46 protein-coding genes (1 of these 46 only partly in view) are annotated in these 57671 nt (G+C 48.3%); 12 read left to right on the forward strand and 34 right to left on the reverse strand.

Annotated elements, in window-relative coordinates; translation table 11 throughout:
* Nucleotides 1-10: 10 nt before the first annotated feature.
* Nucleotides 11-409, forward strand: a complete 399-nt coding sequence (locus LZG72_RS18940) for a hypothetical protein (protein WP_233876014.1) — start codon at nucleotides 11-13, stop codon at nucleotides 407-409.
* Between the two features lie 51 nt (nucleotides 410-460).
* On the opposite strand, the gene LZG72_RS18945 is transcribed toward LZG72_RS18940, so the two are convergent.
* The 16 genes from LZG72_RS18945 to LZG72_RS19020 all read right to left on the reverse strand — a co-directional run bounded on the left by LZG72_RS18945 (nucleotide 461) and on the right by LZG72_RS19020 (nucleotide 24531).
* Complete coding sequence (locus LZG72_RS18945) at nucleotides 461-1483, reverse strand: zinc-binding dehydrogenase (RefSeq protein ID WP_233876016.1); 1023 nt, start codon at nucleotides 1481-1483, stop codon at nucleotides 461-463.
* 181 nt (nucleotides 1484-1664) lie between these two features.
* Complete coding sequence (locus LZG72_RS18950) at nucleotides 1665-2060, reverse strand: VOC family protein (protein WP_233876018.1); 396 nt, start codon at nucleotides 2058-2060, stop codon at nucleotides 1665-1667.
* Between the two features lie 40 nt (nucleotides 2061-2100).
* Nucleotides 2101-4176 (reverse strand): heparinase II/III family protein, encoded by a 2076-nt coding sequence (locus LZG72_RS18955; protein ID WP_233876020.1) that lies wholly within the window; start codon nucleotides 4174-4176, stop codon nucleotides 2101-2103.
* Nucleotides 4177-4178: 2 nt separating this feature from the next.
* On the reverse strand, nucleotides 4179-4871 hold the full coding sequence (locus tag LZG72_RS18960; protein WP_233876022.1) for an RraA family protein: 693 nt from the start codon (nucleotides 4869-4871) through the stop codon (nucleotides 4179-4181).
* Nucleotides 4872-4988: 117 nt separating this feature from the next.
* Nucleotides 4989-5690 (reverse strand): SDR family oxidoreductase, encoded by a 702-nt coding sequence (locus LZG72_RS18965; protein ID WP_233876024.1) that lies wholly within the window; start codon nucleotides 5688-5690, stop codon nucleotides 4989-4991.
* Complete coding sequence (locus LZG72_RS18970; RefSeq protein ID WP_233876026.1) at nucleotides 5687-7372, reverse strand: sodium:solute symporter family transporter; 1686 nt, start codon at nucleotides 7370-7372, stop codon at nucleotides 5687-5689. Before LZG72_RS18970 ends, LZG72_RS18965 begins: the two co-directional genes overlap by 4 nt.
* 9 nt (nucleotides 7373-7381) lie before the next feature.
* Nucleotides 7382-8071, reverse strand: coding sequence for an SGNH/GDSL hydrolase family protein (locus LZG72_RS18975; RefSeq protein WP_233876028.1), 690 nt, complete (start codon nucleotides 8069-8071; stop codon nucleotides 7382-7384).
* A 155-nt stretch (nucleotides 8072-8226) separates the two neighbouring features.
* Complete coding sequence (locus tag LZG72_RS18980; protein ID WP_233876030.1) at nucleotides 8227-9690, reverse strand: glycoside hydrolase family 28 protein; 1464 nt, start codon at nucleotides 9688-9690, stop codon at nucleotides 8227-8229.
* 10 nt (nucleotides 9691-9700) lie between these two features.
* On the reverse strand, nucleotides 9701-11212 hold the full coding sequence (locus tag LZG72_RS18985) for a GH39 family glycosyl hydrolase (RefSeq protein ID WP_233876032.1): 1512 nt from the start codon (nucleotides 11210-11212) through the stop codon (nucleotides 9701-9703).
* A 16-nt stretch (nucleotides 11213-11228) separates the two neighbouring features.
* Nucleotides 11229-12386, reverse strand: a complete 1158-nt coding sequence (locus tag LZG72_RS18990) for a hypothetical protein (protein WP_233876034.1) — start codon at nucleotides 12384-12386, stop codon at nucleotides 11229-11231.
* An 18-nt stretch (nucleotides 12387-12404) separates the two neighbouring features.
* Nucleotides 12405-15215, reverse strand: a complete 2811-nt coding sequence (locus LZG72_RS18995) for a GH39 family glycosyl hydrolase (protein ID WP_233876036.1) — start codon at nucleotides 15213-15215, stop codon at nucleotides 12405-12407.
* A gap of 37 nt (nucleotides 15216-15252) precedes the next feature.
* Nucleotides 15253-17379 (reverse strand): glycosyl hydrolase 115 family protein, encoded by a 2127-nt coding sequence (locus LZG72_RS19000; protein WP_233876038.1) that lies wholly within the window; start codon nucleotides 17377-17379, stop codon nucleotides 15253-15255.
* Nucleotides 17380-17389: 10 nt separating this feature from the next.
* On the reverse strand, nucleotides 17390-18796 hold the full coding sequence (locus LZG72_RS19005) for a glycoside hydrolase family 28 protein (RefSeq protein WP_233876040.1): 1407 nt from the start codon (nucleotides 18794-18796) through the stop codon (nucleotides 17390-17392).
* Nucleotides 18797-18799: 3 nt separating this feature from the next.
* Nucleotides 18800-19777, reverse strand: coding sequence for an alpha/beta hydrolase (locus tag LZG72_RS19010; RefSeq protein ID WP_233876042.1), 978 nt, complete (start codon nucleotides 19775-19777; stop codon nucleotides 18800-18802).
* Complete coding sequence (locus tag LZG72_RS19015; protein WP_233876044.1) at nucleotides 19746-21443, reverse strand: RagB/SusD family nutrient uptake outer membrane protein; 1698 nt, start codon at nucleotides 21441-21443, stop codon at nucleotides 19746-19748. The genes LZG72_RS19010 and LZG72_RS19015 overlap by 32 nt, the downstream gene beginning before the upstream one ends.
* 55 nt (nucleotides 21444-21498) lie before the next feature.
* Nucleotides 21499-24531: a TonB-dependent receptor gene (locus tag LZG72_RS19020; RefSeq protein WP_233876046.1), complete on the reverse strand. Its 3033-nt coding sequence runs from the start codon at nucleotides 24529-24531 to the stop codon at nucleotides 21499-21501.
* A gap of 286 nt (nucleotides 24532-24817) precedes the next feature.
* Here LZG72_RS19020 and LZG72_RS19025 point away from each other — a divergent pair, with 286 nt between their 5' ends.
* The 5 genes from LZG72_RS19025 to LZG72_RS19045 all read left to right on the forward strand — a co-directional run bounded on the left by LZG72_RS19025 (nucleotide 24818) and on the right by LZG72_RS19045 (nucleotide 28410).
* Complete coding sequence (locus LZG72_RS19025; RefSeq protein ID WP_255701077.1) at nucleotides 24818-25588, forward strand: SDR family oxidoreductase; 771 nt, start codon at nucleotides 24818-24820, stop codon at nucleotides 25586-25588.
* A 66-nt stretch (nucleotides 25589-25654) separates the two neighbouring features.
* The gene (locus tag LZG72_RS19030; RefSeq protein WP_233876048.1) at nucleotides 25655-26392 is read left to right on the forward strand and encodes an IclR family transcriptional regulator; all 738 of its coding nucleotides are present in this window, start codon (nucleotides 25655-25657) and stop codon (nucleotides 26390-26392) included.
* Nucleotides 26393-26477: 85 nt separating this feature from the next.
* Nucleotides 26478-27035 (forward strand): RNA polymerase sigma factor, encoded by a 558-nt coding sequence (locus LZG72_RS19035; RefSeq protein ID WP_255701078.1) that lies wholly within the window; start codon nucleotides 26478-26480, stop codon nucleotides 27033-27035.
* Nucleotides 27010-27699 (forward strand): hypothetical protein, encoded by a 690-nt coding sequence (locus LZG72_RS19040; protein ID WP_233876050.1) that lies wholly within the window; start codon nucleotides 27010-27012, stop codon nucleotides 27697-27699. Before LZG72_RS19035 ends, LZG72_RS19040 begins: the two co-directional genes overlap by 26 nt.
* A 72-nt stretch (nucleotides 27700-27771) precedes the next feature.
* Entirely contained in the window at nucleotides 27772-28410 is a 639-nt protein-coding gene (locus LZG72_RS19045) for an OmpH family outer membrane protein (protein ID WP_233876052.1), read from the forward strand.
* A gap of 62 nt (nucleotides 28411-28472) precedes the next feature.
* On the opposite strand, the gene LZG72_RS19050 is transcribed toward LZG72_RS19045, so the two are convergent.
* Together LZG72_RS19050 and LZG72_RS19055 are read right to left on the reverse strand one after the other, a co-directional pair.
* Nucleotides 28473-30254 carry a cytochrome-c peroxidase gene (locus LZG72_RS19050; protein ID WP_233876054.1) on the reverse strand — a complete coding sequence of 594 codons (1782 nt, stop codon included), beginning with the start codon at nucleotides 30252-30254 and terminating at the stop codon, nucleotides 28473-28475.
* A 66-nt stretch (nucleotides 30255-30320) separates the two neighbouring features.
* On the reverse strand, nucleotides 30321-31778 hold the full coding sequence (locus tag LZG72_RS19055) for a hypothetical protein (protein WP_233876056.1): 1458 nt from the start codon (nucleotides 31776-31778) through the stop codon (nucleotides 30321-30323).
* Between the two features lie 242 nt (nucleotides 31779-32020).
* Here LZG72_RS19055 and LZG72_RS19060 point away from each other — a divergent pair, with 242 nt between their 5' ends.
* Nucleotides 32021-33190 (forward strand): hypothetical protein, encoded by a 1170-nt coding sequence (locus LZG72_RS19060; protein WP_233876058.1) that lies wholly within the window; start codon nucleotides 32021-32023, stop codon nucleotides 33188-33190.
* A gap of 13 nt (nucleotides 33191-33203) precedes the next feature.
* Here LZG72_RS19060 and LZG72_RS19065 read toward each other — a convergent pair whose 3' ends face one another.
* The 3 genes from LZG72_RS19065 to cphA are packed head-to-tail and all read right to left on the reverse strand — an operon-like array spanning nucleotide 33204 to nucleotide 37463.
* Nucleotides 33204-33947, reverse strand: a complete 744-nt coding sequence (locus LZG72_RS19065) for an FRG domain-containing protein (protein ID WP_233876060.1) — start codon at nucleotides 33945-33947, stop codon at nucleotides 33204-33206.
* Nucleotides 33948-33954: 7 nt separating this feature from the next.
* Nucleotides 33955-34806 carry a cyanophycinase gene (locus LZG72_RS19070; RefSeq protein WP_233876062.1) on the reverse strand — a complete coding sequence of 284 codons (852 nt, stop codon included), beginning with the start codon at nucleotides 34804-34806 and terminating at the stop codon, nucleotides 33955-33957.
* 11 nt (nucleotides 34807-34817) lie between these two features.
* Entirely contained in the window at nucleotides 34818-37463 is a 2646-nt protein-coding gene (gene cphA, locus LZG72_RS19075) for a cyanophycin synthetase (protein ID WP_233876064.1), read from the reverse strand.
* Nucleotides 37464-37726: 263 nt separating this feature from the next.
* Between cphA and LZG72_RS19080 the strand changes: the two genes are divergently transcribed.
* Entirely contained in the window at nucleotides 37727-38635 is a 909-nt protein-coding gene (locus LZG72_RS19080; RefSeq protein WP_233876066.1) for an isoaspartyl peptidase/L-asparaginase family protein, read from the forward strand.
* Nucleotides 38636-38672: 37 nt separating this feature from the next.
* Here the strand turns inward: LZG72_RS19080 and LZG72_RS19085 are convergent, their stop codons facing one another.
* The 3 genes from LZG72_RS19085 to LZG72_RS19095 all read right to left on the reverse strand — a co-directional run bounded on the left by LZG72_RS19085 (nucleotide 38673) and on the right by LZG72_RS19095 (nucleotide 44100).
* Nucleotides 38673-39686, reverse strand: a complete 1014-nt coding sequence (locus tag LZG72_RS19085) for a chemotaxis protein CheB (protein ID WP_233876068.1) — start codon at nucleotides 39684-39686, stop codon at nucleotides 38673-38675.
* 1 nt (nucleotide 39687) lies between these two features.
* The gene (locus tag LZG72_RS19090; RefSeq protein WP_233876070.1) at nucleotides 39688-42864 is read right to left on the reverse strand and encodes a chemotaxis protein CheB; all 3177 of its coding nucleotides are present in this window, start codon (nucleotides 42862-42864) and stop codon (nucleotides 39688-39690) included.
* A gap of 294 nt (nucleotides 42865-43158) precedes the next feature.
* Entirely contained in the window at nucleotides 43159-44100 is a 942-nt protein-coding gene (locus tag LZG72_RS19095; RefSeq protein ID WP_233876072.1) for a DUF4886 domain-containing protein, read from the reverse strand.
* A 276-nt stretch (nucleotides 44101-44376) separates the two neighbouring features.
* Between LZG72_RS19095 and LZG72_RS19100 the strand changes: the two genes are divergently transcribed.
* Nucleotides 44377-44934: a dihydrofolate reductase family protein gene (locus LZG72_RS19100; RefSeq protein ID WP_233876074.1), complete on the forward strand. Its 558-nt coding sequence runs from the start codon at nucleotides 44377-44379 to the stop codon at nucleotides 44932-44934.
* Between the two features lie 10 nt (nucleotides 44935-44944).
* On the opposite strand, the gene LZG72_RS19105 is transcribed toward LZG72_RS19100, so the two are convergent.
* The 3 genes from LZG72_RS19105 to LZG72_RS19115 all read right to left on the reverse strand — a co-directional run bounded on the left by LZG72_RS19105 (nucleotide 44945) and on the right by LZG72_RS19115 (nucleotide 47838).
* The gene (locus LZG72_RS19105) at nucleotides 44945-45133 is read right to left on the reverse strand and encodes a hypothetical protein (RefSeq protein WP_233876076.1); all 189 of its coding nucleotides are present in this window, start codon (nucleotides 45131-45133) and stop codon (nucleotides 44945-44947) included.
* 166 nt (nucleotides 45134-45299) lie between these two features.
* The gene (locus tag LZG72_RS19110; RefSeq protein ID WP_233876078.1) at nucleotides 45300-46199 is read right to left on the reverse strand and encodes an SDR family oxidoreductase; all 900 of its coding nucleotides are present in this window, start codon (nucleotides 46197-46199) and stop codon (nucleotides 45300-45302) included.
* Between the two features lie 82 nt (nucleotides 46200-46281).
* Nucleotides 46282-47838, reverse strand: coding sequence for a carbon-nitrogen hydrolase family protein (locus tag LZG72_RS19115; protein ID WP_233876080.1), 1557 nt, complete (start codon nucleotides 47836-47838; stop codon nucleotides 46282-46284).
* A gap of 386 nt (nucleotides 47839-48224) precedes the next feature.
* Between LZG72_RS19115 and LZG72_RS19120 the strand changes: the two genes are divergently transcribed.
* Nucleotides 48225-48611: a hypothetical protein gene (locus LZG72_RS19120; protein ID WP_233876082.1), complete on the forward strand. Its 387-nt coding sequence runs from the start codon at nucleotides 48225-48227 to the stop codon at nucleotides 48609-48611.
* 37 nt (nucleotides 48612-48648) lie between these two features.
* Here LZG72_RS19120 and LZG72_RS19125 read toward each other — a convergent pair whose 3' ends face one another.
* The 7 genes from LZG72_RS19125 to LZG72_RS19155 all read right to left on the reverse strand — a co-directional run bounded on the left by LZG72_RS19125 (nucleotide 48649) and on the right by LZG72_RS19155 (nucleotide 55205).
* Nucleotides 48649-50895: a xanthine dehydrogenase family protein molybdopterin-binding subunit gene (locus LZG72_RS19125; RefSeq protein WP_233876084.1), complete on the reverse strand. Its 2247-nt coding sequence runs from the start codon at nucleotides 50893-50895 to the stop codon at nucleotides 48649-48651.
* A 26-nt stretch (nucleotides 50896-50921) separates the two neighbouring features.
* Nucleotides 50922-51905 carry a xanthine dehydrogenase family protein subunit M gene (locus LZG72_RS19130; RefSeq protein ID WP_233876086.1) on the reverse strand — a complete coding sequence of 328 codons (984 nt, stop codon included), beginning with the start codon at nucleotides 51903-51905 and terminating at the stop codon, nucleotides 50922-50924.
* The gene (locus LZG72_RS19135; protein ID WP_233876087.1) at nucleotides 51902-52537 is read right to left on the reverse strand and encodes a (2Fe-2S)-binding protein; all 636 of its coding nucleotides are present in this window, start codon (nucleotides 52535-52537) and stop codon (nucleotides 51902-51904) included. The genes LZG72_RS19130 and LZG72_RS19135 overlap by 4 nt, the downstream gene beginning before the upstream one ends.
* Before the next feature lie 95 nt (nucleotides 52538-52632).
* The gene (locus LZG72_RS19140) at nucleotides 52633-53199 is read right to left on the reverse strand and encodes a sugar O-acetyltransferase (protein WP_233876089.1); all 567 of its coding nucleotides are present in this window, start codon (nucleotides 53197-53199) and stop codon (nucleotides 52633-52635) included.
* Entirely contained in the window at nucleotides 53196-53720 is a 525-nt protein-coding gene (locus tag LZG72_RS19145; protein WP_233876091.1) for a cyclophilin-like fold protein, read from the reverse strand. The genes LZG72_RS19140 and LZG72_RS19145 overlap by 4 nt, the downstream gene beginning before the upstream one ends.
* Nucleotides 53720-54784 (reverse strand): carboxymuconolactone decarboxylase family protein, encoded by a 1065-nt coding sequence (locus tag LZG72_RS19150; RefSeq protein ID WP_233876093.1) that lies wholly within the window; start codon nucleotides 54782-54784, stop codon nucleotides 53720-53722. The genes LZG72_RS19145 and LZG72_RS19150 overlap by 1 nt, the downstream gene beginning before the upstream one ends.
* Nucleotides 54785-54794: 10 nt before the next feature.
* Complete coding sequence (locus LZG72_RS19155) at nucleotides 54795-55205, reverse strand: cupin domain-containing protein (RefSeq protein WP_233876094.1); 411 nt, start codon at nucleotides 55203-55205, stop codon at nucleotides 54795-54797.
* Nucleotides 55206-55489: 284 nt separating this feature from the next.
* Between LZG72_RS19155 and LZG72_RS19160 the strand changes: the two genes are divergently transcribed.
* Together LZG72_RS19160 and LZG72_RS19165 are read left to right on the forward strand one after the other, a co-directional pair.
* Nucleotides 55490-56386 carry an AraC family transcriptional regulator gene (locus LZG72_RS19160; RefSeq protein ID WP_233876096.1) on the forward strand — a complete coding sequence of 299 codons (897 nt, stop codon included), beginning with the start codon at nucleotides 55490-55492 and terminating at the stop codon, nucleotides 56384-56386.
* Between the two features lie 57 nt (nucleotides 56387-56443).
* Nucleotides 56444-57671 carry the 5' portion of an MFS transporter gene (locus LZG72_RS19165; RefSeq protein ID WP_233876098.1) on the forward strand. Its footprint extends 32 nt past the window's final position, so 1228 of the gene's 1260 nt are visible here — the first part of the coding sequence; its start codon is at nucleotides 56444-56446; its stop codon lies beyond the right edge, outside the window.

The following is a 57671-nucleotide window of genomic DNA, read 5'->3' on the forward strand; positions in this document are numbered from 1 at the left end:
AGCTTTTCAGATGATGTTTCTTTACAGATACTATTACCATTTTTTTAAGCTTCACCGTCGCGACGAATTGGCAGGAGTCAATAAAAACATCCCTTGGTTCAGTGCTTTGATCCAAATTGTTTTAGCAACCCTTTGTTTCCTGCTGGGCTTGTATTGGGGACTGACCTGGTTATTTGGTGTAACGTCAAAAACTGGCGGATTGCAGAAACATCACATTTTCTTTTTACTGCCGGCGTGTTTTGCAGCCTGGTATTATATCTTATTCGATTTGTTAAAAGTTGACAAAGTTTCCGGCAGAACCGACGCATTGCGGATAAATCCGGAGGAAGAAAATAGCTTCCTGTACTGGGTAATATGGTTTGGTTCTGTTTTGCTTCCCGTGGTTATAGCCGTATTCAAGAATACTTGATCCGTTCATAATGAGACGGTTATCAATATTACTATTCCCTAATCGTAGCTGTCAAACTGGTGAAGAGCATTGCAATAAATACTTCATCCCTGTCGGATTGCTGTCGATCGTTTCAAAAACCTGCTGCCCGTTTTCCAGCGACGTCACCTGGGTGATCAATGCGGCTAACGGAATATCGCCCTTTGCAGCCAAAGCAATGGCCTCCTCGAAGTCGTCTTCCTCATACACCCTTGCACCGATCAGTTTCAGTTCCCGCCAGAAAAAACGGAACAGATCAACCGGTTTGGGCTGCGCATGAATAGCCACCATCACGATCCGGCCCCTGGCTTTTGGCAATTGTGTCATTACATTAACACCAGCCTGCGTACCCGAAACCTCAAACACGACATCAGCCATTGCACCGTCTGAGAAAGCCGCTACCTCAGCAATCAGGTCTTGTTCCAATGGATTAACCGTTTTCAAACCGAGCGATTCGGCCAGTTTAATGCGGGTAGCATTCACTTCCGAGATCAGTACTTGTGCACCTTTTTGCCGGGCTACGAGCGCAACAAGCATCCCGATAGGTCCACCGCCAATCACGACGATAACCTCTCCTGCTTTTACCTCTCCCAGCCTCACGTCGTGACAAGCCACAGCCAGCGGCTCAATCATCGCGCCCTGTTCCAATGAGAGGTTTTCTGGCAAGCGGTGCAACGTGTAGGCGGGAACGTTCCAGTACGATTGCATTCCGCCAACGGTGTCGATACCAATGAATTTGAGGTTTTTGCCAATATGGTTGCAATCGTTGTCGGACGGATTTTCGGCTCCGGGCTTTAATGGGCGGACTGCTACCTTATCCCCTACTTGCCAGCCGGAAACACCTTCGCCAATCGCGTCTATTTCGCCCGAAACTTCATGCCCGATCACCTGGGGAATTTGCACCCGCTGATCCATATTGCCATGATAAATGTGCACATCGGTGCCGCAAACACCACAAAAAGCCACTTTCAAACGGACCTCCCCAGGCTCCAATTCCTGCTTTTTACAGTCCTCAACAATAAATGTCTTATTTCCGGAATAAAGTAGTGATTTCATGTTGTTGTTTTTTAGCTGTTAGCCGTTAGCTGTTAGCTGTTAGCTTATTTTACAATAAATTGATTATTAGTTAATTGAACTACAAACCACGCTCATTGGTGTATGCCATAGCTGTTGGTTGATGGTATACTTTAAAAAGCTAAAAGCTAATAGCTAATGGCTAACAGCTATTAGCTATTAGCTAAAAAGCCCTTTCAAGCACCTGAATCATATTTCCCTCCACGTCAAAGCAGTTCCTTACTTTTCCGCCGGCTATTGCGTCCATTACCTCGCCGCCCCATTTAATATTTTTGGAATCGAGGTACGCTATGGCTGCGGCGATGTCCGTTACCCGGAATGCGACGTGCGACCATCCGGGGGTCCAGGTGGTACGTTCCTGCCGGAGGGTATGGTCTTTGGGCATCACTTCAAGCAAAGTACCATCGGGTGCTTTGAGCATCCAGACTGGTTTCGGATGTCTGAAGAACTTTTCATAACCCAGTGTTTCGCAGTACCAGTCTGCCAATACTTCCACATCATCAGCTGCAACCGCCGGGTGATCAACGCCGATAAAAAGGGACTTCCAATCGTTTTCCATGTTTTTTTGCTTGTTTGTTTTGACCATTTGCAAGGCAACGTCAACCCTCAATTCTCCGCCATCCTCCATCCTCCCAAATAATCCCAATCCTTCCCCCGGTCCCAACCACGTTAATCCTCTCAAACCCAGCTTCTACATCCAACTCCCAGGTATCATTTCCTTTCATTAAAACATGTGTATTACCCTGTACTTCATAATGCCACAGACCGATATTTTCAGACTGGTCCAGTGCAATGGCGGTTACCATTACCCGATCCGTTGCGCTTTCTTTTTCGGTATGCCTGAACAACAATCCGCTGCCCGGCCTACCTTCTCCCAACTGATCGGGTTCTACGTGATAGGCGTCGTGGACATACGCATATACCGGAAAACCGAGTGTCGACTGCGCGGATTGAAACAGTCTCATTCCCGAATTTCCCCGCCTGACCGTCAGCGCATGATTATCCTTTTCAAATGTCGTTTTTCCGTCCCGGTTATTGACCAGCCAGTTCCACATCGTCGTCACCGGTTTGCTTGCTGTTATTTTATCAACCACAAAAACAACCTGACTGCCTGCCAAAATCCAGAACCGGCTGAATGCGGTAATCGGGTCGCCATACACTTTCGCAGCTTCGCATCCGATGACGGAAACAGTACCTGATCTTTCACAAATCAACTTTCTATTGCCCCGATCCACAGGCTCTCCTACTTTCCCATTCCGGATTTCCCTGCGGGGCAAAACGCTTTTTTGTTCGAGTAACGTTGCTTTCGCGAGGTCTTCCTGCAAACCAAGTTTGTCTTTTTCGACCAGGAAGGTGCAGGTATTGTGAGTTTGGGACGCGCTTTCCAGGCCGTGGATCAGGTTTCGGTAGCAGCTGTGGCCGGGATCAACGAGCAGTCGCTCATTTTGATAAGCCAGGATAGAACCGTTCACATCGCCATGTAAATGCCCCGGCCCGTTTAATGTATCTCCTCCGCCATTGATCGCTAAAACCGTTTTACCATCCCAAGCATCGCGTAAAAAACCATGTCCGTTGCTGAAAGAGACGGTTACCGGAAGGTTTGCTTCTTGCGGTGTAATCGCTTTCAGGTCACCCGTCAAAAGCGGCAAGGTTAGAAAACCCCAGTCATTGCGCATCCCGAAAGTCGCCAGATCGTGCGGTCCCTGGTAAGGAACCGGCTGGTAATATTTTTGGAATAAATAAAAAGCGAGGCCGGCTTCTTCACGATCGCTATGCCTCGCCGCCAGATGCAAAAGCAAATCACCGGAAGGACGGAACAATGCCGCGCTGTCATTAAAATTGACCGCCCGCGCCCGTGGCTGCTCGCTCCAGGAATTCATCGGTTTGGCATACAACATGCTGTTTACCACCCATTTGATCCCTTTTCCATAAGCCGAAACATCCAGCTGCGCCGCTTTTGCGGGATAAGCGCGTGCCAGCGACTCATAGGCCAGCATCAATGCAAACGCCAGGTAATTACCGTATTGCAGCGATTCCGCATAGGAACCATCCGACTGAAAAGCAGTAGCACATTGCTGTAATTCAGGAATATATTGATCCAAAACCTCCTCATTTCCCAAAACCGCAGCTGCTACCACAATCCCCGAAACCATGATTCCACGCCAGTTGGCCAGGTGTGTATTATTCTGAACCCAACGTTGGCAAAGCGCCATTCCCTTCTCCTGAAAGGCCTTTTTCACCTCTTCCCTTTCCTGCTCTTCCTCCCCTTCCCCCCTTTCCCGCCATACTCCTTCCCCAAGATCCAGTGCGGATGCGAGCGCCCAGCACAAATGCGCGGTTTCCAGATGCCCGGTATATGGTTGCGAATGATCGCGGAAGGCGGGTCCGGCCCAGTCACTTTCCGGCTTCCGGGCAATGGTTAATGTAACCGATCTGATCCAAGCCGCCAGTTTTTCATCGGGGAACAAACCGTACAGCATCGAAGCATCCGAGATGTATTCGGCGGCGGGGTAATACCACGAAGTAGCATCTCCCGGCTGACATAGTCCGCCATTTTCCACACGCCGGGACACCCGCTGTTTCAATGCATCTAAAAAAGAGCAGATCAGCGGATCGCGGTCGTGAAGCTTTTGAAGGATATCCTCCCGTTCTTTTTTGGTAATGAAAATGTGCATACTCAGAAATAACCTCCATTTTTCACCACATCCGTCGGGCTCATGCCGCTTTCCACCATATCGCGGATATCGGCTTCCTTTTCGATGATCTCCTCCGCTGCCAGCAGTACCTCGTAGGCAATCTCTTTCGGGATCGAAATCACGCCGTCGATATCCCCGAAAACCCAGTCTCCCGGCTTTACGATCACCTCGCCCATTAAAACGGGCTTCTGGTAATGGTACATCCGGAACCTGCCGAGCATACCGGTATTGGATTTATATTTATGAAAAACAGGGAATTTTTGTTCGAGAATAGACTGCGTGTCGCGGATACCATTCACAACCGCCCCGCAGCAACCCGCCCGAATGGCGGCCATGGTCATCACTTCACCCCACTGCGAGGTTACCGTTTCGCTGCTGCAATCCCACACCACGATCGAATCTTCGTGCAATTCTTCCAGCATTTTTGCGCGCATTTCCATTTCGCCGTCGGTGGTGATATCCGGCCCGCCTTTTACCGTGAATGCGAGTCCGGCCATTTTCATTTCTTCCCGGAGCGGGGCAAATGTGGCCGGCAAACTCGATGCATGAAGGTTGTATTTGAACCGTAAAACATCATTAACAGCGCCCGAATACAGTTTCAGGTACCGCTGTTTCATTTCCTGGATGGAGATAGGAAAGGGTGATTCGACTAGCATTCCGTTCGATTTCATCATAGTTACCATTGATTTTTCTCATTATTTTATTGGTATTCAACTATTTATATTGTCACCCTGATGGTTGCTTCTATTTGGCACCCTGAGCGCACCGGGCCGCCGGGCGGCCGAAGGGTGTCACCCCGCCAGGAATTTGATATTGTCAAAATTGATTTCCCGGATCATTACTTCGGCGGGTTGGTTGAGAACGAAGAGGATCACATGCGCGACCTGCTCTACTTTCAGGAATTTCTCCCTCGGCACCTGCCGGTCGCCCCAGTAGTCGCTATCCACCGGGCCCGGATTCACGTCGGTTACTTTAATTCCCAGCTTCACAGCCTGGTCGGCCAGTCCGCTGCTCAATCCCCGCGCGCCAAACTTGGACGCGCAGTAGATCGGCGCATTCGGATTGGTACGTTGGCCCGCCATGGAAATGACCGTCACGATATGCCCTTCTTTTTTAGGTTTCATCACTTTCAGCGCTTCGCGGTTGCACAAAAACACGCCCCGCATATTCACGCTGATCATCTGCTCGTAAGTATCCAGGTCGGTGGTCGATAAATCGGTCGTTAATACCCCCAGACCCGCATTGTTCAGCAGCACATCTACCGTACCAAAAGCATTGATACACGCCTGAAAAGCCGCAATGACATCGGCCTCGACACTCACATCACCTTTGTACGAGCGCAGATTTTCATTTGAAACTTCGTCGGAAAGCTGTCGCGTACGGCTCATATCAAACACTTTCGCGCCCAGTTCAAGCAGTTGTAATGCAGTAGCCTTCCCAATTCCACCCGACGCTCCGGTGATAAAACACACCTTATCTTTTACAAAATTCATACTTCTATTTTTTGATTAACAGGTTCATCTACAATTACTTTCTGAGTGCGGAGCCATAAAAATACGGCAAGTATCAAACACACCGCCCCGGCTCCGAACGCGAACCGCCCGCTGGTTTCCCCGATCGAAGGCAGGCTCATGACGCCGAATAAAATTCCGGTCACCGCCAGTGCAACCGCATACAGCCGGTTCATCACATGCATAAAACCCCAGTTGACTTTCGGTTTTTCGGCTTCGGTGAGTGGCGTGGCGAGTTTCAGGAAAAATGCATCTACCCTTCTCCGATACGCAACGTCTTTGGACTCGACCAAACCCGAGGCGAGGAAGATCAGAACACACACCACGATCTGGATCAATGTGGCCATTTCCCAGGAAATCTGTGGCTGGCTGTTCAGGAACAATCCGAGGATCATCCCGCCGATCACCGTCGCCAGTGCGCCCCATGGTCTCGGGCGTTTCATCACAATACCGAGCAAAAGCGGCAGGGTCATCGGTAGTGCAAAGAGTCCGGTGAACAGTTTGTTTGCTTCAAATGCGCCGCCGAATCCGCCAACATAAAGTGCTCCGACTGTAATAAATCCGCCAAAAAGCAGTGTCATTAACCTGCCGACCCAAAGCATTTCCTTATCGGTCGCATTGGGATTAAAAAGTCTTTGATAAATGTCGCGTGTCAATACGCCCGCCGTTACATTATATTCTCCGCTGAGTACCGACATGGTCGCGGCAAACATCGCAGCGATCATCAGTCCCATGATCCCTTGGGGCAAAAGTTTGAGACAGACGCTTACATAAGCCATTTCCGGGTTTTCCAGCTCGGGTATCAATGCTTTGGCGGCAATGGACGGGAACAGGAAAATGATGGGGAAAATGAAAAAGAAAACGGCCGTGAGCATTCCCTGCTTTTCACTGGCGCGCTCATCGCGGACACTGTAAAAACGCTGGATAAACGTCCAGTTACCACTGTATTTGACCAATATCATCAGGTAATAAACCGTCATAAAAAGCGGCATTCCTTTCGGCCCGTTGAACCAGGTAAAGTGATCGGGAATGGCGAGCTTCATCGCGTCGAGCCCGCCTGCAGCCTTTATTGTGAGGGGTACTAAAATCAATGTCGCGACCATGAGGATGATGAACTGCACTACGTCGGTGACGACCACGGCCCACAGACCGCCCACCACCGTGTATAGTGCGACAATGATCCCGCAGACGAGAATGGAGCTTTCGAGGCTCAGATTGGTGGCGGCTTTTACAAACAGTCCCAATGCATAGAGCCGCACCATGTTGTCGAGGACTTTAAAAAACACACCCGTCCACGAAAACAGCTGCCTTACAGGCATATTGTAGCGTGTTTCGAGCAGTTCCATCGGCGTCATCACACCGGCGCGGCGCCACCTTTTGGCAAAGAAAGCCACACCGACCAATGCGGGAAGAACGGTACTCCATATCAATGTAAGTGCCACAAAACCATGCTGATACGCAATGCCCGCATAGGCTACGAAAATGAATGTACTGAACTTGGTCATGAAGTTCGAGATCGCGCCCGATACCCAGGGAATCGCGTTTCCGCCTTTGAAATAATCGCCGATATTCTTCACAAACTTGCCGAGAAACAGGCCAATGCCTGCCATCAGCAGCATGTAAATACCTATGGCCCAATAATCCAGCGTTGATAAAGTTTGCATGAGAGAAGGTTAAGGTTTACGGACAAGAATTTGGATTGATCCGGCCAGATAAGCCGCCTGCAACGAGCGCGTTTGTTCATTGTAATGCACATGATCGATGAATTGGTCGATACCCAGCTTCCAGGTAAAATCGTACAGGTCGATCCTCGGGATGTTGTTTTTGGCCATCACCTGGTCGGCAACCTGATTGTAGGCCGCCAGGTCTTTGCCGTAACGCACAATGCTTTTTGATTTTGAATTATGGATCGAGTCGACCACCGCGGTCGTGCGGATCCAGATCATCTTTATTTTTTTGGGTTTCAAAAGGTCAATAATGCCTTGAAGGTTTTTGCGGTATTCTGCCTCGCCGACCTGGATCTTACCCGTTTTTACATCATGCTTAATGTCGTGCAGCCCGCAGTTGAGCACCAGATAATCGGGTTTAAAAGCAGGCTCCTTCGTCTTGATTTTCAGGTATTCCAGTACCATTCTGGAATCACCGCCATTGGCGCCCACCGGCACATCCAGGTTTTTCTCCGCCTGCCCGTCGTCCTTCTTTCTGTCGAAAGCGACGGTTCCTTCCAGGTATTTTTCCAGATAAGGCCCATACTGCATGGAAATGCTGTCGCCGATGAGGAAAATGGACGGTTGGGATTGCTTCCAGGCAGCGAAAAGTGCGAGGAGGAGGATTGGGATGCTGTATTTGGTTGTTTTTTTCATAGTTGATTCAAAAACGTTTTGTTTAAATACCTCTTTTTTGTCACACTGAGCGCAGTCGAAGTGCAAGAAGTGCAATGCTACTGGCATGGTGCCAAGCTGGTAGCGTGCTTCGACTGCGCTCAGCATGACAAAAAGGGCTCAGCATGCCAAAGGCATTACCAGCCACCACCCTTCCCGTCCCTCACATTCACTTTCCTAACCAAAACCCGCGTTTGCGCGGTGCTTTGCGCTTTTAACCTCGCAATCTCCAACCCTTCCACATCTTCGCAAACCAGCGCTGGGCGCTGATCTTCCTTCAAAAACCGCAGCTGTACATTATCCAGAAATACATTTTTCGCATGACGGATAAAGAACCCGTAGGCAGGTAACCTTCCGAACGTGAGACCATTGGGATACGCCGTTTCTCGCTCGGGAATTGCCCGGTCTGCATCCGCAGCCTGTATTCCTCCCTCGAACGTCAGATTGATGTTCCTTAATGTGATATTTTCAACAAATGCATTGGGAATACCCGTGATCGAGCTGCCGTAATCGGCCGAAATGCGCGTTCCCTGTATGTTTTCAATCAGTATGTCTTTTAATGCAGGTTCATTCACTTTTGCATTTTTCCGGTAAGGCCGATTGCGTTTATTCAGTCTCACGAAAATGGCGCCGCCTTTGATGTTGCGCATCGTTATGCCTGAAAATGTGATCCGTTGCACCGTCGCACCGTCGGCTGTCATCATACTGATCGCATCCACGCGGGTATCGTAAACCACACAATTAGAAACGGTAATGTCTTCCAAAGTCCCGCTGGTTTCGGTACCGATCTTAATGCCCGACGCATTGGAGCTGACAATGCAATTGGTGATCGTGATATCCCGGCAGGCTTCATCCGGCGAAAAGCTTTTCAGGCAAATCGCGTCGTCGCCTGCATTGATGTTACAGTTGGCAATGCGTACCTGCTGGCAGTCCACCAGGTCCAGCCCATCGTTATTTCTGCCTCTCGCATCGGCCCACCGTGGTTTTTCAATGTCCTTATTTTCCCTGCTATCCACGGTAATGCCATCGATCAATACATTTTTACACGATTGATACGACTGCACCCAGGAAGCCGAGTTGTACAATTTCACATCCCGGATCTTTACATTTTGGCAGGCCCGGAAATGAATGATCCGCGGACGGCCGCTGAATGAGGGAGACAGGTAAGGTCCTTTGATACCGTCGCCCCGGCCGTCGATTGTGCCGTGACCGGTGATGGCAATGTTGACCGCATCTTCGGCGTAAATCAGCATTTTATTGGTTACGAAATCACCGGTATAGGAAGGATATCTGGAAGAAATACTTGGAAAATCATTTACATTATCGCTGCCGAGCAAAGTCGCGCCGGCTTCCACATGCAACGTCACATTACTTTTCAGATAGATCGTTCCCGACAAAAATGTGCCATTATGCAGGTATACCTTTCCGCCGCCTGCGGCGTGACAATGGTCGATCGACGATTGTATTGCTTTCGTATCCAACACTTTACCATCGCCTTTTGCCCCGCTGTCGAATACATCCCACGTGCCGCTCACGCGTTGCGCGGGAACCGGCAATGGCAGAAATAGCATTCCAAAAAGTAACAGGATCAGTCGGTTCATCTTTTTTTGATTAAATCACTGATTTCTTTTCCATGATCAGCATCGGGTAATCGCGGAGCGGAAGTTTGGCGAAAAGCTGCGCCTCCTGACTGATCCTGTACGTATCGTTGTCGTTGAATTTCTGATGCTCGGGCAATTCATAAATGTCGCTGGTCAGCGGGTCGATCACGACGGGATCAGCGAAACCGGTACCTTCCCAATCCCATAAAAAAATATGTGCGCTGCGTGAAGGATATTGGTCCGCGGCTTTATCAAGCGACCAGTAAGCCAGTACCTTTCCGTTGGCGGTATTCAGCACCGTCGCTCTCGTATTCGCGAGCGTTTCCACAAACCGGTTTCCCAGATCGGCATAATCCTTTTCACCGACTGCTTTTTCGCCGTCCAGAATATGGATAATCGCATTGCCGGTGTGTACATCGCCATGCACGACGCTGCCGAGATTTTGCAAAACCTTGTAGGCGACTTTGGGGGCAATGGTAGGTTTTGTCTTTAAAATCCCTTTGTAATTCACCTTCCCGGTACCTTTGGGGTAATCGTGCAGATCGACGATCAGAAACCAGAGCGTCATCGGAATATCCAGCGAACAGTCCGTTATCAGCCTTCTGAGCATGATTTTCGCCTGGATATTTTCGGTATAGGGGCCTTCGCCAATGAAACCCGTACTATTGGGTTCGGAAGGAAACCCGTTTTCACCCTGCCAGATTTTGATTTTGGGATTGTATTGTTTCGCAAGCCGCGTCACCGCCACGATCCGTTCATTATAGGTTTCGGGAATGGTATTGTAGGGATGAAAAGAAAAAATATCGATTTCCTTGCCAAGCCCGGCTTCGAAAAGGGATTTGATAAACGTGTAAGGCAGACGAGATGTTACTCCTCCCACAATGACCGCATTGGGACAATTGCTGCGGATCAAAGGAGCTGTTTCCCTCACCAGCTGCACATATTTTTTCGGATCAATTTCCCCCGGCTTCCAGAAACCCTTCAAATTCGGCTCGTTCCAGATCTCGTAATGCGACACTTTCCCTTTGTACCTTTTCGCCAGCGCGGTCACGAATAGTTTGAATGCTTTCAGCGCATCGGGATTGTTCATGGGATGGTAGCCCATTTCATCCTCGGTATAAAATTTATTCCCATAACCGACATTAAAAAACGGCTGAATTCCTCGTTCGATCAACCCATCCACACTTTCGTCCAGCCATTTCCAATCGTATTTTCCTTTTTCACGCTCCACCCGGTTCCAGCCGGTTTGCAGCCGCGCCCATTTCACCGGCAGGTCGTCCAGAAACGGATATACTTCTTTTGGGTCCCAGAGCGCACGGTCGAGCGTTTCACAGCCGATGCCAAATGGGGATGATTTAATGTCCTTTGGTTTTTTAAGCTTGATGCTGCCAATTTTATTGAGCGCAAAAATGGGCTGTACTTCCGGCTCGATTTGTGCCAATTCATTTTCTGTGTTCAAGACACTTCCCGTCAGCGGCGCCAGCGTCAGTGCTTTCAGAAATGTCCTCCTGTTGCTTTCCATGCTACTTTTTGAGGGTTTAAAAATTCAATGGCTCGTTGAAAACATTGCAAACGTGCAAGGAATGCGAGTTGAAATGGTAGTTTCCTTCATAGCCGGTATCGCCTAGAAAATGACTAATCAATGCAATGGAAAGCGGATAAAACCACGATCCAAGCATGATATGCGTTCTTTCCGGATCTTCGTCGCGCAGCTCAGCGGTGGCGGTGGTACTACCTTCTTTCCATATCCAGTGCGGCCGTGGCACCCAGTCGGCAGGCTTGCTGTCAACTCGGTGTAAAAGCCAGCCGTTACCGGTAGGATCTTCGTGTTTTAATGCGTGTTCCAGGTAAAGACGCGCAGCGGCTTTCAGGTCATCGCGACGATAATCGGTGAGTTCCGCGAGATTGGCGATCATGTAGGCCCCGTCGAAATCAGGACAATCGGAGCCGCCGGGCCAGAAGGAACCGTCGGGCAACTGGCAAGCCAGCGTGGAATCTACATTGCGCTCCACAGCACGCAGCGGCCAGCCTTGCGCGAAATAAATGGGTGTAATATGAATGGTACCAAACAAACCATTCGGCAGATCGGCACCGAATTGTGTTCCCCAAAAACCGGTATTTTCATCCAGCAATTCTTCCAGTGCCGGGTACATGCCTTCCTCCAAAACCTTATCGACCTCGGAAACGCCAAACCAGTCGCGCGCCGCAAATAATGCCGTAGCAGCCGCCAGAACCTGATTTCCCGCTGCCCAGGAATTGCTCCAATCGTAATGTTTGACCCAGTTATAAAGTTTTTCAGCATCCAGCAAGGGTTCGAGGAATGCAAATTCTTTCTCAGGCTTCACATCCAAAACACGCATTGCCCAGATATTCCCCCGGGTGTAATGCCAGAACGGCTCCATTTCTTCCAAAGTGCGAAACCGCGTTTTATCTTCTTTTTTGCTCGAAAAATAGCCCTGATCGGTTTGCCGGTTCTGAAACTGATGCGCCCAGATCGCCTTTTCCTCAGTCGAAAATTTAGGTAGTTCACCAAATAAATCCAGAATATGTGCCGCATGGTAGGAGCCGTAAAAGCTTTCTCCATCGCCTTTTTCTTTGCGGTAAATACCGGGCGCATCGCCTATTTTCATCGCATTCACAAAATTCAGCGAAGTTTGTTTGATCCTTTCGAAGCCTGGCGTGTTCATATCAGTCATTGTAAATGGGTTTAGTAATTAAAGTGCTTTTGCAAGCCGGATCAGCGATTTTTCTGCGATCAGGATCGGCGAATCGTACATGGGAATTTTGGAAAAATGAAAGTTGGTACCTTCCTTTTTCCAATTGGACTTCGGAATTTCATGCACGCTTCCCGAAGCCAGATCCACCCAAACCGGATTTTCAAAACTTCCATGGCCGAAAGACAGGTCACAAAGTGTTTTATCATTCACATTGGAAGGTATACTGTCAGAAAACCAGGCGGTTACAATCTGACTTTGCTTTCCTTTGCCCGCATAGCCGTAAAGTGACACTTTTCTGTCGCGGTGTTTTTTAATCGCATAAGGAAACTTTTCCAGTCTGGTCAGGCGATCGTCAAAAACCGATGTCACATTCTGGAATGCATAGTAGGCCGGTTTTGCGTAAGCAACCGTTTTGTCGTTATTGGCTTTGAGTAACCCTTTGTGGTTCCATTCCTGCGGGTAGCGGGCGTCCATGATCGTAAAAAGGCATGATTCCTTGTCATTCCCCAGATCGGTAAGCAACCTGCGCAAAATGTGTTTAGACTGTATCTGCTCGCTCCAATGATATTTGTTCAGCGCAAAGTTGTCGTTCCATTCCGACGGGCACCCGCCCTCACCTTGTCTGATCCTGATCTTGGGGTTATACTTTTTCACTACTGCTTCCAGCGCTATTTCCGTGCCGCGATCTTCTGGGATTTTAATGTGGCGATGGTGGCTGATCTCGTCGATGAGATGGATTTTGTTTTGCTGCTGCATGATCGCCAACACTTTGTCGGCATACTCGTAATCCACCTTGCTGCCCATCGCAAATGCAATGATGTTGTCTTTCGGCTGCACCTTGCGTATGATTTCTGCGGAAAGTACCAGCAACTTCGCATATCCTTCCGGCGACACTTTATAGTTGGGCTCGTTCCACACTTCCCAGTCGTCGACCACCTTGCCATATCTTGACACAATGGCGTTTACAAATTTGCCCCAGCCTTCCAAAGCCTCGTCCGACTGCGGGACGGCGCCCATTAAAGTAGTCCCGCCGCCACCGGAATAAAGTGTATTTCCGTAAGACAGGTTGATCCACGGTTTTACGCCTTGTTTCACCATATCATAAACGATCTCATCAAGCCACACCCAGTCGTAACTGCCTTTTGTTTTCTCCACTTTGGCCCAGCCCGACTGGATCCTCGCCTTTTTCGCACCCAGTTTTCCGAGATATTCCTTCCAGTTGTTATAAATGGTAAAGTCCCGGTCCATCATTTCCGCACCTACCGACCAGTTGGATGACTTGATATCCTTCGCATCTCTCGGTGCAATTTTACCAAGATATTTAAATGTAGATTTCTCATCCAGAGAAGCAGTAGCAAGTCCAAAAGCAGATTTTTCAGCAATCAAAACCGGATAGTCCGGAACCGGGATCGCATTAAAAACAGAATTTCCTCCTTCCTTTTTCCAGTTCGCTTTGGGTATCTCATACACTTTCCCAGAAATAAGATCTACATAAACAGGCTCTTTGAAAGATCCGCTCGCAGTAACTTTCGTGCGCTTATTGGTATACGTCTCGGCCGGACGTGCCTCATTGCCCCAAATGGTAATCACCGTATTCCCGGTCCCTTTTTGCTTGTAAATAAAAGCGGACTGGTTTTCATGATCCGTCGCAGCGGTGTTTCCGGGATATGCTTCCATTTCAGAGTCAAAAATCGAGAACACGTGCTGGGCAGCTTTATAAGCCAGCTTCGGACGGTCAATGGTTTTATCGGGATTGGTTTTCAAAATCCCTTTCGTGTTCACACCCGTCATGTGATCGCCCGCTGCGTAATGGATGTCGCTGATCGTGAACAGGTTGGTGGCAATGCCGCGCCCATGATCGCCCAGCATCCGGCGCAAATCCCATTTGGCCTGACTCAACTCCGTCCAGTCGAACTGGCGAAGTGCACCGATCGTCACAGAACTATGCGTGGAAGGCGCGCCGTTTTCGCCCTGCATGAAGCCGATTTTGGTACTGTATCCGGCAACGAAGTTTCGCATTTCTTCAATCTTCGGGTAGGATGTATCCGGGTTCGGTGCGTACCCATGGTACGTGATCACATCGATCAGGTCCAGCGCGTTTTTTGCTTTTATTTTATCCAGAAAAGGCTTTAAAAATTCAAGCCTGGGCACACCTGCGATGCCCAGCGCGAGAAATTTTGCATTGGGTTGCTGTGACCGGACCACGTTTGCGGTACGTATGTAAAAATCAGCAAACTCATCTCCCGTATTTTTGGGATTAAGATCGGGCTCGTTCCAGATCTCCCATTCGGTAACCTGCCCTTTGTAGCGGTTTACGATGGCTTTTACCCATTTGTCCCAAGCTTCCAATGCCTCCGGAGACGTGGGGATGCGGCCGGCCAATTTGGGTTCACCGCCACCTTCGTAGATCGGATTCCCGTAAGACAGTTCCACCCAGGGGTTCACGCCGCGGCTATATGCATCGGGAATAACGGCGTCCAGCCAGGCGAAATCGTATTTTCCTTTTACCTTTTCACATTTGGCCCAGCCACCTTGCAGCCTGATCCGTTTGGCCCCCAGCGCATCCAGGTATTTTTTATAGGATTGATAATCAGTATAATCCCGGTCCATGGTTTCGCCCCCGATCGACCAGCTCGAAGCCTTGATCTCTTTGGCTGACCGAGTTTTTACCGAACCGATTTCCTTGAAATTTTGTGGCCCGGCTGGAAGCCCGGCCGGTGACTGCGCAAATGACCCGGTGCCTGTGCAACTTGCCAACAGAATCCCGGCAACCCAGCGGCCCAGATTTTGAAAACGATTTTTTTTCATTATAACGGATTTAGGTGGTAAGGATCAGTTTTTTGTTTTATTTCAAAAGTGTGAAAACCTTTTCAGTAGCGTCTTTGCAAGCATTAATATTCATTTTCTTATCGCCCCTGTACCAGTTTGCCCATTTCTCAGACTTTACATTCATGGCTTTTCCTTCATTGATCCCGTCAATGGATTGGATCGCCAGCCGCAGTTGATTCTTACATTGATCAGGCTGATTTTCATTCATCGCCTTTCTAGCGAGAAGTATATGGTTTAGCCAACCTTCCAATCCGAGCATTATGCGGGTTTGGGATATCAGATTTGTTTCGAAAAAGGCTTTTTGCTGCGGTTCCAGCTTCGCCAGCACGTTTAGCGATTCGGTCAATGCATTTTGATGGGCTTGTTGTTGTTTCATTACCTTTTCAAGCAGTTCGTTTTCATCCCGTGGCTGCGGGTGCGCGTCGCTCAGTGAGGTTTTCCCCCAGTCCGATTCATGCGACACCTGCTTTGCTTTCAATTCAGCGGCCTTGTAAGCTTCCGGATCGCTGATTTGCTGTGAGAGTTTTTTCAGGTAATTCAAGGTAAAATTCCGCGTCTGCCCATCGAGCAGCATGGCAACCTGTTGCTTGTCGTGCACTACAAAAGAATCAAAATACATATCGTATGCTTTTGTGGCAGCCGCTGCATTCTGACCATACTGAATGCCCGTCCAGGTCTTCATAAAAACCTGAGGATCATAATCTTCGAAATTGTAAAGCATACGCGCCGAGGAAGCCAATCCGAGCTGAAACTCGCGGATGTTCGAGACATTCATGATCGCATACGCATTGCTTTTCATTTTTTGTACTTCCTGAAAAACCTTATAGGTATGCTGCGGCGAAACGCCCTGCGCGATGTGCGGGCCGGCCCCCCAAAGCTGATGGTGGTAGTACACGCCGTACGTATTGTTGTTCGTCCGTGGGGTTTGATAAAAATCGTTTTGCCATTTCCAGCCGGGGCTGTTGTCGGAAAACACGATGGTTACTTTTTCAGGGATTTTCAAATGTCCTGCCTGGTTCAATGTCGACCCTTCCGCCCACAATGTAGTGGTAATGGGCGGGTTTGGACGTTTGTCAACTTCTTTGATGATTTGCATTTGTGCCGCCATTGCATCGGAGATCAGTTTTCCCCGGTCCGCATCCGACTGAGGCACGCCGGGATCCGCCATCCACATCGGACGATCGGCAATGCCGCGTAAACCGATCTGCCAGATCACATTCGGATATTTCGCCCATTCTTTTGCATATACCCGCCACACTTCCGTGAGTTTGTCGCGGCTGCTGTAAAAAGAAAATAAGGGTTTCTCATTCGTTTTTTCTTTCCAGTAATTGAAGAAAGTAAATGCACTCACGCCCATCGGCTCTACATGGTGCATGGAAATAAACACGCCGCGTTTGGCTGCCTCTTTCACCAATGCAGCCTCGGCAGGATTTCGTATGTCGATAAAGCTGGCCGGGATAATGAGGTTCAGGCGCTGGCGTACCAGTGATTCCACCACTTTGCCCATCAATGCAGGATTCACTACCTGACCATAATACGGGTAGTCGATATTCCGTTTGCCGCCGCTTTCGTAAAATTCGGTCAGCAAATCTTCGTCGTTGATAAACCACCCCCGGTATTGAAAAGTCGGACTTTTCTGGCTGATCCGGACTGTTTCCCATTGAAGTAAAGTCTTCTTTTCCGGCAGTTTATCCGACCAGCAATAAAGCGGGTCTACTTTAAGATATTCCTCAATAAAATGGTAAATGCCAAACATCGTAGCCCGTTCGTCGCTTCCATTGATCGACAGGTCAGCGCCATTGGATTTCACTTCATACACCTCCCATTTTCCTTTCAGGGACGCCGCATTGCTGTTGTACTTTTTGATCTGCGGATCCGATAAACCTACCGTTCCGATATGGATTTTTGAACCGGAAACCTTACCGTCATCTTTCGAAACGACAAGCAACTTTTTCCCGCTGATCTGCTCCACGTCATGCACCAGGTCGTTTACAGCCAGCCGAACGCATTCCGGCTCTGTTTCAGGTAAAAGGATCGTAGCCTGACTCTGGTTACTTACCAGCGTAAAAGACTGTTTCGTCTTGCTTTGCGCAAACGTAGCAAGCGCCGAAATCAGTAAAAGTATAATCGCTGAATATCTCATAAGTTTCTGTTCAGTACTGGATTGAACTGCAATTTTCTAACTGAAAAGCGTCTCCCTTCTGATGCTTTATTTCCATTTTCCGGAACTTGATAAACTGGGAATAACTGGCAAAAACGCCGTTTTCAGAATTAATTCTGATGTTATCAAACGTAATATCGTGCAGGTATTTTCCGGGCAGGCCACGAAGGCTGATCGCTCTTTTCGCACCGTCGCATTGAATGTTTTCAATGTGAAAATTCCGGAAAACGGGCGCATTTGCCAGTGAAGCTGAACCGCTCCCATAGTTCATATTTTTTTCAATGGGCTCGCTGTCATAGGTCAGATCGAAGACAATGGCTTCGCCTTTGATATTCTTCATCGTAATATTCCTGGCCCATACATTCTCCACAATCCCACCCCTGCCAACCCTGGATTTAAACCTCAAACCGCGGTCTGTACCGGCGAAATGACAATCTTCGACCAGCACATTTTTCACCCCAGCCGACATTTCACTGCCGATCACCAATCCTCCATGTCCGGCTTTGGTGCTGCACCGGCGAACCACTATATTTTCGCAAGGTCTTCCGATTTTCCACGCTTCTTCGTCACGGCCGGATTTGAGGCAAATGTTGTCGTCGCCGACATCGATGCCGCAATCTTCGATGAGCACATTTTTGCAGCCGTCGGGGTCGATACCATCATTGTTAGGCCCGTGCGCCCTGATTTTGATTTTTCTGATGATGATGTTTTCGGAAAAAACGGGGTGTACATTCCAGGAAGGCCCGTCGACGATCGTAATGTCTTCCATCAGTATATTTTTGCATTCCAGGAATTGGATAAACGGCGGACGAACTCCTGCTTTTTCAGTACCAAATACCCGCTGTTCTATCGGCACGCCACTTTTTCCCATTTGAAACAGCTGCGTCATCCCGGGCTGTTTGTCTTTCCACGGCCACCAAACCTGACCTTGTCCATTCAAAGTACCTTTGCCGGTAACGGCGATATTTTCACAATCTTTTGCATACACAAAAGGCGAATAATTATAACAAAAGAATCCGCCGCGCTGGATGAGCACGACCGGCAGATAATCATCGAATTTCTGACTAAAACGAAGTTCAGCGCCTTCTACCAAATGCAGGTTGACATTGCTTTTTAAATGGATGGCGCCGGTGAGCCAAATGCCTTTCGGAACCATAACTGAACCGCCGCCAGCCGCATTACAGGCAACAATTGCTTTCCGGATCGCATCCGAATTTAAAGTAACACCACCTTCTTTCGCTCCATATTTCCGGATATCGAACGTCTCTTTTCTGAAAACCGGCGCTTGCATCTCCGGAAATGGAAACGGCACAGGAAGCGGTTTGCTTTGGGCAAACACTTCTCCGAATGCAAAAAGCATGGTAGTGAGTAAACAGAAGGCGAAATCTCTCAAATTCATAGTTTAATGAACATTAGAAGGAATAAACCCGCGATTTACAAACCATATTTCCAGCTGCGACATCCAGGAATTCTGAACGTCCGGACTGATTCCGAAGCCGTGCGTTTTCTCTTCATAGATATGTAGCTCGGTGGGTACCTTTTGTTTTTTTAACGCCTGATAAAACAGAATACTGTTCTGGAATGAAACTGTGGGATCGTCTCCGGCATGGACGAGAAAAGTTGGCGGCGTTTGGGCGTCGACACTTTCTTCTGGTGAAAATTCCCTGATCTGCGCCTCCATGGCATTGCTTCCCAACAAGTTCTGAACCGACCCTTTATGTGCGTCGCTTCCCCTGAAAGTAATCACGGGCCAGGCTAAAACCGCAAAATCAGGTCGCAAACCCGCGGTATCCTTACCAGCCTCATAAGCTTTGTTCCAATGTGTGCCCGCCATAGCCGCCAGGTGTCCCCCAGCCGAGGAACCCCAGACGCCGATGCGGCTCAGCTTCCATTCAGCCGCTTTCCGGCGAACTACCCTGAAAGCTTGCTGGATATCCTGCATTGCACCGATCGATTTATCAACCATCAGACTGTCGGCGGGAAGGCGGTAGGTCAGGATAAATGCAGTGATACCCATTTTATTTAAACGTTGAGCAATAAATCTTACATTTTCAATATTCAGGTTGCGGTAACCGCCGCCGGGACAGATAATAATTCCTGTTCCATTGGCCGCCGCCGGACGAAGTACAATCAGGCGCGGCGCAATCACTTTTGACAATGCCGTCAGCTGTCCTGCAGCATTAAAAGTCCTTTTTTCAGGCTGGGTTGCGGGTATAGAATTAGGCACTCCCGATGCATAAAGCGGTATTTCAATTTCCGTCTGCGCCACACAAACCACATTCATCCAAAAACAACCAATGACTACCAATGACCATAAATGACATCTATTCACCAAAACTTCCATCTCCCTAGTACCCAGGATTCTGTTCCAGTTTCGCATCCTTGTTTGCTTCAATTTCCGAGTAAGGTATCGGGAACAATATATTATGGTCGTTGATATTGCCTTTGTTCAATGGATTGTATTTCCGGACACGCTCCACCAGCTTACCCATTCTCACCAATACCAACCGGCGGTTTTCCTCGAAAATCAACTCTCTCGCTCTTTCGTCCAGGATAAAATCCAGACTTACCTGCCCTGGCTGGATCAGTGTGGCATTGGACCGTGCGCGGACTACATTCAGGTCGGCTGCCGCCTTTGCCAGGTCACCTTTCATGAAGTAGGCCTCGGCCCGCAGGAAGTAAGTTTCCGGAAGCCGGATCAGGTACATATCGCGATAGGTTGCCCCCGCGGTCGCTTTGAGCGTCATTGCTACGGGATCTTCCATCAGCCCCAGAGGATGTTGTCCCGGAGTGGTCACCTTGGAAGGGTAAGGATACCAGCGCCAGCTTTGCTGCACCCATTGAGAAGTCGGAAAATCGATCATACTTTTTCCAAAATACTGCGATGCCGGATTGGTATAAATAAAATCACGCACAATGTTGTAGGCAGAAGTACGGATGTCCGTCGATTTGATGACGCGGTTGTCGGCTTTGGGGTCCAGGCCCCAGATGTCATACAGATAGTAATCGGTCGGCTGCACAAATGACGCTCCTCTTCCGCCGACATTGAGCGTAGAGGCGGGCAGATTTCCTAGTACCACCGCTGCACCTTTGGGATCTTTCAGCGTAAATGCAACCGGCGCCACCACGCGTTCGAGCTGGTTGGTAGCCGAGCCTGCCGACGTGAGACCGCCGCCAGGAATATCGACTTCATACTGGGCCACCCAGATTGCCTCTGTGTTACCTGCACTCCGGTTTTGATTTCCTACCCTAAAAAGGTCATAATATACATCTCCCGGCTTGTCTTTCAGACTCCCGAAACGCGCCGTCATCAATGCTAATGACGATTTTTCGATTACTTCGGTAGCTGCGGCAATGGCCTGATCGTACTGTTTCAAAGTGAGATAGGTTTCGGCCAGGATATGGTTGGCGACCGATTTGTTCAAACGCCCGTTGGCCACCACGGCTACATTCGGGAGAATATTGGCTGCCTCCGTGGCATCAGAAATAACCTGGCTAAAAATCTCGTCGCGCGTTGCCCGAACAAAATCGCTTTTTGGCGATGTGGCTTCTTCCAGGATCAGAGGTACCCCGCCATAAATATGTACAAGATAACGGTAAGCCCACGCCCTGAAAAGCTTGGCCTCGCCGGCAATGATCGCCCGCTTTTCTTCGGGAACCTGAGAGTCGGGCAGCCTGGAAAGGATCGTATTCGCGTTGGAAATGATCTTGTAGTAATTTACCCAATGGATTTTTGGTACGTTATTCTGAGGCGTAATGGTATTGTTGTAGTCAGCCAGGCGGTTGTTGTCCAGGCGGGAATTGAAGGCCACGTCTGTTCCCAGCACATCGGTATATTCGTTTGCACCGGCGGTAACGCTGGTTTCTGAACGCACCCTGGCATACAAGTCAACCAGGGCCGATTCGAAATGGGCCTCGTTCACGTAGGAATTTTCAGGACTGTAAAAATCCAGCGGTACCTCGTTGAGAAACTTCTCTTCTTTACAGCCGGAACTGAACGTCATGAACGCTGCGAACAAACTGATTTTTAATAGGTTGGTTTTCATACTTCTTGCTATTGTATGGTAAACGGGTAGGAATAGTCTGAACAATAGAGATGATTTAAAAGGATACTTCCAGGCCGAAAGAATAGGATTTCATGACCGGGTAAGGATTACGCGAATCGATGCCGACGCCGGTTTCCGGATCCCACCCGTCCCATTTCGTAAGCGTCAGCAGGTTCTTTCCGCTCACGAACAGTTTGAGATTTTGCATTCTCAGCCTATCCGTCACTGTTTTATTGAAATTATACGAAAGCGAAATGTCCTGCAGTCTCACGAAGTTGCGTTGGTAATAACCTTTGGCAGCAGTACCGACGGGTGACCCTACCCAGGATGTACTGTATTTAGCGTCCGGGTTTCTCGGCGACCAGTAATCATAGAAATCAAACCAGTTGGAGTTGGTGGCATTTCCGCGGCTGCCCAGATTGGATAATGGGACATTGGCTTTCAGGTAGCCCCCCTTGCCCCCCTGAATGGAGTTGACAAATAACCGGAGCGTGAATTGATTGTAAGAAACGGTATTCTGGATTCCGAACGAATACGCAGGTTCCGCCTGGCCCAGGATAACCCGGTCATCGGCAGGGGTAAATTTACCATCCGCATTCTGGTCAACAACCCGGTGGCTCCCCGGTTCGAATCCCGCCGGACGCTCCTCGTCCACCTGGTAAATGCCGTTTATCTGATAGTCATAAATCGTCCCGATCGAGCGTCCGATGAACAAGCCGCTGGCGATCAAATCATCTTCCTTGCCGTCGTTGTTCAAATCGTCTCCCAGCAAGCTGACCACTTTATTGCGGTTTCGCGAGAAGTTAACCGTCACATCCCAGCTCAGGTTCTTGCCTTTTACCGGCGCGCCATGTACCATAAATTCCAGACCTGTATTTTTCAGCTGGCCAATGTTGCTCAATACGGTCGAGAAACCGGATGTCTGCGGTAACACTTTGGACCAGAGCAAATCGTAGGTGTTGGAGTTATAATACTCGATGTTCCCGTCAATTCTGTTTTTCAGGATCTCGAAGTCCATTCCGATGTTGATCCCTTTTGTCCTCTCCCATTTGAGATCGTTATTGGCCAAAGTTTTCACCGTACGCCCGATTTGCGTAGTACCGTTGTCCCCGAAAATGTATTTGGACGAGTCGGCTGCTGTCACGACCGCCAGCGAGCTGTATCGGGCGACCTTGTTCCCATTTTCACCGTAACTACCCCGGATTTTCAGGTAATTGATCACAGGGATATTGAAGAATTTTTCTTCGGAGAGCACCCAGCCCAGCCCGACGGATGGAAAAATGGCTGTTTTGTTGTTTTTGGAAAAACCGCTGAAACCATCCCGTCGTACCGTAGCTTTTAACAAATACTTTCCCTCGTAACTATACGTAGCGCTGGCGAGCTGATACAATAGTGATTCTTTCCACGCGCTCGATTCGATGGTCCTGATCTCTGCCAGTGCCAGGTTATTGTAAGAAAGGTCCAGATCTGTGAATCCGCTCCCGCTTGCAGCCGTGCGTTCGTATTTGCCGGTGTTGTACCCGTATACTGCAGTGGCGCCGATGTTATGTTTGCCGATCGTTTTTGTATAGCTAAGGATATTGTCCAAAGTTTGCTCATACTGATACGCATTGTTCTTGAAAGCCGAGCCCGTTCGTCCTGCCCCGTAGATACTGGAACCGAATTCTTTGAAAAACTTGACATTATTCCCAAAATTCAAACGATAACTCAGCCCCTTGATCCCCGGAATTTTGACCACCCCGTAGACATTTCCAACCAGACGGCTTTGCGTTTCGAAGTTGTCGTTGGTCGACTGCAAAAAGGCATTGTTATTAGCATCGCCAACCGGGTTGATGATAAAATTGCCGTTTGCGTCCCAGGGTAAAACAAGCGGAGCAGTGACTGCAATAGTACCTACATTGGGTGCGTCGCCCGAAAAGTCCGTAAATGTGCCCGATGTATTGGCTCCGATCGTAAGCCAGTTGGTTACCTCGGTATCCAGGTTGAGCCGCGCCGTATATCTTTTGTAATTGTCGTTTTTGATAAAGCCTTTTTCCCCGGTATAACCCGCCGAAAGAAAATAAGTCGTCTTGTCGGAACCGCCGGAAACCCCGAGGCTGTGGTTACTGATCAGCGCAGGCTGGGTCAGATTGCCGTACCAGTCATAGTTGTTACCGGCAGCTATCCCCTCCAGCAAAGGTGGGTTCATATCCGAATTGATAAAATCCCAGCCCGGATTGAGCTGTGTATAACCCGACTCCTTGGTGTACGAATTGTAGTAATTGATATCGCGTACTTTTTGAAGGTAAGCGTCGCGGTCCAGCAGTTTTGCATTAACAGTCGGTGACGAAACGGCGTAATTGCCCGAGTAGGTGATCGAAGGTTTCTGATTCGTTTTGCCGGATTTTGTCGTTACCAGGATTACCCCGTTGGCGGCTTGTGAACCGTAAATGGCTTTGCTGCTGGGATCTTTCAAAACATCCACACTGGCTACGTCGCTGGGATTAATATCCGAAAGCCGCCCGCTGAATATGAGACCGTCCACAATGATGAGCGGAGACGTATTCCCATTCAAAGTAGATACGCCCCGGATATTAATAGATGCTTCCTGACCGGCCTGGTTGGTCTGCCCGATGGTCAAACCTGGCAATGCGCCTTTTAATGATTGTAATATACTTACGTTCGGAGACTCCTTGAAAGCCTGCAGATTGGCCGAGGCAATGGATCCGGTAAGGTCTTTTTTCTTCTGTGTTCCGTATCCTACCACTACTACCTCTCCCAGCAGCTTGTCGTCGGGGGATACATGAACATCAATCACCGTACGATTGTCTACCGTCACCTCCTGGGAAATGTAACCCACAAAAGAAAACACCAGCACACTGGTCGGTGATGATACTTTGGTCGTGTACTTTCCATTCACATCGGTAGAGGCACCGGTCGCAGTTCCTTTTTCCACCACATTGACACCTGGTACGGGCTGCCCGGTTTCGTCAGTTACTTTACCAGTTACCGTCAGTTGCGCCCAGGAAGGCGTGTATGCCAGCGTTAAGAGGACCAGCAGGCATGGTGCCTTTGCCAGTTTTAGCAGGGTTGTAAAACACTTTCGCATCGTGAAGTGGTTTATAATTTAACAATGATAAATAATAATTTCACGATACAATATTATCGCAAAATTACGCTTCCGACAACTTTTAATGCAATTATTTTTGGGTTAAATCCTGTTTAACAAAACTGAGATATTGTTTTAATTATATTAAATCAATCATTCTAATCGCATTTAAACGGTTTTACCCCAAATATTCCTATCTGAAATTTTTGTCATAAGATTTGAAAATTATTCCATAATGACATAATATTGCCGGGGTTAACGAATTCAAATTTATCATTATAAAATTATGAGCATATTCAAGCAATTTGACCTGACAGGAAAAACCGCATTGGTGACCGGATGCAAAAGAGGGATCGGGCGGGCGATGGCCTCCGTGCTTGCCGAAGCCGGGGCGGATATCATAGGCGTTTCGGCTAACCTGGAACTGTCGGGTAGCGGGATTGAAAAGGAAGTCAATGCGCTGGGCCGGAGCTTCAAAGCATATCAATGCGATTTCAACGACCGTGCGGATCTTTACAGCTTTATCCAAAAGGTGCAAACCGACTTTCCTGTCATTGATATACTCATTAACAATGCGGGCTCCATTCTGAGACAGCCTGCGCACGAGCATTCCGACGAATACTGGGATACCATTATCAACACCAACCTCAACGCCCCATTCATTCTCAGTCGTGAAATTGGCCGAACCATGGTCGCTCGCGGATCCGGCAAGATCATCTTTACAGCTTCGTTACTAACATTTCAGGGGGGCATTAACGTACCTGGTTATACGGCCAGCAAGTCGGCAATAGGCGGACTGGTAAAAGCGCTTGCCAATGAATGGGCCGGAAAAGGTGTCAATGTGAATGCCATCGCTCCGGGTTACATCAATACCGATAATACCGAGGCACTGCGTAACGATCCCGATCGCAGCGCTGCCATTCTGGGCCGCATCCCCGCAGGCCGCTGGGGCACTCCGGACGACTTCAAAGGTGCGACTGTTTTTCTGGCTTCTGCTGCTTCCGACTATGTGCACGGAAGTATCCTTACCGTGGATGGCGGCTGGATGGGCCGGTAGCTCCGCGTTGTTGAGGTATGAGGTTAATTGATGTATATTTAAATGTAAAGTTTTGCTTAAAACACGATGGTACTAGTCATAATCAAGGCGCTGGATATCCTGGAATACGTTGCCCAGGACCAGGATAAGGCCTACACACTTACTGAAATTGCTGAAAAACTGGAACTCAACCAGGCTACCTGCGTGAACATTCTTAAAACGCTGGTGAGCAAAAATTACATTGAGCATCTCGGCAGGAAAAAAGGGTATAAACTTGGGCCGATGGCATTCAATCTCACTCACAACCTGTCGTACAATCAAAACCTGATCATGGCGGCCAAGGATGTGATGGAGGAACTCACGAACCAGGTCAATGAAACCTCGCTGCTCGGGATCCTCCGCAACCAGAAACGGTTTGTGCTGCATCTCGTGAACAGCGATCAGGACCTGCAGGTCCGGAGCCGGAGCGAGCGGAATGTGTACGAAACCGCCACCGGACGGTTGCTCCTCGCATTTTTATCCAGGCGGGAGCGAGAAAATTTTATCAATAGCAACGGAATCCCCACCGCAGAAACGTGGAAAGAAGCAAGTACCCTGGAAGGTCTGGAAACAGCGCTTGAAAAGATCGTACAGGAAGAACTTGTGATCACTCATTCTGTCAAGCATATAATAGGTATAGCCGTACCTATCCGAAAAAACGACCGGGTTATCGCAGCATTGAGCATTTTCATGCCGGAATCAAGATTCTCCATCCCCAGAAAAAAAGAAATCATCCAGGCGCTGAAAGGCGCGGGTGAGAAAATAAGACTTCGGCTGGATGTCTGAGGAGATGAGCCAGAAAAAGTTTTAACCTCAGGCAACCTTTCATGATCCAGGATTCTTCTTACCAAGAGAACATTCGCAAGCGACTTTGATTACTCTCTCCATTATTCACCAAGCTCAGCAAAAAGACGTCTGTTCGCAGCGCAAACTTTTTGATGCCTATGGGAAAATATTGCATCGTACCGCCAGAAGGTATCTTTCTGATAAGAGTGTAATGGAGGATGCCGTAGCGAATTCGATCTACATCATGCTTGAGAAAATGGGCCCGTGCAAATTCGAATCCGTTGGGGCGTTTGAAAGCTGGATCAAGAGGATTGTTGTGAATGAATGCCTTGCGCTGATAAAGAGAGGGAAGCCTTTTAAAATTTTAGATGAGCAGGAAATTGAAACGTATCACGCCGACGATATTGTCATTGAAAACCTGACTGCGGATAAAATCCTTGAAGTGATTTCCGGCTTACCTGTTGGCTATCGAACGGTTTTTAACCTGTATGAGATTGAAGGTTACTCCCACTCGGAGATATCGGAGACCCTGGGAATTGGTGTGGGAACATCAAAATCGCAGCTTAGCAAAGCGAAAGTACTGTTGCAAAAAAGGATTATTGAATTAGATCCGGCGTATGGAAAACGAAAACTTGTTTTATAGGATCAGGGAGCTGGTCCATAAGCCTGACAAAAGCGACCGGGAATGGGATCCGGACAAATTCTGGAACTTATTCGAGGCACGAAAAAGAAGGCGGCAGGTATGGGTAAGGGCTTCCTATTCAATGGCGGCAATGTTGGTCCTGGCAGCAGGCTTCGCTGTTTTTGTTAGCGATAATACATTCCGCTCCGTTGAGACAAAGTTTAATGCAGGCGCCATTCCGCAAGTCGGGACCGACAGCCCGGCGCATTTGGCCCAAACTCAAATCGGTAAAACTGCGCAGAACGATGCGGGGACAAATGTTAAATATCCCAGTGCTGAAAGGAGAAAGAAAAGCAGAATATCTCACAAAACAAGTGCTGATTTAGGCTCAAATAAGTTAGAATCCAATGCAGGCACTGCCCTCCCTTCCTTCGACGTTGCAATAAGCAAGGCCCCTGACAATGACCTGTTTATAGAGCAAAGCACCCGCATTTTGGACGAGGAAAACAGCCAGATGCCTTCCCTGCTACTGATGTTTGAGCAGGCCCAAAAGGAACGGGAACTACGCAACCAAAGTGTCCAACTCGGGGACAGAAAGAATTACAACCGTTTCTGGCTTACGGTTAATCAACATTTATTGGCGAACAAAATCAACAGCAACGCCCTTCATTACGATCGTTACTGATTTAATTCCAATGCAGTTATGCCAACTCCGCAGAAAACATTTTCTCCATATCTATAAAAAACGACTATCCGTATGAAACGCTGGACGAGTTTAAGCTTCTTTGTTGGGTTACTTATCAATTTTCAGGCTCTGTGCCAGTCAACCGGAAATACGGGCTTCCCGAAAATAGGATACACAAATATTGATGTGGTTATTGGCCGGCTGCCGGAAAGCAAATCCATGCAAAACCAACTGGAAATCACCAAAACCCAACTTGAAAAAGCCATAGACGAATCGATCAGGGAGTTTCAGGGAAAGGCCGATAATTATCAAAAAACAGCCGGCCAGATGACGGATATCATCCGCGCCGATAAGGAAAAGGAGCTGGAAAATCTGCAAACACGTATCCAGGAAATGCGGAGCAAAGCACAATTTTCGTTGCAAAATAAACAGCAGCAGCTCCTGGACCCCATCATGACAAAGGTGAACACTGCCATTCAGCAGGTTGGAAAAGAGAATGGCTATGTATATATCTTTAATATGGATGGCGGGGCAGGAACGGTACCATTCATATTATTTGTAGCTACTGAAGAAAACAATGTCACCAATCTGGTTTTGAAAAAGCTGGGAGTGGATCCGGATCAAATCGAAGCGCAGGCAAGTCCTGCAAAGCCGGCCACCAGTCCGGCCACAGCTGCTCCAACCAAACAGGTTACACCGATAAAAAAATAGTGGGCGTAACCAGCAGAGGTGCTGAAATTCCTTCCTGTTGCCAACTCGTTCCATTAACCGCTTTACAGATCCGTCAGGCTTTCCATGAATTTGATTACCAGCCCGGTTTCTGCGGGCGTTAAATCCAGCTTGTCTGCCGCAAGTGTCTGATTAGGAACGTCCTGGCCCAGACCTGCGCCGCCGCCTTCATTATAGAATTCCATTAATTCGGGCAAAGTTTTGTAAGCCCCATTGTGCATGTATGGAGCGGTTTTGGCGATGTTTCGGATTGTACTGGTTTTAAATGCATGCTGCCATTGCGGGAAACGGTTGTATGCGCCGCGGCCCGGATCTTCGTCTATTTTTGCATTCTTAAAATCATCGTTCGCAGTCACGCCCAGCACTTCCGATTCGGTCCGCTGGTAATCGGGTGGAACGGTTCCGTTGAACAGCGGCACGAAATGGCAGGTACCGCATTTGGCTTTGCCCATGAAAAGGTTAAAACCCGCGATTTCTTCCAATGTAAGCGACTTTTTATCGCCCCGCATGTATTTGTCAAACCGCGAATTGAACGGATTTAATGATCGCACGAACACAGCGAGAGAATTCTGGATGTATACCGGTGGAATGGAGTCCAGTTCCGGATAGGCTTTTTTGAAAAGTCTCTGGTAATCAGCGTCCGTGCCGATGAGTCGGGCTATCTCCCCCATCGATCCATGCATTTCCTGTTTATTATGGATCACATCCGCCGCCTGGTCTTCCAGCGACGGCGACCGCAGATCGTAGAACATCGCCTGCTGCAATGCGGCGTACTGGATCGTGGGCGCATTTCTCCCGATGTTTCCATTGTCAAATCCTTTACTGGTTTTCAGCCCGTCGGTGTAAGCCAGCGCGGGTTGGTGGCACGTGCCGCAGTTTGTTTTTCCGTTACCGGAAGTCCGGCCGTCGTAAAACAGCTTTTGCCCCAGCGCAATGCGATCGGCCGTGGAGCGGAACCTGTCATTAGCTACCAATGCTTCGGTATCAAATGCGCCTTCATCAAATAAAGTAGCCACATCGCCCCTCAAAAGCCTGCGGTCATTCACAAATGCAATGGACGCTGCTTTCTGGCTTCTGTGAAGGTTCCGGCATATTGGATTGATATAGTCAACAATGAATGCCGCCCGGTCGAAATCATTGAAGTTTTTACTTTTTTTCAAAAACAAAATGGCCGAATCAGCCTGCGACATCAGCTTTTCAGATTGGGGTAAAACAGTGTCGTAGCTACGAATATATTCCTGAAATGAGCGCAGTACCTGCTGGCTTTCTTCCAATGCATTGCCGGAGGCCGGATTGTCAAAACCGGAAATGCCCAGGGTAATCAGCCGGAACAGTTCGAGCCGCAATGCATTCAGCACATGCGGGTCGGTCAGGGCGATATCGACCCATAAAGTTTTGATACGCTTGATGTTGACACCAAATTTCCGAACCTGCCTTACCAGCTCGTCTTTATCAAGTGGCTCATCGGTATAGATCAGTTCCTCGATCACCTGCAAACCGCCCGGTTCGAAAACGGCATTTTCTTCATCCTCCACTTCATCCAGCGGCGCGCCATTTACCAGTCTTACCGTTGTTGGAAAAAAATATTCCGCAAAAGCCTCCGTTTTTTTGTATTGCAGCCGGAGTTTAAGAAATTCTTCCCGAAGCATTGTGAGGTCATTCGACGTCTTTACTCTTCCCAAAAAGTCTTCATTCCGCGCAATTAATGTATTCAGATCATCCGCAAACTTCTGATATACAACTTGTTTTGGATCTTTTCGCACCGAGCAACCGCCTGTTAGTAATGCAAAAACCAACAACCAAACCACCCCTGAACCATTCTTCATACCCATAAAATAATGGGAAGGCCCTTCGAAAAGAGCCTTCCGTTTTCAGTATTATAAACGTTGAGATTATTGTTTGATACCGCGAACGATTACCGTCTGACCACCTTCCTTGTTGGTGGAAATGCCGCTGCCGTCCGCGCCTTTGTACTTTTCGTCCTGCCAGGTATGCGGGTGCAGGTTGACCATGAATGTTTCAGGGATTCCAACTACATCCGAAATGTCGATCATCGCCCCATACTCCCAGGTGCTCAATGAGTTATTGCCGACTGAATTGTATTTCGCATTGAAGACTGCGTCGTCGCGACGGTGGTTCATCTGCAGCATCGCCTTGCTTTCTTTGGTAGCAATGTTATACTGCCAGATAGTTCCGTCGTGGGCATTGTCGCGGTAGAACGAGTCGCCGTCTTCCTGCACATACACGTAGTTTTTGGTCACGCAGATGTTGTCCGGATTTACAATGAAATTCCCCGGATTGTCCTCCCCGTCCATGATGATTTCCAGCTTTCCTTTCAATGGATTACTTGGGTCAAAAGTCAGGTGATACACCCGGCCCCACATGTTTTTGCCGGCCACCGGTGTTACCTTATCAGCCTGGCTCACGCCTGTTGCCGTGAAATAGATCTCGCGGCCTTTTCCGTTTCCACCCTTCACATAATCGATATCTTCCACGCGGGCAAACTGGATCATTTTTTTATCCACCGTCTGGGCCTGCAGCTCGGTTCCCGTGCTCGTTTTCACATTGTCGAAAGGAATAAACTCCACATCGTGGATCTGTCCTTTCTGCATATCCGTTTCCACGCTTTCCAGGTTGGTCCGGCGCAATGCGTAAAGTTTTCCGTTATTAAGATCGCCCACTACGTCCGATACATACAGTACCAGCTGACCATTGGTGTCGTCTTCACCGATCACGATTACCGTTTTGCCCGGGAATGCGTCTTTTGGAAGCGGTACCGCATTTTCTGCATTCCATTTTCCGAATGCCGCCACCGTTCTGGTTTTGTTCTTTTTATCGGCAGCGCCAAAAGGATCGATTGCATGGGTCATAGATTCCGAGTTAGACTCACCGGCTGTCAGAAATACCGGCCCGAAACCATGTTCCTCCTTTGTGGCAAGCGTGGCAGAGCATAATCTCCACTGGCCGCCTTCTGCATCCACAATGTATTCTCCTTTAACAGGTTTCAGGTCTTTGTCAAGAAAAACGCGTGAAACGGAGAAATGGATCTCGTGGTTGTTGATCATCACAAAACCTTCGCCGTTCGGGTTTCTTACAAAAGCGCCGCCGTCCGGCTGGGCACCATAAATGAAGCCGGGAGATTGCGGAAGTACGTCGTCCGAACTGATCAGGGTCGTGATTTTGAGGTCTTCAAAACCAGGCATCGATTTAAGCAGTGAAGGATTGATGGACCTGTCGACCAGCTGGGACGAATCAACCGGGACCTGATGGTCCTTTAATGTACATCCGCCAGCGATCGCGCTGATAATGAGGGCAGATGCGGCTGCTTTTGTTATTTTGGTAAAATGCATGTTCACGGTGAGATAGTTTTTATACAAATCTAGGAGAACCCATGCTGCCGCATTTTACGGGAATATTATGCAATTGTGAAGAAAGGGTAACAGGCCGATCTGTGATCTGAAATAAGCGGGCCTAAAAACGCATTATAAACCCATTACCGAAGATCTGAATGGGATCAAACTGAAAATACGATGCATCGGTTGGATGAAGTCGATGATTTTGTGTAAGTTGGTTACAAAATAACTTTTCTGCCATGCTCCGAACCTCTATTCGCCTGATTGCTGTTTTTTTCCTCGCATTTGTCTTTCATGCCTGCAAGAAAGACGAGGTCATTTCACCTGTGGAAGAAAAAACTTTTACGATTGATCCGGAGTTCGAAAAGGAGCTTTTCAGACAGAATATCGACAATACACTTAACGGGTCAATTCGCGACTCCGAAATGAAGAAGATCGAAAGTCTGAGCCTGAGAGGCCTGGGCCGGATAAAAACGCTGAAAGGCATTGAGCATTTTGAAAACCTTAAATCACTTTCAATTTTTGATGTCAAAATCGATTCCCTGGATCTCAGCAAAAATGCAAAGCTCGAATATCTGTATTGCAGGACGATCGGGATCGAAGGAGGAACGCCTTCCCTGGTTTATCTGAATGTAAAAAACTGCAAGGCATTAAGGTATCTGGATTGCAGCTATAACCTTCTTTCAGAGCTCGATGTAACAGGTAATCCGGCACTGACCTTTCTTGCTTTTTCAGTAAATCACAATATTAAGGAGATCAATCTCAGTGCCAATGTGGCTTTGGACACTATTGAATGCAGTTTGCTGCCTAATCTTACAAAGCTGGACGTCAGCAAAAACACCCGGCTGAGCACCATAAATTCGCAGGGTTCGTCTATCCAATCACTGGATTTGAGCACGCTGGCTAATTTAAAAGCGTTGGATGTGCGGTTTTCGAGCGTTTCTGAGGTTAAGTTCAAAAACGCAGCTTTTCTGGAAGAGCTTCTTATTACAGGATCGAAGGTCACTTTCCCCGATCCCGCCATGTTCTCAAAATTAAAGATGCTCTATTTTGAATCCGGGCAATTTTCAACAAAGCTTTCACCCCTACCTGATCTTAAGACTCTGAATGTGTCCCATGTCAATGCGCCGGCAATCGACTTGTCGGGTAATAAAAACCTTGAAACCCTCACGCTTTTTGAATCAGCATTCACGGATATTAACCTGACAAATAATACCAATTTAAGGGAATTGGCATTATTTAACCTGTCCAATCTGAAGTCGCTCGATCTCAGCCGCGCTACGAACCTCACTTCATTCGGCAGTATTGAAAATAAGGATCTTAAAACCATTTGCGTAAGCAAAATCCCCGATCCACTGGGCCTGTACTGGCATAAAGACGAGTGGTCGACTTATGTGATATGCAAGTAAAAGGAACGATCGTTCAGCAGCGCTCAACCAGCTCGTTTTTCTGATAAAGATGTTCCCAGTTGAGGTAATGGCACAAACCAGCGAGCTCAGGAAAAAGGGTCTGCGCATTGAAACCCAGCATGTTGAGATGATCCATTAATTCTCTTTTTAAACCAGGGATAATGGTAAATTCCGTCACATTCACTTTCACCTCCTCATCCATTTGCATCGGGACAAAACCGCAATTCTCTTCGGAGTAAGGATGTACCGTAAACCAGCCGGACTGCGCGATGATCCGCTCATTGTTGAGTGACGGCCTGAGTACCTTCAACTCTTCAATTTCAAATGGGGAACCGAGCGACGTGGTTGCCGTTATCTCATCTTTATCAATTACCTGATCATTATAACCCCTGAAAAGGTACACAAACGAAGGTGTTTCGGAATCGTCAATGTCCCTGATGGCGAAATACAACGCTACTAACGGATTACTCGACCAATCGAGCAGCCTGGTCTTTAAACCATAATGCTGGGCAAGGATCAGTAGCTCCCATTCCTCCGAAACGGTGTTTGGCAGCAGCAGCTTTCCACGTCGTTTGAGGTCGAGCAGCATGCGTTTTTCTATGTTGGTAATGTCCTGGTGATGGTACCGGGCAATGGAAGGGACCAGCGGCGCATTGATCCGCTGGCCCCTGAAAATAAAGAAGTCGAACTCATCATTTTTTAAAGCTACAATGTCCCGGATAAACTGATCGATGGACTTGATTTCGATGGAGTTCATATTTTACCTAAGACTTTTCGACAATCATTTTCCGCTTTTCCAGAGAAAAGCTGGCCCCTTCAGCGAGAATGTGCATTTGCATCCCTTCCACAAAGATCGGCCGCATCTTTTTTGCTTCCTTGAAATTGGTTTTCTTGATATCATCCGCTTCGAGGATCATCGCCACGCCGGAGCCAATGGTGCGCATATGCTGACCACCGGTGATGACAAGCCCGGTATCTTCGCAAATGCCGATTGCGATAAACCCTGGTCTCATCAGCAGTGCTTCTGCCAGCCGGGCAAACCGGCCGCGGCTCATGAAATGCGTATCGATGATCGTTTTGGGCAGCAATGTAAATCCCTCGCTCAATTCAACAATGCCTTTCAGCAGCGACTCCGTACTCGAACCTTCCTCGATCATTGCCGCCGACATGGCCATTGCTCCTGCGCTGGTCCCGGCGATGACAAATTCTTCGTTCTGGTAACGCTCTTTCATCAGCGCTATAAACTTCGTGTCGCATATCTTGTCGATCAGCCTTTTCTGGTCGCCGCCTGTGAAAAAGACGCCGTCTACACCGGCCAGTATTTCGAGTGATTTTTTACTATCGACATTGCGGCCGGTAAGGTTCAGAATCGTCACCTGATTGCATCCGAGGTTCCCGAAGGTTTCCAAATACATCTCTCCCATTTCGTCCGGCTCGCTGGAGGCGGTCGTTATAACCGCCACCTTGGAGTCAGCACCTTTCATTTCGTTCAAAACTTCCTGTAACACGCCTTCATTCTCAAATTTGACATGCCTGGCATCGTCCGTGTTTTCCGCTTCATGGTCGCGTGCCTCTTTGCCGCCAATGGGTATGAGCTTTCCTTTTGGTAATTCCATGTTGTGTTTGCTTAATAAAGAGCTAATTGCGGTTGAGCAACAACACCCTTTTCTTCCTGCTCCTGAATTCGCTTTATATGAGATATCGCGTTTTTGATTTTGTCCGTCGTCAGCACGATCAGCTGGCCGGGGCGTGAATGCCGTATTGCATAATTGAGCGCCTGCAATTCATCCTGGATCACATTAATCTTGCAAAAGGGGTTTACAGCCTTAATGCCATGCCTTACCAGTTCAATAATTTCCTGGTGCTTCCGCCCGCGAAGGTCTTCATCCAGCCGGATAATGACTTCATCAAATATGCCGGCAACCACTTTGCCAAGCTCACGAATATCTTCATCCCTTCTGTCGCCTACCCCAGTGATAATCCCTAGCTTGCTGGTTGCCGGCACATTTCCCAGATACTGGCCTAATGCAGACATTCCGTGTGGGTTATGCGCATAATCGACCAGTAGGTCAAAATTTCTGAAATGGAAATGGTTTAGTCTCCCGGGCGTCGTTTCGTCCGAAATCTGAAAGCTGTAAAGTCCTTTCGCCAGTAAATTGATGTCTACCCCCTGCGAATACGCGGCCAGCACGGCGCCTAAAATATTCTCAATCATAAAGAGGCATTTGCCATCGAAAGTAGCCGGAATGGCCTGGGCATCAGCAACGGTAACTTTAATGCTGCCATTCACGAGCCTGATTTCTCCCTGCTCGTAAATGCAGGCCAGCCCGCCATCCCGAGTATGGGAAAGTACCCGTTCGCTGTCCGGATCCATGCTGAACAGTCCGATCTGGCATTTCACCCGCTCCCTGATCCCGTAACTTTCGTCATTGTCAGCATTCAGGATCGCAAAACCATCCGGACGTACCGATTCTGCGACGGTTGCTTTAACACGGACCATCTGCTCCACGGTATGAATGTCATTTAACCCAAGATGGTCTGCGGCGACGTTGGTCACGATCCCCACGTCGCACTGGTCAAATGCAAGTCCCGATCGCAGTAAACCTCCCCGGGCCGTTTCCAGGACCGCGACGTCCACCGTAGGATCTGTAAGGATTGTGCGTGCACTTGCAGGCCCGGTGCAGTCGCCTTCCTCAATCATCACATCATTGACATAAATGCCGTCTGTTGTCGTGTACCCGACGCACGCCCCGCCTTGCTTCATCAAATGAGCGGTAATGCGCGTGGTTGTGGTTTTCCCATTGGTGCCCGTAATGGCAATGACCGGAATGCGGCCAGCTGCCTGATTTGGAAAAAGCATTTCCGCTACATCCTCCCCTACATTCCGCGGCTTGCCCGACGAAGGATACAAATGCATCCGGAAACCCGGACTTGCATTCACCTCGATGACCGATATGCCCGACGTTTTCAGAGGCTTGGTAACATCCTGGGCGATCACATCAATTCCGCAGATATCCAGGCCGATCAGTTTCGCTACCCGTACTGCCATCAGCACAATTTCCGGATGCACATGATCCGTTACGTCATCCGAAGTCCCACCCTTGCTCAAATTGGCAGCATCCGAGACAGTTACGCTCACATCCGACGGAAGAACGGTTTGTAGCGTAAGATTTTGCCCTCCCAGATGTCCCCGCAGCATGTCGTCTACCACGATGCGCGTCAGCTTGTTTTCGTGACCGTCTCCTCTGCGCGGGTCGAGGTTTGTCTGGTTGATCAGTTCGTGGATTGTGGAAATACCATCTCCAAAAACCATGGCGGGCGTACGTTTGGCGGCTGCCCTGAATGTATCGCCGATTACCAGCAGCCGGTAGTCGTTGCCGGTTACGAATTTTTCAACAATTACATCATCCGAAAACAAAGAAGCCCAATTGTAGGCTTCGATAACCGCATGCATATCCCGCAGATCGGTCGTAACGCCTTTCCCCTGGTTCGCATCCAGTGGCTTTACCACGATCGGATATCCGATTTCGGCGATAGCCTGGAAGAGTTCTTCCTCACTGGTTACAGTAACGCCGGCAGGAACCGGCACGCCTGCCTTGCCAAGAAGCACCTTGGTGGCATTTTTATTTCCGGCAAGTGACACGGCTATATTTCCGGTGCCGTCCGTAGTGGTCGCTTCGATGCGCCGCTGCCTGCTGCCGTAACCGAGTTGGACATAGCTTTCATCGTTAAGCCTGATGGCCGGAATGTTCCGTGCTTTGCAGGCATCAACGATGGATTGTGTACTTGGCCCGAGGCGGTTCGTCTGGTAAATGCTTTTGAGCTGCTGCACCACTTCGGTTACATTAAACGGTTTTCCGGCAATCAGCGCAGAAGCCATATCCACGGCTTTCCGGGCCGCCAGCTCTCCGGCACTTTCTTCCGCATATTCAAACACAACATGATATACACCGTATGCTCCGGTTCCGCGTGTCCGGCCGAATCCACAATCCATGTCGGCCAGCGATTGCAATTCAAGAGCGATATGCTCGACGACGTGCCCCATCCATGTTCCGTCTTTGACCCTTTCAAAAAAGCCTCCGGCATGGCCTTCCGAGCAAAAATGACTCTGCAAGCTCGGCATCGCCATTTTCAATCTGTCGTAGAACCCCTCGATCCTGTTGGTTGGCATTTCTTCTAGCTCCTCAAGGTCCAACTTCATTACTACCAACCTGTTCTTGCGCACTGACCACACATTAGGGCCACGCATGCACCGGATATCAATGATTTTCATACTGTTTGTGATAAAACTCTTTTAATAGATGTGGATGATTTCACTGATTCAGAAAAAATCAGATGGAGGCCGCTATTAATTATTGTGCCAGCACATCAAGCTGCTGAATGGTGGGATATGCTACGGTAAGACGCGCCTGCTTTATATTTTTCGTAGAAAAAGTTGCGCAATAGGAAGGGCCGCGTAGAGAATAGTCGAATCGTGGCAGAGTTTTTGTGAGGAGGCGCAGATTCAATTTTGAGAGTTTCATAAAAATCGTACAGATGTTCACCATTGCAATTCACGGCGGCGCTGGCTCCCTTACCCGGGCCTCCACAAACGACCAACAGGAAGAAGAGTACAAAAAAGGGCTTCGTGACGCGCTGGAAGCAGGTTATGCTGTACTTGCCCGCGGTGGCAACGCCGTAGAAGCCGTAGAAAAGTCGGTGATGGCTTTGGAAAACAATCCGTTATTCAATGCAGGCAAAGGCTCCGTCTTTACAGCCGAGGGCACACATGAGACTGACGCAGCCATGATGTGCGGCCGCACGCTGGAAGCCGGCGCAATTGCCGGCGTGACTAATGTCCGCAATCCCATTAGTCTGGCGAGGGCGGTGATGGAGCAGTCTGAAAATGTGCTGCTGGCGGGAAATGGCGCCATGGATTTTGCAAAAGCACATGGCGTCGCATTTGAGGCAAATGAATATTTTGACACGCAGCACCGGCGCGAAGAACTTGAGAAAGCGCAGGAAAAAGAAGAAGGAAAAAACACCGGAAAAGGCACGGTAGGCGCAGTAGCGCTCGACGAGTCGGGAAACATTGCCGTGGCTACTTCTACGGGCGGCATTACCAACAAAAAATTCGGCCGCGTCGGCGACAGCCCGGTGATCGGCGGCGGTACTTATGCCGATAACCATACGTGTGCGGTTTCGTGCACGGGCGACGGGGAGTTTTTTATCCGGCTTGTGACTGCTTACGACGTTGCTTCCCTTGTCCGGTACAAAAACATTATGTTAAGCGAAGCTTGCGACACCGCCATTCAGAAACTCACGCAGCTGGGCGGTGAAGGCGGATTGATCGCATTGGATACAAAAGGCAATGTTGAGCTGAAATTCAATTGTGAGAGTATGCTCCGGGCCTGGAAAAATGATCGCGGCGAGGGAAGCATTAACGTTTGGCAAAATGAGAAATAGACTGGTTCCGTCAATGACTGACGCGACGCATTGCGCCTCAATACGGCAGGGCTGTGTCGTGGTTTTGTAAATCGGAAAGAATAATTTTCAGCGTATCGATGTGCCGCTGCATTTCATCCTTGCGCTCGAGATGATCCACCGATAGCGATGTATACCCTTTCTGAGCATAGTCGACTTCAAGTTTGCGGAGAAGGTGTTTGCGTTCTTCCATCATCCTGAGAGCCACCCAAAGTGTGGAGCTTGCTGTTTCAGCCTGCTTTACGACCAGATCGCGTTCAGTGTAAGCATGCCCGATGTGGCACCGGTAACGGCTGATGATATCCCCTTTTATTTCCCACAGGTTCCCACCACAATCAGGACAGGCAAAAACACTCTTTTCCGCAAGCTGCTCGACGGCATCTATGCCTACCGCCGTTTTTTCAGCTATCTGAGATTCAAGTACCACATCCTCCGGCGCCGACATCTCTAACTTCCCGCCAGTACCGGTGAGCTCGGTTAAAAGCCCGCCTATCGCGCCAAGCTCACTGACATAGTCCACATCCATGTTATTGATTACCGAAAGAGGCATGTCCGGGTATTCAGCCTGGTTGGGGTCCTGCACGATGGAAGTGCCGCCGCTTCTTTTGATGGCCCACATACCCGAAGTCCCATCATCCAGCATCCCACTCAATATAACCCCGATTGCGCGCGAAGTATAGGCTACCGCCGCCGAACGAAAAAGTACGTCGATAGAAGGCCTGAACCGGTTCTCATGCGGGCCTGACCCGAGCAAAATGTTACCGTCCTTCACCAGCAGGTGCTGGTTGGGAGGAGCTACATAGATATGTCCCGCCTCTATTGCGGCGCCGTTTGTGGCCATACTGCATTGCATGGAAGTGACCTTGCTCAACCGGTGTACCACAAAATCACCAATCCCTTTACGCGATAAATGCAGCACGATACAGTAAGCAGCATCGAGTCCGACCGGCAACGTCCCGACCAACTCCGCGAGGGCATTCAGCCCGCCAGCGGACGCACCGATTACGACAATAAACCTGGGTTGATTCGCCATTTTAGTTATTTAGGTATATCGTGAACTTGCTGCCAACACCCGGCTCACTTTCCACTGCGATCCTGCCACCGGCTGCATGGACTATTTTACTGGCCAGATACAGCCCGATGCCATAGCCGTCCCCATCGGTTTTCAGCCTTGTGTATTTATCAAAAATGGTATTGAGATGCCGTTTATCCATGCCCATTCCATTGTCTTCCACAGACAGTACGGTCTGATTACTTTCTGCCGTAATCCGGACAACAATGACGGGCGGCCTCTCAGACCGGTACTTGATACCGTTTGCAATGAGGTTATATAGAATGCTTCGCAGGTTTTTTTTTGAAAAAATGACTTGTTTTACCTGTATATCCCTTTTAATCACAGCTCCGCTGGATTTGATCCGCTCGGTCAGGCTCCAGTCAATGTTATCGAGAAGCTCGTCGATGTCGACCGGCTCTGTTTCCAGGGCATTGTTTTCAATTCTGGCAACTACGGCAATCTCGCCGATCAGGGAGCGGAATTTTTGGACCGAGCTGTTTATTATAGGTAAAACCGCATTAATCTCCGGGTCATTGGTATCTATGGAACTAATGAGGGAAATACTACCTTCAATGTTAGTTAACGGATCCAGCAAATCGTGGGATGCGGTATGAACGAAATTATCCAGGTCTGCATTGATGCGCATCAGGGCTTCATTTTTTTTATCAAGTTGCTGCTGGATCGTTTTAAGCTCGGTAATGTCGTTAAATGTAATGATGGCCCCTGATATTTTTTTGTTGACTTGCCTGATATAAGGCATCGTCATAACCTGGAACCATCTGCCATCCTTCGTCTCGATTTCTTTGGTGACCACCGCATCGCCGGACAGTACCGCGCTGATGTCTTCAATAATCGTTTCGACCTTGAAATTGGTAGAAATATTCCCCAAAGGCCTGCCGACATCCGTTTCGAGCAGATTAATCAGCTTAGCCGCACCAGGCGAGAACTTGATCAGACGCAGCTGGTCATCCAAAAACAGTTGCCCGTTGATATTACTCCGGAAATAATTATTAAGATCGTCGTTTAGCTCGGCAAGTTCCTTGTTTTTGAGCTGATAGTCGGAGTTGATGGTATGCAGCTCTTCATTGATCGACTGCATTTCTTCACTGGTACTTTGCATTTCCTCATTGGCAGAAAGCAGCTCTTCGTTAAAGGACTGCATATTTTCTTCCTGGGAATACAATTTCTCATTGGAAGCCATACGCTCTTCTTTCAGGTCCTTTACTTCCTGTTCCAGGCTTTGTGTATACTGATTGAAATAGATTTCTTCATTAAATACCTGTTTGCCATTCGCTGCCGTTTCGCCGTCAGTTTCCTCGTAGATGCGCACGACCAAAAATCCATTGCTGCGACCTTTGTAGATCATTGGGCTAACGGACAATGTTACACGGACGATTTCCTGACCTTGTTTGATATTGATCCCTGACACGGAAGCTCCTTTATCGTTCTGCACCACGTTGTTGATGATTGCATTGTAAGCGATTGCCAGCGGGCCCGGAAGCAGCTCGGTAAAATCGGCGGGCATGATTTTCTGAAGCAGGAACCGGGACGTATCTCCATAGAGTTTCAGTATCCTTTCATTTTGATCAATGCAGATCACCAGCTGGCCAAGGTCTTTCATCACCGTCTCATTGACAGCATCGCCAACCGTCCGGTCCGAGACTTTGTATGCCTGGTCTTTTGCATACGCTGTATCCGTTTGCTTTTTATGATAGACGTCGGGAAGAGAAAATGATTCAAACCTAACCGCGTGGTGGGTTCCCTGGTTTTTATACACTTTATATTTTTTACTGATCACTTTCAGGCTTTGCATGATCGGCATCGGGTTTTCACTCGAACCCAGGAAAAGATAACCCTGGGCCCGGAGCCCGAAAAGCAGCATCAGGTAGATTTTCTTTTGAAGCGCCGGCGTCATGTAAATCAACACATTCCGGCAACTTATAAAATGCATGTTGCAATAAGGCGGGTTTTTGACCAGGTCGTGCTGGGCGAAAATAACCATTTTGCGAAGTTCCGGCCTGACCCTGTAATTATCGCCTTCGGCTTGAAAAAACCTATCAAGGCGCTGCTGGGACACATTAGCAACGATATTGGACCTATACAACCCCTTACCAGCTTGCAGCAATGCAGCACTGTCGATATCCGTTGCAAATATCTTCACCACATGCTCGTTGATCCTGTCCCCCAGCTGTTCATTAACAAGCATCGCCATGGAATATGCTTCCTCGCCCGTGGCGCAACCGGTCACCCACATTCTTACTTCCTGCTGGGGAGCCAGTTCAGCAACGATGGCAGGTATTACCTGGCTTTCTATGAAATTAAAAGATTCCGTATCGCGGAAAAATCCCGTTACACTGATCAGAAAATCCTTCGCTAACATTTCCAGCTCTGCTGGATTAGCTTTTAAAAATTCGATGTAGCTGCTCAGTTCACCAAAATTATTGGACGCTGCCCTTCTTTTTATCCTTCTTAGAATGGTGGAATGTTTGTAATCAGAAAAATCAAGGGGCAATTCTACGTCGATCAGCTCAACGATTTCACGTACATGCTGTTCGTCGTGTATGCCTGAGGCGAGGAAATCGAGCTCCCGTTTCACATATTCCTCGATCGCAGCAGGCATCGCTTCCGGTTCCAGGATATAATCCACCATTCCGGTTGCAATTGCATTGGAGGGCATGCTGTGGAATTCGGTACCGTCCGGCTCCCTCGCAATCACCAGACCGCCCGCCTTTTTTATCGCTTTGATCCCATCAGTACCGTCTGATCCTAACCCTGAAAGCACCACCCCGATTGCCTTTGAACCGTAGTCTGCGGCCAGCGACTTGAAAAAAGTATTGATTGTAATGCGGGGACTGTGATCATCCTTTTTATCAGTCAAATACAAACTATGCCCGCGGACGGTCATCACTTTATCATTGGGGATGGTATAAACCTGGTTACCCTTAATGGACATTCCATCCTCCGCCTGCTGCACAATAAGCTTGCTGTGCCTGGAAAGCAGCGCTACCATATGGCTTTGGAATTCTGCAGATAAATGCTGGACGATCACATAAGAAACGCCGTCACATGGGGTGTGATCAAAGAAAGTATTGAGGTCGTCCAGCCCGCCGGCCGAGGCGCCTATTGCTATGATATGGTGCGGTTCCGCTGTAAACATAATATTTCATCAATAGGTGAATAGTCGGCAGGTTGGCATTTATTGCTACCTGCTTAATTGAACTGAGAAAGAGAGAGTTTAATGCGTAGATCCCGAATTTGCCCGGCAATCTGGTGAAGTGCTGCTTTTTTAGATTAAAAGTATGCCAAGACACCGTCAAATGATAACGGTCACCGTATACTCATGAAATTTTCTGAAGAAATTTCATGGTAACAAAGGAGATTTCCTGGATCCCCATTGCTTTACCGCAAGGAAAGAGATCCAGGATTTTTCAGAAATAAGTCGCAAATATTACTACCTGATCTTATAGCCTGCCAATTTGACCACGTCAAAAGCTGCTTTTTTCAAAATCATGTCAAACGATTTGTCCACCGTCTCGGGGCGGAATTTGAGACTGACGGGTGATTCCTTAAACAATACGGAATACCATACAAGCCCACCCAGAAAACAACCTGCTTCATTGGCGTGGTTGGAATCAAATGCAAGCTTCTTGTTATTGTCCCACCTGTATCCGGCGTGAAGAGAGTAGGTTTGATCCGGTAATGCAGGGTATTCCGCATTTTCAAAATTAAAATTTGTGTCCGGCTTGTAAGCTGTTTTGGGGTACTGATTTATACGCCAGAAGGCGTCACCAACCGGCAGGATGTCAATGCCCAGTTGTTTGGCAATGGTATGATAGGCAGCCCTGGATTTCTCCCACATTTCTTTGGCACTTGCAGCAAATTGATTATCTGCAATCTGGGTAAACTTTTTGGAATCGGTGCGATATGCCCAGGTTTGATGTATGACAATGCGGGCCTCGGGAAGGATGGACTTAATGAGATCGAAAAGCTTTTTTGCATAAGGCGAATAGGTGGTTACATCTCCCGAATTCATCGAATTTTGCTGGATCGTCACCACCTCCCAGTTCCCGGCAGACAAAAGCTGCCGCAATGATTTCCCATTATAGGCTTTTCCTTTCGGATCCTCCGGGTTCTTTTCTGCTGCTTCGGCTATTTCCCAATGCCGCTGCAAAGAGCATCCGCCGAGTTCAGCGCGGCCAATTTTTAACGGATGACCACCTTCCGCAGCAAGCTGAGGGAGATACCTGGTCGCGTTTTGCGAAAAGCTGTTACCAATCAGAAAAAGCCGGAGCGTATCAGCCTGATTTCGGCCAGCCGACGCTGCGTCCGTAATGAACACCGTAAAAAGTACTATCAGGACAATTGAACCGGCTTGTTTGTTAAGGAATTTCACGAGGGTAAAGGTTGATTTAGATCGATAAAAGAGCGTGACCTCTCCTACTTACCCTATTTTCTGCCTTTTCGCGCAGGCATTTTTTGATACCGGCCTTGCGAAGTGGATTGTATGTATGCCCCTGGAATCGACCCGCGAACGGCCGACCAGTTTAAAGCCCAAGTGCATGATTGTCCCAAATCCCCCCTTCATTTGTTCGAAATGGCTTCACAGATTGGTGTCACGTTGACCTATTTTTGCAATAGTTCAACGTGTGTTTATATATACAAAAACGATATGAGAAAGATAATCGCAGGAATCAATATGACACTTGACGGGTTTTGCGACCACACCGCAATCAGCCCGGATGGTGAGGTTCACGAACATTACAGTGAAATGCTCAAAAACGCAGGCGTTGCCTTGTATGGAAGGATTACCTATCAGCTCATGGAGTATTGGAAACCCCTGGTGACCAGCCCGAGCGGCGACGAGTCGTCCGATGACTTTGCAGTAGCGATTGACCGCATTCCAAAAGTTGTATTTTCCCACACGCTGGAAAATATGGACTGGGAAAGTGCCAGGCTGGCGGATCGAAGCCTCGGGGAAGAAGTTCAGGCGCTCAGGCAATTACCCGGAAAAGACATTCTAGTTTGCAGCCGGAGTATAATCATCGAATTAATCAATCTAGGCCTCATTGACGAACTCCAGATCATGGTCCACCCTGTCATTGCAGGAAGCGGCCTGTCATTGTTCGAAATGATAAGCGATAAAGTTTTTTTGAAGCTCGTTAATACGAAAACCTTTGGTTCCGGCGCGATAACGCTGTATTATGAGCTTAAAGAAAATAACGCCTGATACCTTTTGCTCACACTTTGCTTCTCATACTTCTCACGATTGCTATGACCATCCCCACGAAAGTGACCAAATAAACAATCCCCAAACCTACCTTTTTGAATCTAAAGGTTTCAAAATCAAACTCCTTATAGAGCGCAACGCCTACAACAACCGCCAGCATGGTAAAGACTACCGGCAAACCTTTTTGTTCATTCTTCATATTTTTGGGGTAATTTTTATGAACACCGCAAGAAAAGTCTATATAAGAGAGAAGTTTAAAAATCCTACTTCACGTCAGTAAAGGGACAGGTGGCAACAAAAATGCCGCTCCTTATCAGGAAACGGCATTTTTGTTGAGATACGAGAAAGATGAACAACTGCATACATTAAGGATGCCCGCTGCCACCTGCGGCGCCGTAGATCTGTCCGGTTGAAAAGCTGGCGCTGTCGTCGGCGAGTTGCACGTAGATCGATGCCAGCTCGGCCGGCTGCCCGGGCCTTCCCAGGGGTGTGGCTTCCCCAAATTTCACGATCTTATCCTGTGGCTGCCCCCCGCTAACCTGCAATGGCGTCCATACCGGACCGGGCGCTACACCATTTACACGGATGCCTTTCGGCCCCAGTTGCTTGGCCAGCGACTTTACAAAAGCAACATTCGCAGCCTTGGTCTGTGCATAATCAAACAAATTTTCCGACGGATCATAAGCCTGAACCGAAGAAGTGGCGATAATCACTGACCCTGCGGGAAGGTGCGGCAATGCAGCCTTCGTAATCCAGAATGGCGCGTAAATATTGGTTTTGATGGTAGTGTCAAACCCTTCCGAGGTAAGTTCGAGCAGCGATTCCACCGCCTGCTGGTGCCCGGCGTTGTTGACCAAAATATCCAGACCGCCTAGTTTTTGCACAGCCTGGTCGACCAGCTCCCGGCAAAAGGTTTCCTGCCTTATGTCACCTGGAATTCCAAATCCCTTCCTGCCTTCGGCTTCAATCAATGCGATTACCTCGTCCGCATCTGATTGTTCATCAGGCAAATAATTGATCACAACATCGGCCCCCTCGCGGGCATAGGCAATGGCGGCCGCGCGTCCGATCCCCGAATCACCTCCGGTTATTAAGGCTTTTCTTCCGCTCAACCGCCCCGATCCTTTGTAGGATTTCTCGCCGTGATCAGGCTGCGGCTCCATTTTTGAGGCTAGTCCCGGCACTTGCTGCGGCTGTTTGTTAAATGGCGGTTTGGGATATTTGTCGATCGGATTTTGAAGCGTCGTGTTATTTGTTTCAGACATGTCGATGAAGTTTTAATGATGAATGGCGAACCCTGTTTTCAAAATTTGGTTCCAGACCCATACCTTAATAAAACTCTGCCAATCATTGGTCCTTATTCTCGATTTTACGGATTATCGAATAAATATCAGTTCTTCTGTCTTTCAGATTCCGGACACTTCCAAATTGGTTCAATTCCCTTAACATATCAATATCCACGTCGGCAATCAAAATCATTTCTGTATTCGGGGTTGCTTCCGCTTTTATCCCATTCGTAGGAAAAGAAAAATCGCAGGGCGTAAAAACCATGGACTGGGCATATTGAATGTCCATATTGTGGACCTTCGGCAAGTTGCCGACACTGCCAGCGATTGCAACATAACATTCATTTTCAATCGCTCTCGCCTGCGCACAGTTTCTTACCCGTGAATAGCCATTTTGAGTGTCGGTCAAAAAAGGTACAAACAGAATATTCATTCCTTCATCGGCCAGAATCCGGCTCAACTCAGGGAATTCGACATCATAGCAAATCAGGATGCCTATTTTTCCGCAGTCGGTATTAAATGTTTTTAGGGTGTCGCCACCCTGCATACCCCAAACCTTTGCTTCATCCGGCGTTACATGCAGCTTTTCGAAACGTTCGATCCCGCCGTCCCTTTTGCATAAATAACCTACATTATAGAGACTGTTATCAACGACTTCGGGCATACTTCCGGTAATGATGTTGATGTTGTAGGAAATGGCAAGCTCAGAAAAACGGCTGACAATTTTATCTGTATATTCGGCCAGCTTCCTGATTGCGTCCGGTTCTGCGAGATGGTTATAATCCGACATTAACGGTGCATTGAAGAACTCGGGAAACAAGGCAAAATCACACCTGTAACCCGATACCGCATCCACAAAATATTCAACCTGCTGCATCAGTTCATCAAAGTCATTATACAACCGCATTTGCCATTGTATCAAACCTAATCTGATAATCGACTTTTTAAAGGCAGCCTGATCTGAAATTTTCTCATAGTAAACGTTATCCCATTCCAATAGCACGGCATATTCGTTCGAGTCTTTATCCCCTTCCAGATAGCCTTGCAGAATTCGGGCTGGGTGAAAGTCGTTTGACAATTGAAAGTTCAAAACCGGGTCGTGAATATCCTTGTTCCGCACCTTTTCAATGTACTCTTTTGGAGACATCGAATCGGAATATTGATGGAAATTAGGGATCCGGCCACCAAATACAATTCCTTTCAGATTCAATTTCTCACAAAGCTCTTTCCGGTAATCGTACAAACGCCTTCCCAGTCGCAGGCCGCGGAACTTGGGACGAATAAATACGTCGATACCGTACAAAATATCTCCTTCGTTTGTGTGGGTCTTGAAAGTATAATTTCCCGTTATTTCTCTGTAGGTGTGCTTAGAATCAACTTTATCATAGTCAACAATAATCGATAATGCGCAGCCTGCCAGCTCACCATCTACTCGGATCCCCACCTGCCCCTCGTGGAAAATATTGATCAGGGTCTTGATGTGATGCTCCTTCCAATAGGCATTCGGCATACTGGAATAAGTCTCAATCATCATTTCCTTGATCTCCTGGTAATCTCCCGGTTTTAGAAAAACCAGCTCAATATTCTCAATTGATTTACTGTCTTTGTTTGTTTCCATAGTATTTTACTCCGTCTTACCCACCTTCACCAGGGTAATGCCGGTCATTATTTTAATTGTAGTCGGTTGATTTAAACTGTTTTACTTGTGATTGCATTGAAGGAACAAACATGGAACGCCAACTTTTTGGCATCCTCAAAATGATACGTGCGACCAAAATTGCGCACTACAAGTAAGGTAACAAAGAAACCGGCCGGAAGATTTCGTAATTCACGCCGGAATCGGATCGTCAGGCGCATATTAAGCTCATTAATTTGATCACTTTGTCAAAGCGCATGAGTTTCACGATTAAGGATTTTGGAAAGCCATGGTACGAAATTTATAGCGGCGTACCGCGGCTCAAAACAACGTTATAAGCCAATGTTTCATCAATCAAATTAAAAAACATGAAAAAGGTAATCACCAGTGTAGTTGCCCTGTTCCTGCTTGGACAAGGAGCACTTTATGCACAGTCAGCTAATAGCCAGGCAACAGCTAAAACTAAAACTCCCCAGGAACAAAGCGGTGAAGGAGGCAAAAACACTACTCAAAAATCCAAAAGAAGTAGTTCAAAAGAAGCGAGCTCTCAGGCCACTGCCGGCATTCCGCCTACGCACCTTGATCCCAAGAATTCCGTCCCTTTAAAGAGTAACCCGCAAAACGACGGTGTGAATGCGAGTCAAAGAAAAGCCAGCCAAAAAAGCCCGCGAAGCTCTAAAAAGAGTGATGCTCTGCCAGGTTCGACAAGTGGACGTTCCGGCCAGCAAGCGAAGCCGCAAAGTGCGCAACCTTAATTTATAAAAGAAGGGTTGCCGGCAAGCAACCCTTCTTTTAAATCAGCTTATCCGGCGTGATCGGCAGCTCGCGAATTCTCTTGCCTGTCGCATTGAAAACTGCATTCGCGATCGCGGGCGCGACGCCAATGATCGCGATCTCTCCCAAACCCTTACTACCCACCGGATCAGCCAGCAGATCAGGTTTATTTACAAAATAGACATCGATTTCTGGCACATCTGCATGGACAGGGACGTGGTAGTCGGCCAAATCTTTTGTAATGTAGCGGCCAAACCGGTGATCCATCATCGCATCTTCTGTTAGTGCCATTCCGATGCCACCGGTCGCGCCGCCGATCATCTGGCTTGCGGCAGTTTTTGGACTTACGATCGTACCCGCATCCGCGCAGCAAACGATTTTTTTCACCCGCACCTGACCCGTAAACGGATGTACATGAACCATCGCAAAATGCATAGAGAATGCATTCATCGAGTATTTATTGCGGTTCTCGTCGGGCTTGGACTCGTTCGTGGTTTCTATTTTATCAATGTTATTTTGTTTTAATAAATCACCAAGCGTCAGTTTTGCCGACTTTCCGCCGAGCTGGATTTCGGTTTTATCAAACATAAGATCATCCGGCTTCGCAGAAGTAAAAGCAGCATTGCCTTTGCCCGCAGCCATGGTAATGAGCTGTTCTTTTAAGGCATTGCACGCAGCCAGCACCGCAGGCCCCACGCTGTTCACCGTCGACGATCCGCCCTGTAATCCCGCATTTGGAAACGTTGAATTTCCGAGATGAAAAGTTATTTTCTCAGTAGGAAGTCCGGTCGTGTTCGAGGCGATCTGCACCATCGCTGTTCCTGTTCCCGGACCAATGTCCGTGATGGCGCAATGCATTACCAGGTTACCATCGCTGTCCAGCTCCGCGTGCACGGTCGCCGCATTTCTGTTAGCGCCAAAAGTCCCGGTTCCCATTCCATACCCCACCAGCCATTCTCCATCACGCAGGGAACCGGGCTTCAATTTTCTGTTTTCCCAGCCTATCCGCTTTTTGCCTTCCTCGTAACATTCCCGCATGTATTTGGTCGACCATGGCATATTTTTATCCGGGTCCGATTCGGTATAGTTTGCCAGCCTGAAATCAATCGGGTCCATGCCGATCTCATGCGCTACTTCGTCCATGGCGGATTCCAATGCAAAAGCGCCCGTCGCCTCGCCCGGCCCGCGCATCCAGATCGGGGTGGCCAGATTAAGCGGGAGAATCCTGTAACGCGTACTCACATTAGGCGATGCGTACATCATCCGCGTTTGCTGCAATGTGGATTCGGTGAATTCTTCGTAGCTGGAAGTCTGTCCAACAGAATGATGATTAATCGCCACCAGCTTTCCATCTTTTGTCGCGCCAACCTGAATTTTTTGCCACGTTCTTGGCCGGTAACCGACCATGGTAAACATTTGCTCGCGGGTCAAAACCAACTTTACTGGTCGTTTGACCTGCTTGGCGGCAATGATCGCTGCGGTTTCGTGCGGCCAGTTGTGCAGTCCGTTACCAAATGCACCTCCTACGAAAGTGGCAATGCATTTTACATTTTCTTCGGGCAAATTCCATTCTTTGGCAAAGTTCTTCTGGGTCATTTTCGTACCCTGGACTTTGTCGTAAACAGTCAACTTATCGTCGGCTTCCCAATGCGCGGTGATCGACTGCAATTCCATGGGGTTATGCACTTCGGTTGGCAGCACATATTCGGCTTCAAACTTGACAGGCGCACTTTCAAAGGCATTCTTCTCGCCGCGGTCGTAATCTGCGGTGGGCGATTTTGGGTTCTTTTTGCCCGAAGCTGGCAGCACCGCTTTTGCTGCATTTGCTTCCAGATCGGTCATGTGCTGTTCTTTATTATATTGGATTTTCACCAATGTTGCAGCGTGACGCGCCTTTTCAAAACTGGTCGCCACCACCGCCACAATAGGCTGATCGTTGGATACAATTTTATTATCAAAAAAAACACGGAGCGGCTGGCCTTGCGTTGATGGCTCAGATGGGTGCTTGCCCTTGGGCTGGTAACCCGGCACTTTGATTGCATTTACATATGATATCACCGCCAGCACATCGGGCGCACGCTCAGCAGCTTTGGAATCAATGCTTTTAATCGTTCCTTTTGCAATCCTGCTGCCAATCAGCACGGCATAAGCCATATTAGGCAATGCATATTCCGCGGAGTATTTGGCTGCGCCCGTCACTTTCAAGCGACCGTCCACCCTATCGAGCGGTTTGTAATCTTTTTTATCAAAAAATGCTTCGTTCATAATCTTTTCAATTCAGGGTTAAGGAGTTACACCAGGCCAGCTGCGTTTTTCAATGCTTCCACAATCACATTCGGGCCAAGTTTCAGTTTGAATGCATTGTATTTAAATGCCTTCGCACCTTGCATTGCAATTTTCGCCGCCTGCCTGAAAGTCTCCTCCGTAGCCGGTTTTCCCGCCAATGCTTGTTCCGCTTCTTTTAATCGCCACGGCTTGTGTGCCACGCCGCCCATTGCCAGCCTCGCCTCCTTGATCACCTTCCCATCCATATGCAAAGCCGCCGCCACCGACACCAGTGCGAATGCATAGGAAGCACGGTCGCGCACTTTCATATAATGTGCATTTTTGTTAAATGCATTGTCCGGGATTTCCACCGAAATGATCATTTCATTGTTTTGAAGTGTGTTATCTTTTTCTGGCTGATTGCCGGGAAGCCGGTGAAATTCTTCGAAAGGAATCCGTCTCTCGCCTTTTGGCCCGGCTACCACTACACTCGCATCCAATGCGACCAATGCAATGCACATATCGCTCGGGTGCACGGCGATACACTTGTCGCTCGTGCCAAAAATGGCGTGCATTCTGTTCAACCCTTGCAATGCGCCGCAGCCTGAGCCCGGTTCGCGTTTGTTGCAAGGCAATGCAGTATCGTAAAAATAAGGACAACGCGTCCGCTGCATCATGTTCCCGCCCACGGTCGCCATATTCCTGATCTGCGCGGACGCGCCTGCATTCAATGCCTGGGAAAGCAGCGGATGTTTTTCAATGATCAGCTTATTATCGGCGACTGCACTGTTTAGCGCCAGTGCACCGATGCTGGTTTTGCCATTTTGCTGCTGAATGTCTTTAAGCGGGACCATATTAATGTCCACCAGTTTGGTTGGCGCGGTAACGTTCCGTTTCATCAAATCCACGAGGTTGGTGCCCCCGGCGATGAATCTTGCATTGCTGTTGTTTGCCAAACCGCTTATTGCCGCTTTCGCAGTTGTAACACGCTCGTATTGAAATTGTATCATGATTTCTGCCCCCCGTTTTTAACTTCTTGAATCGCCTTCACAATGTTGGGATATGCACCGCAGCGGCAAATGTTCCCGCTCATAAACTCCCGGATATCCGCCTCATTGCTGGCATGACCTTCATTAATGCAGGCCACCGCTGACATAATTTGTCCGGGCGTGCAGTAACCGCATTGGAAACCGTCGTGTTTGATAAAAGCCTGCTGCATCGGATGCAGCTCCTCTCCTTTTGCCAAACCTTCAATGGTCGTAACTTCCTGTCCTTCATGCATAACCGCCAGGCTGAGGCACGAAAGTACGCGCTGACCATTCACATGCACGGTGCAGGCTCCGCACTGACCATAATCACATCCTTTTTTGGTTCCGGTCAAATCCAGCTGCTCGCGTAATGTGTCCAAAAGCGTTGAACGCGGCTCTACATTAAGCTGCTTCTTGACGCCATTGACCGTCACATTGACGGGTGTAGTTTCAAACGCCGCGCTGATTTTTTCTCCAAGATTATGCTCCGCAGCTTTGGCAACGGCAACAGGGGCGACAGCTATTGCAGTCAGAATAGAAGACTTTTTGAGAAAATCTCTTCGCGATTCGCTGCCTTCCCGCTCAGGTTCATATTTTGATTTGCTTTTGTCCATGGTGATAAGTGTAATTGTGCGGTTGTTCTATAAAAATCAATCCAGGGCCTGACCGATCAGCGTTTGATTGAAATGGACATCGATTGTCCCGAAGTTTATATGTTCTTCACAACTTTTGCAGGAACGCCTGCTACGACGGTATTAGGCGGCACATCGCGGCTGACCACCGCACCGGCTGCGACGATTGCATTTTCTCCAACACTCACTCCCGGAAGTATCGTTGCTCCCGCCCCGATCCAGGCATTTCGCTTGATAACGACCGGTTGCAGAAGAAGCGTAGTCCGGTCGGCAGGGTCTATCGGATGGTTTTCGGAAGTAATGTTGACCCGCGGCCCGATTTGTACGTTGTCTTCAATCGTGATCCCGCCAATATCCAGAAATGAGCAAGCATGATTGATAAAAACGTCTTTGCCCAAACTAATGAACCGGCCGAAATTGGTGTAAAACGGAGGGAATATGGTTGTCGAATCGTCAATTTCAGTTCCAATAATTTCGCTCAGCTTCTTCCTCACCTGATCCAGATCCAATGCCGACGCATTCATTTCCACACATAGCCGGATCGTCCGGGAAACCACCTCTCCAAACTTTCCATATTCGGCATCTTCTTTCCGGATCGGCTCACCCGCCCGCATTCTTTCGAAGATATCTTTGTCTGTGTTCATTTTTTTGATTCCAATTCAAAAGTCACCGTCACATTACCCGTGCCAACCGCTGCATCAAGTCCAGCCGTGTCATCAATGCGCCCAAGTCTGGTGTATGAATACTGTGTGGGGAAGCTTTTATAAAAAAGCACCAGCACGTTGGAGCCGTAAAGCATCAGGTCGCCATTCCGGATGTTTCCGGGGTTTGAAGCGTTTGCCGGAAGGTTTGACGGGAAGTTATAAAGCTTCTCATTTCCGTTCAGTTCACTCATACTGACTGTCAGCGGGAGCTTTGCTTTGAATGCGGTTGCGGTCGGACTATCCAGGAGGGTCGCGGTAAAGGTTTTTGAACCAATCGTGATCCTTAACCGGCTGGTTGAGTCAGCAGGAAGCGTGCCGGTTTCTTCCAGTTCCTCTTCTGAACTTGCCTCGGAAATGTTGTCGTCTGTTTTACAAGCCATGATGCCGAGTAAAAATAGGCTGAGCGCCCATGCCAGCCATTGTTGTTTTGTTATGAATGTTTTTTGGAATGCGTTTTTCATCATTTCAGTTTTTTAAAAATTTCCAGCATTGTCTCCTGATCAAGTGAATGCATATCTACCAGCTTCAAGGATTTCACCATTTTAAGCGTAGTCGTTTTGTAATGCTGGAAGTGCTGGGTTTTTAAATGGGATTGGTAAGCAGCGCTATCGGCATATATCTCAACAATCCGGATCTGCGTCGGCTGGTCCTTCGCATTCATCGGAAAAATCGCGATCACGCCGGGTTCCTTTTCGATAGACGCGGACGACTCTTCTTTCAGGATAGCATTATACTCATTCAGAAATTCCGGAACGATTTCGATTTCAGAGATCCGCACCATCATATCCTGTTCAATGACAGGAGTAACGGGTTTTAAAATGGCTTTTCTTAATGTATTTGCCTGGGTTCTGTTTATAAACTTTTCAATCAGCTCCGCTACATCAGCTAGTTCATTTTCAGTAATGCCAATGTTGGTCCCCATTTTCACGTGAGATTGCAATTGTGACTCAACGCCTGTCATAGATGCCAATGCAGAAATGGTTACCAGCTCCCGTTGCTGCATGGTCAGCACGTTGCTTTCAAAAATATCGGCGAACAGGTGTTCCTTCAAAAATGCGTCAATCCTTGGAGCAAATTCTCCGAAACCTGGTGCTGGTTTAGTCTGCGGTGTTTTGGTGAGTTGTTCCAAAACTTTTCGCCCCTGCTCGTATTTGTCCGTTGCGTTCTTATTGGCAATGGCTGGCTTCCGCTGCTTATCCTTGATGCCATTCGCCTTCCTCTTTTCAACCACATTCATCAGCGTACCGATTGCGTTCAGACTTCTGGGAAAACCTGCATAAGCATAAAGCTGGACTAGTATTTCTTTGGTCTCTTCAATGGTTAACCCGGCATCAAGACCTGCATTAAGCTGCAAAGGCAAGTTTTGCATATCGCCGGTTGCTGTTAGTGCTGCAATGGTCGCAATGCTTTGCTGCTGAGGAGTTAACGTCCATTTATGGTCTGTATCAGGCTGTGCATTCATACCGTTCATTTTCAACATAAGCATCAGAAGCAATATCCAAACCTGCATTTTATTTCGGCCCATGTTGATCGTTTTATTGTTCGTTAACTGCATTGTAATCTTCTTCCAAAACCGGCTTTAACCAAACTACATTGGTCTCCCCTTCATAGTTGGTGATTGCGATATGCACCATTTTGGTATTTGCCGCAGCTCCGTGCCAATGCTCTGTGTTTTCAGGAATGTTGATGACGTCGCCTTTTTTAATGGGCCGCGCTGTTTTACCTTTTTCCTGATAAAAACCATTTCCTTCGGTAACGATCAAAACCTGTCCCCGCGGATGCGTGTGCCAGATGGTGCGTGCACCCGGTTCGAAGGTTACGCTGCCCATCAAAAAGTCATTGTTTTTATCTTTTGCTATAAGCGGCGTCAGGAACGCGTTCCCTGTGAAATAGCTGTCCGGCAATTTGTCTCCCTTTGGAAAAAGAGCGCTGTTTTGATCTGTCATTTTCGTTGAATTTTTAGTTGTCTTACATGCTGACCCTGGCAACAATGTCCCGATAATGAGTACGATTGTTGTTAATTTGATGAAATACCTCATAGTTGCAGTTTAGATTAATGGGCTGAATTTCAACCCGTTTAATACCCTCTAATTCAATGCCAAAGGTCGGGTATACAGCCCGCCGGTTTTTATATACATTACTGGTTTGTTTACCACTTTTACTGATCCGGCATGTAACATGGCCGACCGCGAAAGGGAACCGCTATATTTGAATGATAATCAGCAAGGATATGGAGCAAGTAGAAAGGATTGATACGGTAAAGCAGTACAACGATTGGATTGGCGTGGACACGCTGCATCCTCTGGTAAGTGTGATCAATTTCAACGAGATCCCTACTGTTCAGCATTTCCGGCGCTACATGGGCATTTATGCGGTGTTTATGAAAAACATCAAGTGCGGCGATATCATGTATGGTTGCCAGCCGTACGATTACGAAGATGGAACACTGGTTTTTGTATCGCCCGGGCAGGTTTACGGCATTGATAGCAAGGGTAAGGTCACGAAACCATCGGGATATGCACTGGTTTTCCATCCCGATCTGATCGCAGGAACGCATTTGGGAAAAATGATCAAGGATTATTCGTTTTTTTCTTATGAGGTAAATGAAGCATTGCATTTATCCAAAAAAGAAAGAGAAACCATTGCCGATTGCTTTGAGAAGATCGCTGCGGAGATTGATCAGAACATTGACAAGCATAGCAAAACGCTCATTGTTTCCAATATCGAATTGTTCCTGAACTACTGCATGCGATTTTATGACCGGCAGTTTATTACCCGCGGCAATGTGAACAAAGATATTCTAATGCGTTTCGAAGCCTTGCTGCAAGATTATTTTAAGTCAGGCAAAACACAGACATTGGGCCTGCCAAGTGTTGCTTACTGCGCCGATATGCTGCATCTGTCCGCCAACTACTTCGGCGACCTCATCAAAAAAGAGACAGGCCACACCGCGCTGGATTTTATTCAATCAAGATTAATAGAAGAAGCAAAAGTGAAGATCTTCGAGGTCAATATGTCGTTCGGAGAAATCGCCTACCAGCTCGGATTCAAATACCAGCAGCATTTCACCCGCCTCTTTAAACAAAAGACCGGCGTGACGCCGAACGAATACCGGAGTTTGAACTAAACTTGAAGCGGGTACGCATTTTGTGTGGCGGAACACATTTACCCATTAGTTAACTTCATGAATATTCCCGCATTGACCGCATTCAAAAGCCGCAATTACAGGCTGTTTTTTGCCGGGCAAACGATTTCACTCCTCGGCACCTGGATGCAAAAAACGGCGGTTAGCTGGGTCATTTACTCACTGACGCACTCTAAATTCATGCTCGGCGTCAGTATTTTTGCCACCCTTTTCCCCTCCGCCGTGCTGACTCCCTTCGGAGGCGTCATTTCTGACCGCTATAACCGGTACCGCGTGTTGGTAATCACTCAGATCTTATCAATGCTGCAGGCGGTGGCGCTGACGCTGGTTGTTTACTTCGACAATTATGCAGTTTGGGAAATTATTTCGCTGAGTGTGGTGCTTGGGCTCATCAATGCATTTGATGTGCCAGCCCGCCAGTCGCTGGTGTATGAGCTGGTGGATGATAAAAAGAATCTTCCCAACGCACTGGCGCTCAATTCTTCCATGGTTAACCTGTCCAAACTGATCGGACCGGCGATTGCCGGGGTGGCCATTGAGCGGTTTGGCGAAGTGGTTTGCTTTGGTGCAAATGCACTCAGTTTCATCGCCGTTATCAGCTCACTGCTTATGATCCGCCTGCCGAAATTCCAGCCGGTCAAACATACCAAAAATATCCTGGGCGAACTTGCCGAAGGCTTGGTCTACATCAGACAGACGCCCGAAATCCGCTACATTATCATTATGCTAGCACTCGTGAGCCTGTTGGTGCTGCCATTCAACAGCCTGATGCCCATTTACGCCAAAGATATTTTCCAGGGTACAGCCTCCACATTCGGGCTGCTCGACAGTGCCATTGGTTTCGGCGCGCTAGCCGGTGCCATTTTTCTTGCGACGCTGAAACCCGGCACAAACCTCAGCAGAATTTTGGCGATCAACACATTTGTTTTCGGCGCAGGCTTGATCCTGTTTTCTTACACCAGCCTGTATCCGCTGGCACTTGTATTCATAGCGGTCGGCGCATTTGGTATGATGTCGCAAACTACCATCAGTAATACGCTGATACAGACGTCGGTAACTCCGGCAATGCGCGGACGTGTGATCAGTATTTTTGTAATGGCCTTTTCCGGAGGAGTGCCCATCGGCAGCCTGGTTGTGAGCTACATTTCGCAGCATATCGGCGTGCAAGCGACCGTGCTAGGGCAAGGAATTCTCGCATTGGTTATCGGAATAATGCACGTCCGTTATCTTAAAAAGAAAAAAGCCCGCCAGCCCGTTGCCCTTTCCA

The sequence above is a fragment of the Dyadobacter sp. CY323 genome, from assembly GCF_021390245.1.
Lineage (GTDB): Bacteria > Bacteroidota > Bacteroidia > Cytophagales > Spirosomataceae > Dyadobacter.

Bases quoted from the DNA above. Each gene is read 5' to 3' on its own strand.
- LZG72_RS19020 (WP_233876046.1), bottom strand. From the start codon at position 24,531: ATGCGAAAGTGTTTTACAACCCTGCTAAAACTGGCAAAGGCACCATGC.
- LZG72_RS19135 (WP_233876087.1), bottom strand. From the start codon at position 52,537: ATGGACAAAAGCAAATCAAAATATGAACCTGAGCGGGAAGGCAGCGAA.
- LZG72_RS19115 (WP_233876080.1), bottom strand. From the start codon at position 47,838: ATGGAAACAAACAAAGACAGTAAATCAATTGAGAATATTGAGCTGGTT.
- LZG72_RS18990 (WP_233876034.1), bottom strand. From the start codon at position 12,386: ATGACTGATATGAACACGCCAGGCTTCGAAAGGATCAAACAAACTTCG.
- LZG72_RS19025 (WP_255701077.1), top strand. From the start codon at position 24,818: ATGAGCATATTCAAGCAATTTGACCTGACAGGAAAAACCGCATTGGTG.
- LZG72_RS19120 (WP_233876082.1), top strand. From the start codon at position 48,225: ATGAAAAAGGTAATCACCAGTGTAGTTGCCCTGTTCCTGCTTGGACAA.
- LZG72_RS19110 (WP_233876078.1), bottom strand. From the start codon at position 46,199: ATGTCTGAAACAAATAACACGACGCTTCAAAATCCGATCGACAAATAT.
- LZG72_RS19105 (WP_233876076.1), bottom strand. From the start codon at position 45,133: ATGAAGAATGAACAAAAAGGTTTGCCGGTAGTCTTTACCATGCTGGCG.
- LZG72_RS19050 (WP_233876054.1), bottom strand. From the start codon at position 30,254: ATGAAGAATGGTTCAGGGGTGGTTTGGTTGTTGGTTTTTGCATTACTA.
- LZG72_RS19000 (WP_233876038.1), bottom strand. From the start codon at position 17,379: ATGAGATATTCAGCGATTATACTTTTACTGATTTCGGCGCTTGCTACG.
- LZG72_RS19145 (WP_233876091.1), bottom strand. From the start codon at position 53,720: ATGAAAAACGCATTCCAAAAAACATTCATAACAAAACAACAATGGCTG.
- LZG72_RS19130 (WP_233876086.1), bottom strand. From the start codon at position 51,905: ATGATACAATTTCAATACGAGCGTGTTACAACTGCGAAAGCGGCAATA.
- LZG72_RS18960 (WP_233876022.1), bottom strand. From the start codon at position 4,871: ATGATGAAATCGAACGGAATGCTAGTCGAATCACCCTTTCCTATCTCC.
- LZG72_RS18980 (WP_233876030.1), bottom strand. From the start codon at position 9,690: ATGAACCGACTGATCCTGTTACTTTTTGGAATGCTATTTCTGCCATTG.
- LZG72_RS19040 (WP_233876050.1), top strand. From the start codon at position 27,010: ATGGAAAACGAAAACTTGTTTTATAGGATCAGGGAGCTGGTCCATAAG.
- LZG72_RS19005 (WP_233876040.1), bottom strand. From the start codon at position 18,796: ATGAATTTGAGAGATTTCGCCTTCTGTTTACTCACTACCATGCTTTTT.
- LZG72_RS18945 (WP_233876016.1), bottom strand. From the start codon at position 1,483: ATGAAATCACTACTTTATTCCGGAAATAAGACATTTATTGTTGAGGAC.
- LZG72_RS18950 (WP_233876018.1), bottom strand. From the start codon at position 2,060: ATGGAAAACGATTGGAAGTCCCTTTTTATCGGCGTTGATCACCCGGCG.
- LZG72_RS19030 (WP_233876048.1), top strand. From the start codon at position 25,655: ATGGTACTAGTCATAATCAAGGCGCTGGATATCCTGGAATACGTTGCC.
- LZG72_RS18940 (WP_233876014.1), top strand. From the start codon at position 11: ATGATGTTTCTTTACAGATACTATTACCATTTTTTTAAGCTTCACCGT.
- LZG72_RS19010 (WP_233876042.1), bottom strand. From the start codon at position 19,777: ATGCGAAACTGGAACAGAATCCTGGGTACTAGGGAGATGGAAGTTTTG.
- LZG72_RS18985 (WP_233876032.1), bottom strand. From the start codon at position 11,212: ATGGAAAGCAACAGGAGGACATTTCTGAAAGCACTGACGCTGGCGCCG.
- LZG72_RS19080 (WP_233876066.1), top strand. From the start codon at position 37,727: ATGTTCACCATTGCAATTCACGGCGGCGCTGGCTCCCTTACCCGGGCC.
- LZG72_RS18995 (WP_233876036.1), bottom strand. From the start codon at position 15,215: ATGAAAAAAAATCGTTTTCAAAATCTGGGCCGCTGGGTTGCCGGGATT.
- LZG72_RS19125 (WP_233876084.1), bottom strand. From the start codon at position 50,895: ATGAACGAAGCATTTTTTGATAAAAAAGATTACAAACCGCTCGATAGG.
- LZG72_RS19160 (WP_233876096.1), top strand. From the start codon at position 55,490: ATGGAGCAAGTAGAAAGGATTGATACGGTAAAGCAGTACAACGATTGG.
- LZG72_RS19140 (WP_233876089.1), bottom strand. From the start codon at position 53,199: ATGAACACAGACAAAGATATCTTCGAAAGAATGCGGGCGGGTGAGCCG.
- cphA (WP_233876064.1), bottom strand. From the start codon at position 37,463: ATGAAAATCATTGATATCCGGTGCATGCGTGGCCCTAATGTGTGGTCA.
- LZG72_RS19065 (WP_233876060.1), bottom strand. From the start codon at position 33,947: ATGAACTCCATCGAAATCAAGTCCATCGATCAGTTTATCCGGGACATT.
- LZG72_RS19070 (WP_233876062.1), bottom strand. From the start codon at position 34,806: ATGGAATTACCAAAAGGAAAGCTCATACCCATTGGCGGCAAAGAGGCA.
- LZG72_RS18970 (WP_233876026.1), bottom strand. From the start codon at position 7,372: ATGCAAACTTTATCAACGCTGGATTATTGGGCCATAGGTATTTACATG.
- LZG72_RS19100 (WP_233876074.1), top strand. From the start codon at position 44,377: ATGAGAAAGATAATCGCAGGAATCAATATGACACTTGACGGGTTTTGC.
- LZG72_RS19155 (WP_233876094.1), bottom strand. From the start codon at position 55,205: ATGACAGATCAAAACAGCGCTCTTTTTCCAAAGGGAGACAAATTGCCG.
- LZG72_RS18965 (WP_233876024.1), bottom strand. From the start codon at position 5,690: ATGAATTTTGTAAAAGATAAGGTGTGTTTTATCACCGGAGCGTCGGGT.
- LZG72_RS19055 (WP_233876056.1), bottom strand. From the start codon at position 31,778: ATGCATTTTACCAAAATAACAAAAGCAGCCGCATCTGCCCTCATTATC.
- LZG72_RS19045 (WP_233876052.1), top strand. From the start codon at position 27,772: ATGAAACGCTGGACGAGTTTAAGCTTCTTTGTTGGGTTACTTATCAAT.
- LZG72_RS19090 (WP_233876070.1), bottom strand. From the start codon at position 42,864: ATGTTTACAGCGGAACCGCACCATATCATAGCAATAGGCGCCTCGGCC.
- LZG72_RS19015 (WP_233876044.1), bottom strand. From the start codon at position 21,443: ATGAAAACCAACCTATTAAAAATCAGTTTGTTCGCAGCGTTCATGACG.
- LZG72_RS18955 (WP_233876020.1), bottom strand. From the start codon at position 4,176: ATGCACATTTTCATTACCAAAAAAGAACGGGAGGATATCCTTCAAAAG.
- LZG72_RS19085 (WP_233876068.1), bottom strand. From the start codon at position 39,686: ATGGCGAATCAACCCAGGTTTATTGTCGTAATCGGTGCGTCCGCTGGC.
- LZG72_RS19150 (WP_233876093.1), bottom strand. From the start codon at position 54,784: ATGGGCCGAAATAAAATGCAGGTTTGGATATTGCTTCTGATGCTTATG.
- LZG72_RS18975 (WP_233876028.1), bottom strand. From the start codon at position 8,071: ATGAAAAAAACAACCAAATACAGCATCCCAATCCTCCTCCTCGCACTT.
- LZG72_RS19060 (WP_233876058.1), top strand. From the start codon at position 32,021: ATGCTCCGAACCTCTATTCGCCTGATTGCTGTTTTTTTCCTCGCATTT.